Source organism: Pseudomonas sp. HT11 (assembly GCF_044875395.1).
Taxonomy (GTDB): Bacteria; Pseudomonadota; Gammaproteobacteria; order Pseudomonadales; family Pseudomonadaceae; genus Aquipseudomonas.
In genome coordinates this window covers 6,149,881-6,207,551 of sequence record NZ_CP173217.1, presented here as the reverse complement: position 1 = coordinate 6,207,551, position 57,671 = coordinate 6,149,881, and the positions used below count along the sequence as shown (strand labels likewise).

45 protein-coding genes and 3 pseudogenes (2 of these 48 only partly in view) are annotated in these 57,671 nt (G+C 62.1%); 17 read left to right on the top strand and 31 right to left on the bottom strand.

The features are described 5' to 3' along the window. The 13 genes and pseudogenes from ABWL43_RS28725 to tssA form a co-directional block, all read right to left on the bottom strand. Positions 1-1,063: pseudogene (locus ABWL43_RS28725) on the bottom strand (RHS repeat-associated core domain-containing protein); its annotated part reaches 218 nt to the left of the window's first position; the annotation flags it as partial. A gap of 55 nt (positions 1,064-1,118) precedes the next feature. After that, a complete protein-coding gene (locus ABWL43_RS28720; protein WP_404485994.1) occupies positions 1,119-1,709 on the bottom strand; it encodes a hypothetical protein in 591 nt (196 codons plus the stop codon). Further along, positions 1,709-6,052 (bottom strand): RHS repeat-associated core domain-containing protein, encoded by a 4,344-nt coding sequence (locus ABWL43_RS28715; protein WP_404485992.1) that lies wholly within the window; start codon positions 6,050-6,052, stop codon positions 1,709-1,711. Before ABWL43_RS28715 ends, ABWL43_RS28720 begins: the two co-directional genes overlap by 1 nt. A gap of 12 nt (positions 6,053-6,064) precedes the next feature. Then, on the bottom strand, positions 6,065-6,499 hold the full coding sequence (locus ABWL43_RS28710; protein WP_145158212.1) for a DcrB-related protein: 435 nt from the start codon (positions 6,497-6,499) through the stop codon (positions 6,065-6,067). A 15-nt stretch (positions 6,500-6,514) separates the two neighbouring features. Continuing rightward, positions 6,515-8,455: a type VI secretion system Vgr family protein gene (locus tag ABWL43_RS28705; RefSeq protein ID WP_262207255.1), complete on the bottom strand. Its 1,941-nt coding sequence runs from the start codon at positions 8,453-8,455 to the stop codon at positions 6,515-6,517. A 157-nt stretch (positions 8,456-8,612) separates the two neighbouring features. Then, positions 8,613-11,276: a type VI secretion system ATPase TssH gene (gene tssH / locus ABWL43_RS28700; RefSeq protein WP_404485989.1), complete on the bottom strand. Its 2,664-nt coding sequence runs from the start codon at positions 11,274-11,276 to the stop codon at positions 8,613-8,615. Then, positions 11,269-12,312, bottom strand: coding sequence for a type VI secretion system baseplate subunit TssG (tssG, locus tag ABWL43_RS28695; protein ID WP_119737185.1), 1,044 nt, complete (start codon positions 12,310-12,312; stop codon positions 11,269-11,271). The genes tssH and tssG overlap by 8 nt, the downstream gene beginning before the upstream one ends. After that, the gene (gene tssF, locus ABWL43_RS28690; RefSeq protein WP_404485987.1) at positions 12,276-14,135 is read right to left on the bottom strand and encodes a type VI secretion system baseplate subunit TssF; all 1,860 of its coding nucleotides are present in this window, start codon (positions 14,133-14,135) and stop codon (positions 12,276-12,278) included. Before tssF ends, tssG begins: the two co-directional genes overlap by 37 nt. Further along, entirely contained in the window at positions 14,132-14,647 is a 516-nt protein-coding gene (gene tssE / locus ABWL43_RS28685) for a type VI secretion system baseplate subunit TssE (RefSeq protein WP_242199548.1), read from the bottom strand. The genes tssF and tssE overlap by 4 nt, the downstream gene beginning before the upstream one ends. A 93-nt stretch (positions 14,648-14,740) precedes the next feature. Then, on the bottom strand, positions 14,741-15,229 hold the full coding sequence (locus ABWL43_RS28680) for a type VI secretion system tube protein Hcp (protein WP_005792512.1): 489 nt from the start codon (positions 15,227-15,229) through the stop codon (positions 14,741-14,743). 171 nt (positions 15,230-15,400) lie between these two features. Beyond that, the gene (gene tssC / locus ABWL43_RS28675; protein WP_119737190.1) at positions 15,401-16,897 is read right to left on the bottom strand and encodes a type VI secretion system contractile sheath large subunit; all 1,497 of its coding nucleotides are present in this window, start codon (positions 16,895-16,897) and stop codon (positions 15,401-15,403) included. Positions 16,898-16,899: 2 nt separating this feature from the next. After that, the gene (gene tssB / locus ABWL43_RS28670; RefSeq protein WP_017135823.1) at positions 16,900-17,406 is read right to left on the bottom strand and encodes a type VI secretion system contractile sheath small subunit; all 507 of its coding nucleotides are present in this window, start codon (positions 17,404-17,406) and stop codon (positions 16,900-16,902) included. A gap of 54 nt (positions 17,407-17,460) precedes the next feature. After that, the gene (tssA, locus tag ABWL43_RS28665) at positions 17,461-18,480 is read right to left on the bottom strand and encodes a type VI secretion system protein TssA (RefSeq protein WP_404485984.1); all 1,020 of its coding nucleotides are present in this window, start codon (positions 18,478-18,480) and stop codon (positions 17,461-17,463) included. A gap of 404 nt (positions 18,481-18,884) precedes the next feature. Here tssA and tagH point away from each other — a divergent pair, with 404 nt between their 5' ends. From tagH to ABWL43_RS28600, 13 genes and pseudogenes are all read left to right on the top strand, one after another. Then, positions 18,885-20,249, top strand: a complete 1,365-nt coding sequence (gene tagH / locus ABWL43_RS28660) for a type VI secretion system-associated FHA domain protein TagH (RefSeq protein ID WP_404485982.1) — start codon at positions 18,885-18,887, stop codon at positions 20,247-20,249. A 56-nt stretch (positions 20,250-20,305) separates the two neighbouring features. Next, entirely contained in the window at positions 20,306-20,815 is a 510-nt protein-coding gene (gene tssJ, locus ABWL43_RS28655; RefSeq protein ID WP_404485980.1) for a type VI secretion system lipoprotein TssJ, read from the top strand. Between the two features lie 18 nt (positions 20,816-20,833). Further along, positions 20,834-22,168 carry a type VI secretion system baseplate subunit TssK gene (tssK, locus tag ABWL43_RS28650; RefSeq protein ID WP_404485978.1) on the top strand — a complete coding sequence of 445 codons (1,335 nt, stop codon included), beginning with the start codon at positions 20,834-20,836 and terminating at the stop codon, positions 22,166-22,168. 6 nt (positions 22,169-22,174) lie between these two features. Beyond that, on the top strand, positions 22,175-23,464 hold the full coding sequence (locus ABWL43_RS28645; RefSeq protein WP_145158185.1) for a DotU family type VI secretion system protein: 1,290 nt from the start codon (positions 22,175-22,177) through the stop codon (positions 23,462-23,464). Next, positions 23,461-26,961 (top strand): type VI secretion system membrane subunit TssM, encoded by a 3,501-nt coding sequence (gene tssM / locus ABWL43_RS28640; RefSeq protein ID WP_404485976.1) that lies wholly within the window; start codon positions 23,461-23,463, stop codon positions 26,959-26,961. Before ABWL43_RS28645 ends, tssM begins: the two co-directional genes overlap by 4 nt. Next, positions 26,958-27,611 (top strand): type VI secretion system-associated protein TagF, encoded by a 654-nt coding sequence (gene tagF / locus ABWL43_RS28635; protein WP_262207243.1) that lies wholly within the window; start codon positions 26,958-26,960, stop codon positions 27,609-27,611. The genes tssM and tagF overlap by 4 nt, the downstream gene beginning before the upstream one ends. After that, positions 27,612-28,331 (top strand): PP2C family serine/threonine-protein phosphatase, encoded by a 720-nt coding sequence (locus tag ABWL43_RS28630; RefSeq protein WP_106575876.1) that lies wholly within the window; start codon positions 27,612-27,614, stop codon positions 28,329-28,331. Further along, on the top strand, positions 28,328-31,315 hold the full coding sequence (locus tag ABWL43_RS28625; RefSeq protein WP_404485973.1) for a serine/threonine-protein kinase: 2,988 nt from the start codon (positions 28,328-28,330) through the stop codon (positions 31,313-31,315). The genes ABWL43_RS28630 and ABWL43_RS28625 overlap by 4 nt, the downstream gene beginning before the upstream one ends. Beyond that, positions 31,315-32,019, top strand: coding sequence for an ABC transporter ATP-binding protein (locus ABWL43_RS28620; protein ID WP_404485971.1), 705 nt, complete (start codon positions 31,315-31,317; stop codon positions 32,017-32,019). Before ABWL43_RS28625 ends, ABWL43_RS28620 begins: the two co-directional genes overlap by 1 nt. After that, positions 32,019-33,203, top strand: a complete 1,185-nt coding sequence (locus ABWL43_RS28615; RefSeq protein ID WP_404485968.1) for an ABC transporter permease — start codon at positions 32,019-32,021, stop codon at positions 33,201-33,203. The genes ABWL43_RS28620 and ABWL43_RS28615 overlap by 1 nt, the downstream gene beginning before the upstream one ends. Further along, positions 33,196-34,908 carry an SUMF1/EgtB/PvdO family nonheme iron enzyme gene (locus tag ABWL43_RS28610; protein ID WP_242199564.1) on the top strand — a complete coding sequence of 571 codons (1,713 nt, stop codon included), beginning with the start codon at positions 33,196-33,198 and terminating at the stop codon, positions 34,906-34,908. Before ABWL43_RS28615 ends, ABWL43_RS28610 begins: the two co-directional genes overlap by 8 nt. 84 nt (positions 34,909-34,992) lie before the next feature. Continuing rightward, positions 34,993-35,916: a type VI secretion system-associated lipoprotein TagQ gene (gene tagQ / locus ABWL43_RS28605; protein ID WP_106575871.1), complete on the top strand. Its 924-nt coding sequence runs from the start codon at positions 34,993-34,995 to the stop codon at positions 35,914-35,916. A 124-nt stretch (positions 35,917-36,040) separates the two neighbouring features. After that, positions 36,041-36,370 (top strand): annotated as a pseudogene (locus ABWL43_RS28600) (helicase); the annotation flags it as partial. A gap of 12 nt (positions 36,371-36,382) precedes the next feature. On the opposite strand, the gene ABWL43_RS28595 reads toward ABWL43_RS28600, so the two are convergent. The 6 genes from ABWL43_RS28595 to exbB all read right to left on the bottom strand — a co-directional run bounded on the left by ABWL43_RS28595 (position 36,383) and on the right by exbB (position 43,270). Further along, the gene (locus tag ABWL43_RS28595) at positions 36,383-37,783 is read right to left on the bottom strand and encodes an HDOD domain-containing protein (RefSeq protein WP_404485965.1); all 1,401 of its coding nucleotides are present in this window, start codon (positions 37,781-37,783) and stop codon (positions 36,383-36,385) included. A gap of 77 nt (positions 37,784-37,860) precedes the next feature. Next, the gene (gene recG / locus ABWL43_RS28590) at positions 37,861-39,936 is read right to left on the bottom strand and encodes an ATP-dependent DNA helicase RecG (RefSeq protein ID WP_119737210.1); all 2,076 of its coding nucleotides are present in this window, start codon (positions 39,934-39,936) and stop codon (positions 37,861-37,863) included. 8 nt (positions 39,937-39,944) lie between these two features. Next, on the bottom strand, positions 39,945-40,865 hold the full coding sequence (locus ABWL43_RS28585; protein ID WP_015886540.1) for a hydrogen peroxide-inducible genes activator: 921 nt from the start codon (positions 40,863-40,865) through the stop codon (positions 39,945-39,947). A 246-nt stretch (positions 40,866-41,111) separates the two neighbouring features. Then, the gene (locus ABWL43_RS28580; protein ID WP_106575867.1) at positions 41,112-41,861 is read right to left on the bottom strand and encodes an energy transducer TonB; all 750 of its coding nucleotides are present in this window, start codon (positions 41,859-41,861) and stop codon (positions 41,112-41,114) included. Next, a complete protein-coding gene (gene exbD / locus ABWL43_RS28575; protein ID WP_003195519.1) occupies positions 41,858-42,283 on the bottom strand; it encodes a TonB system transport protein ExbD in 426 nt (141 codons plus the stop codon). The genes ABWL43_RS28580 and exbD overlap by 4 nt, the downstream gene beginning before the upstream one ends. Before the next feature lie 6 nt (positions 42,284-42,289). Then, a complete protein-coding gene (gene exbB / locus ABWL43_RS28570; RefSeq protein ID WP_119737214.1) occupies positions 42,290-43,270 on the bottom strand; it encodes a tonB-system energizer ExbB in 981 nt (326 codons plus the stop codon). A gap of 189 nt (positions 43,271-43,459) precedes the next feature. Here exbB and ABWL43_RS28565 point away from each other — a divergent pair, with 189 nt between their 5' ends. Beyond that, the gene (locus ABWL43_RS28565) at positions 43,460-44,317 is read left to right on the top strand and encodes an SDR family oxidoreductase (RefSeq protein ID WP_242199568.1); all 858 of its coding nucleotides are present in this window, start codon (positions 43,460-43,462) and stop codon (positions 44,315-44,317) included. 33 nt (positions 44,318-44,350) lie between these two features. Here ABWL43_RS28565 and ABWL43_RS28560 read toward each other — a convergent pair whose 3' ends face one another. The 7 genes from ABWL43_RS28560 to ABWL43_RS28530 all read right to left on the bottom strand — a co-directional run bounded on the left by ABWL43_RS28560 (position 44,351) and on the right by ABWL43_RS28530 (position 50,461). Then, complete coding sequence (locus ABWL43_RS28560) at positions 44,351-45,088, bottom strand: hypothetical protein (RefSeq protein WP_404485959.1); 738 nt, start codon at positions 45,086-45,088, stop codon at positions 44,351-44,353. A gap of 77 nt (positions 45,089-45,165) precedes the next feature. Continuing rightward, on the bottom strand, positions 45,166-45,909 hold the full coding sequence (locus ABWL43_RS28555) for a hypothetical protein (protein ID WP_404485957.1): 744 nt from the start codon (positions 45,907-45,909) through the stop codon (positions 45,166-45,168). A 56-nt stretch (positions 45,910-45,965) separates the two neighbouring features. Continuing rightward, positions 45,966-46,346 carry a RidA family protein gene (locus ABWL43_RS28550; protein ID WP_003176922.1) on the bottom strand — a complete coding sequence of 127 codons (381 nt, stop codon included), beginning with the start codon at positions 46,344-46,346 and terminating at the stop codon, positions 45,966-45,968. A 24-nt stretch (positions 46,347-46,370) separates the two neighbouring features. Further along, positions 46,371-48,476: a bifunctional GTP diphosphokinase/guanosine-3',5'-bis pyrophosphate 3'-pyrophosphohydrolase gene (gene spoT / locus ABWL43_RS28545; protein ID WP_083356111.1), complete on the bottom strand. Its 2,106-nt coding sequence runs from the start codon at positions 48,474-48,476 to the stop codon at positions 46,371-46,373. A gap of 60 nt (positions 48,477-48,536) precedes the next feature. Further along, positions 48,537-48,800: a DNA-directed RNA polymerase subunit omega gene (rpoZ, locus tag ABWL43_RS28540; protein WP_003176920.1), complete on the bottom strand. Its 264-nt coding sequence runs from the start codon at positions 48,798-48,800 to the stop codon at positions 48,537-48,539. A gap of 166 nt (positions 48,801-48,966) precedes the next feature. Next, positions 48,967-49,587: a guanylate kinase gene (gene gmk / locus ABWL43_RS28535; RefSeq protein WP_106575862.1), complete on the bottom strand. Its 621-nt coding sequence runs from the start codon at positions 49,585-49,587 to the stop codon at positions 48,967-48,969. Between the two features lie 10 nt (positions 49,588-49,597). After that, positions 49,598-50,461: a YicC/YloC family endoribonuclease gene (locus ABWL43_RS28530; RefSeq protein ID WP_242199573.1), complete on the bottom strand. Its 864-nt coding sequence runs from the start codon at positions 50,459-50,461 to the stop codon at positions 49,598-49,600. A gap of 217 nt (positions 50,462-50,678) precedes the next feature. Here ABWL43_RS28530 and rph point away from each other — a divergent pair, with 217 nt between their 5' ends. Beyond that, positions 50,679-51,401 carry a ribonuclease PH gene (gene rph, locus ABWL43_RS28525; RefSeq protein ID WP_106575860.1) on the top strand — a complete coding sequence of 241 codons (723 nt, stop codon included), beginning with the start codon at positions 50,679-50,681 and terminating at the stop codon, positions 51,399-51,401. Between the two features lie 22 nt (positions 51,402-51,423). Further along, on the top strand, positions 51,424-51,792 hold the full coding sequence (locus tag ABWL43_RS28520) for a DUF4870 domain-containing protein (protein WP_404485950.1): 369 nt from the start codon (positions 51,424-51,426) through the stop codon (positions 51,790-51,792). Between the two features lie 58 nt (positions 51,793-51,850). Here the strand turns inward: ABWL43_RS28520 and ABWL43_RS28515 are convergent, their stop codons facing one another. After that, positions 51,851-52,630, bottom strand: coding sequence for an exodeoxyribonuclease III (locus tag ABWL43_RS28515; protein WP_003195493.1), 780 nt, complete (start codon positions 52,628-52,630; stop codon positions 51,851-51,853). A gap of 82 nt (positions 52,631-52,712) precedes the next feature. On the opposite strand from ABWL43_RS28515, the gene pyrE reads away from it, so the two are divergent. Then, positions 52,713-53,357 carry an orotate phosphoribosyltransferase gene (gene pyrE, locus ABWL43_RS28510; RefSeq protein WP_063033848.1) on the top strand — a complete coding sequence of 215 codons (645 nt, stop codon included), beginning with the start codon at positions 52,713-52,715 and terminating at the stop codon, positions 53,355-53,357. Between the two features lie 186 nt (positions 53,358-53,543). Here pyrE and argB read toward each other — a convergent pair whose 3' ends face one another. The 4 genes and pseudogenes from argB to coaBC all read right to left on the bottom strand — a co-directional run. Further along, on the bottom strand, positions 53,544-54,449 hold the full coding sequence (argB, locus tag ABWL43_RS28505) for an acetylglutamate kinase (RefSeq protein ID WP_017735763.1): 906 nt from the start codon (positions 54,447-54,449) through the stop codon (positions 53,544-53,546). A gap of 19 nt (positions 54,450-54,468) precedes the next feature. After that, positions 54,469-55,890, bottom strand: a pseudogene (locus ABWL43_RS28500) (phosphomannomutase/phosphoglucomutase); the annotation flags it as partial. Positions 55,891-56,130: 240 nt separating this feature from the next. Continuing rightward, a complete protein-coding gene (dut, locus tag ABWL43_RS28495; RefSeq protein WP_106575855.1) occupies positions 56,131-56,586 on the bottom strand; it encodes a dUTP diphosphatase in 456 nt (151 codons plus the stop codon). Between the two features lie 5 nt (positions 56,587-56,591). Then, positions 56,592-57,671: the 3' portion of a bifunctional phosphopantothenoylcysteine decarboxylase/phosphopantothenate--cysteine ligase CoaBC gene (gene coaBC / locus ABWL43_RS28490; RefSeq protein ID WP_010207499.1), read on the bottom strand. Its footprint extends 129 nt past the window's final position; only the last 1,080 of its 1,209 coding nucleotides appear in the window; the start codon falls outside the window, past its right edge; its stop codon occupies positions 56,592-56,594.

Sequence of the window (57,671 nt, the reverse complement as noted above, 5' to 3'; positions counted from 1 at the left end):
AGATTTTGTTCCTCGATGTAATAAGGCTCGCGCGCCTCTTCCAGCGTGCTGCCCCACACCCGGTAAGTCGCCTGCCAGACGCTGTGTCCGTCAGCTTCGGTCAGTTGCTCCGGCAACCCGTTCAGGTCGTTGTGGTAGTAACGAATTTTCTGCAGTGGGCCGTCACCGTCGACGCGAGCCAAAGGTTGGTAGCCTTCATCTTCATAAACGTAAAGGCTCGTCTGACTGTGCTTGTGCTCCTGCAACAACCGCAGCCCATCCCACATGAACCGGGTTTCCCCCAACGGATACCCATCGCTGCCATGCTCGGTTTTTTCAACCCGCCGCCCCAGCGGGTCGTAGACCATCCTGACCACGCAGCCGTTTTCATTAAGCACTTCAACCAACCGGCTTTCTGCGTCATACACAAACCGCTGCACGCCACGCTTGGCGCTGCGCTTCTCGATCATCCGTCCAAACGCATCGTAGCGATAACGCTTGTCCTGATACGTCAGCAGCTTGTTATGCACCACTAACCCGGCGCCCGTCTGCGGGCCGTCGAGCAGGTTGGCGGCGGCGTCGTAGGCGAAGGTTTCGCGCTGGCCGTGCAGGCTGTCTTGGCTTGCGATGATGCGGCCGGTGGCGTCGTAGTGCAGCAGTTGGCGGTGTTGTGCCGCGGGTTGCTGGTCGAGTTTGCCGATCAGGTTGTCGGCGGGGTCGTATTCGAACTGCTTTTGCGTCGCCGCAGGCATCAGCGATGGCTGGCTGTTAAGGCGGCGTTGGCGTGAGCGCAGGCGGCCGCTGCGGTCGTATTCGCTGCGGGTGCTGAGCTGGCCTTGGGTGCGCAGCACTTCGCGGTGCAGGCGGTCGCGTTCGAAGTCGCTGATGACCTGGCCGTCGAGGTTGATCTGGTGCAGGTGGCCGCTGCCGTAGTACAGGCGATTGAGCCAGCGCCCGTCCGGCAGTTGGGTCTGGATCAGGCTGCCGAGTTCGTCGTAGTGATGTTGCAGCTTGCCGCCGGCACTCGCTCGGCGAGCAACTGACCATGGACGTCGTAGGCGAAGCGCAGGGCTTTGGAATTGCCAAAGGGTAGGGATTTATTTGATTGTAAATTTAAATGTTCCCCACTTAACTGCTCATCAGCATGCTTGGGTGATGGTATGGAAGGTCTTTTTATCTTCATCAAAAAAAAGGTAAGCCTGTGCGCTGTCGTGGCTCAATTCGCTAATGTCGAGCTGCCCCACGAAAACCATCGGTTTTCCGCTTTCTATTGGCCATTCGGGGCTTTGAAGCCATTTTGGCTGTGTTTTCAAACACCGAAAATCAGTTTTTATTTTTTCCTTCAACCACGACTGCAAATCTTTCGGACTCAGGCTTTTTTGCTCTTCGATTAGGTTCGATAAATAGTCGGATGATAGGGACAGCCACTTTGGTTGAACTTTTAGCGTCAGGTTAAATAGGTTTTCGTACTTTTTTTCCACCGTGTGAGTAATGCCATTCTTGCTCAGAACACCCGACAGAAGCGTTTGAACATTGTAAATGCACTCAAAATTTCGAAAGTCCTGACTGATTGCATAGGTATAGAGATCAGGTTCACTGACGTACGCTGGCAAGTTTTTCTCACCTTTCAGCAACGCTTCGACAGTTGCATCTGCGTAGACTTTTTCTTCGAATTCCTTGGGTGAAATAGAGCCTTCGACGAATTTTTTAATGATGTCTATAGCGGTCATTACTTGCTTCCTAAATGTCTGAATTCATCAAGTGCTGCGTGCTGCTCGCGAGTGACCTCACGCAGGTTTCGAGGATTGTTCACATCCCTACCACCGTTTCTTTGAGGGTTGTGGTGATGCAATTCCATTGAGTTGCCGTTGGCGTCCAGGGGTGCCGAACCACGCTTCATACGGCTCATGTTAGACGGACTGAATTCGCCAGATGTTTTTGAAGCTTCATGGCGGTTTTTCCAGTACCGATTTCTTACCACATCCCAAGCCGGAGCTTTGCCGTTAGGCAACGGTTTGTCTATGGCTTGGCCGCGTTTCCAGCGTTTGAACTGAACGCAACTCCAACCCCAAGGATCGATCCAGCCGACGGGATTTGGGCTGTATTGATAGAGGTTCAGTCCTCCCGCCAACCCAATCGGATCCGGCGTCGTAAACCGCCCCACATCCGGATCATAAAACCTGAACGTATTGAAATGCAGCCCCGTCTCCCGGTCCAGATACTGCCCCTGAAACCGTAGATTTTGTTCCTCGATGTAATAAGGCTCGCGCGCCTCTTCCAGCGTGCTGCCCCACACCCGGTAAGTCGCCTGCCAGACGCTGTGTCCGTCAGCTTCGGTCAGTTGCTCCGGCAACCCGTTCAGGTCGTTGTGGTAATAACGAATTTTCTGCAACGGCCCGGCACCGTCGACGCGAGCCAAAGGTTGGTAGCCTTCATCTTCATAAACGTAAAGGCTCGTCTGACTGTGCTTGTGCTCCTGCAACAACCGCAGCCCATCCCACACGAACCGGGTTTCCCCCAACGGATACCCATCGCTGCCATGCTCGGTTTTTTCAACCCGTCGCCCCAGCGGGTCGTAGACCATCCTGACCACGCTGCCGCTTTCATTACGCACTTCAACCAACCGGCTTTCTGCGTCATACACAAACCGCTGCACGCCGCGCTTGGCGCTGCGTTTTTCGATCATCCGTCCAAACGCATCGTAGCGATAACGCTTGTCCTGATACGTCAGCAGTTTGTTATGCACCACCAACCCGGCGCCTGCCTGCGGGCCGTCGAGCAGGTTGGCGGCGGCGTCGTAGGCGAAGGTTTCGCGCTGGCCGTGCAGGCTGTCTTGGCTGGCGATGATGCGGCCGGTGGCGTCGTAGTGCAGCAGTTGACGGTGTTGTGCCGCGGGTTGCTGGTCGAGTTTGCCGATCAGGTTGTCGGCGGGGTCGTATTCGAACTGCTTTTGCGTCGCCGCAGGCATCAGCGATGGCTGGCTGTTAAGGCGGCGTTGGCGTGAGCGCAGGCGGCCGCTGCGGTCGTATTCGCTGCGGGTGCTGAGCTGGCCTTGGGTGCGCAGCACTTCGCGGTGCAGGCGGTCGCGTTCGAAGTCGCTGATGACCTGGCCGTCGAGGTTGATCTGGTGCAGGTGGCCGCTGCCGTAGTACAGGCGATTGAGCCAGCGCCCGTCCGGCAGTTGGGTCTGGATCAGGTTGCCGAGTTCGTCGTAGTGATGTTGCAGCTTGCCGCCGGCACTTTGTTCGGCAAGCAACTGGCCGACAGCGTCGTAGGCGAAACCCAACGCCTGGGCATTGCCTTGCAGATCAGTGAAGGTGACCGCCGTGAGCTGATCCACCGCATCGTAGCTGTACTCAGTGCGGCCATCGTCGGTGGTCTTGGCGACCAATCGGCCGACCGCATCACGCTCCAGCCGATGAACGATGGGCGCTGGCGGCGTTTCGGGGACCACCGCCAAGCCATTGCCATAAGGCGCTGGAACGGCAGTCACCGCTGTGATGTTGTCCAGCCGGTCGTAGTCGTAGCGCTTGGCGCTGCCGTCGAGGTCTTGCTGTTCCGCCAGCCGATCGCCGGCATCCCACGCAAACCGATAGCTTTCACCGTTTTCATTGACCAACGCTTGCAGACGCCCGTAGCTGTCGTAGCCGAACTGCACCTGGCGACCATGGGCGTCGGTGCGCTGGCGTACCTGGCCTCGCCGGTTGTGTTGATAGAGCGTGGTGTGCCCGGCGGGATCTGTATAGCCCACCAACTGCCCGCTGGCATCGCGCTGGAAATGTTCGGTGCGGCCATCCGGCAGTTGGCTGCTGAGCAATCGGCCCTGGGCGTCGTAGCTGAACTGCGTGCGTTCACCCAAGGCATCAGTGATGACCTGCAAATAGCCACGCTCGTCGTAGCTGAAGCGCGTTGGGTAGCCCGAGCAATCAATATGCTCGACCAGTTGCCCGAACGGGTTCCAGCGCAGTTGTTTGCTTTTGCCGGTGGCGTCGATGATTTCCACGACCTGGCCGTGGGCGTCATAACGATAGCGGGTGATGTAACCCAGCGGATCGGTCTCGGCGATGCAGTTGCCGCGCGGGTCATAGCGATACTGCCAACTGTTGTCGGCGGCGTCGGTCTCCACCAGCGGTAACGCCCAGTGCTCCAGCCATAAGGTGGAGTCGCTGCGCCCGAGCGGGTCGGTTTCGCCGATCAGGTTGCCGCTCTCATCGTAGCTGTACTCATAGCGGCCGCCTTGCGGGTCGGTGGCGCTGAGTAACTGGCGTTCGTCGTTCCATTCGAACAGCCAGGTCTGGCCGAGTTTGTCGCTGTATTGAATGATCTGATACTGAGTGTTCCAGTGCCGAGTGCTGACGCGTTGCAAACCGTCGGTGATGCGGGTCAGGCCCGCCTGCAAGTCGTAGTCGAACTGGTAGGCGTCGCCCTCATCGGTCCAGTGCCGGACCACGCGCCATTCCAGGCCTTCAACCAGTGCCCACTCATAGAAACAGCGCAACCCGGTGGGCAATTGATGTTCCACCATTCGACGCCCGGCATCGTAGACGAAGCGCCGCTGGACTTGATCTGTTGCATCACGCACTTGCGCGAGATTGCCCGCCGCGTCGTAGCCGTAGCTCACGAGCACTTCGCGACGTTGATCCGGGTAGAGGCGCTCAATATGAGCTACATGACCCTGATCACGGATCAGCTCAACCTGCACCAGATCGAACGTGTCGCGCAGGCGTACCAGACGTCCGGCTTCGTCATAGTCGATATAGATGCGGTTGTCGTTACGATCACCCAGTTGGGTCAGACGCAGTCGCGACGGGTCTGCTGGAGCAGCTTCGAACAAGCGGTACACGCCGTCGTCACTTTCGATCAGCAACTGCCCATTCAGGTGTCGCCGTACCGCGAGCCCTTCACCGGCGCTGAATACTGCGCCGCCCAACGGAATCGAACCCATGTCGATGGGCCGGCCCTGTTCATCGGTGTAGACCAGCGTTTCGCCGCCCTCGGGATGCGGCTGGATGTCGACGCACACCTCGTAGGCCACGCTCCAACCGGTACCGAACAGGCTACCTTGGCGTTCGTCGCGGCTGTTGTAAAAGCGCTGCCAACCGATCGGCAAAATGCCCGGAAGCACGAAATCCAGTTCCTCGACATCGCCGAGTATCTTCGCGCCCGTCGCAGCATGCACCGGGTTCGACGAGCCCATCGCGGCGTTGGCCGCAGCGCCCATCGCGCTGCTGATGGCCATCGACGTCGCGCCGCTGACCAACATGCACGGTAACTTGCTGAAGAACTTGCCCTTGCCACCCTTGAGCATCAACAGTGCCGTGACCGCCAGCCCGACGCCTGGCGTCTTGCCGCTGCGAATTTCACGCACCACCACCGAACCGCCACCAATGGTCACGTTGGAGGAAATCAGCCCCGACGACACCACCGTCGCATCGCAGGTACTGCGATCACCGCTGCGCACGGCAGGTTGGCCGTTGATCGTGACCTTTTCCGAACCCTCGGCCAGAAACTGCGGCGGCATTGGCGGGTGCTTCATGCACACCACCAGGTCCAGCGGCTTCGGCACAGCACCCGGCGCAGGTGTGGCGACGGTAGGGCGCCACATCTGCGAGAAGAACCCCTCGGCCATGTCCAGGTAGCTGGGCTCCGGCTCAGGTTTGGTTTCTTCCAGCTCGGTACCGGCCGGGGTGACATGGGAGCTGATCGCCCCAGCCGCGCGGGCGGCGGGAATGTTGTTGGTCAGCGTATTGGTGGAGCCGGTGAGAATATTCGCCTGCACCGTGGGCGGAAACAGGGCGTTACTGAAGGCATCGCATATCTTGGTCAGCCCTTTGTCCGCGCCACTCTTGCTCATGGCCAGGCCAACAATCGTGCCCACCACCGCACCCAGCAGGAAGCAGCCGAGGCCGCCGGTGGCCACGGTGATACCGGTGGCCGCAACCACGGCAGCCGTTGCCACGGCAGTGATCGCGATATTGGCCGCCACTTCCAGCACACCACCAAGGATGTCCGCCATCATCGAGGTGTGGGACAGCGCATCGCCCATTCGGGCCGCCCATAACGCGTCAGACATGCAGGTTGCTCATCAAGAAACAGCGTCGAACGACAGCGAATTTTTTATCAATGCCCAATGCGCCGCCTCGGCATCCCCAAGCTTCTCCGCCTTCACATAACTCAAGGCGAGCATCTTGCGCGTACCCGGCAGCACCAGCGCCAGCTGGTACTGGAACACCTTGTCATTGCCCTTGTTGAACTGGCTGCGCAGTTCAATGCCTTCCACCTCTTGGGCGGCGCCCAAACGCACGGTCACGCTCGGTTGGCAGCGCAAGTCCTGCACCTGTTTTTCCAGGCGCTTGAGCTGGTCATCGAAGTTGCTGTGCAGGGTCTCGCCTTCGGTGAGAAAGCTGCGGCTGATGATCAATGACGTGCCCAGTTCAGGGAACTTGAGGATATTGATCGACGCGTCCTGAAGCTCGGCGGCCGGCAGTTGGAACTGGAATTCGTTGATTCGGTACGTCATGGCAAACAGGTCTCGTCAGGAGCTTTTAGGCGCGGGGAATGCGGCGTTGATATTGGCGTCGATGCTGGCTTTCATGCCCTGGCCATCGGGCGTCGCGCCGGGGCCGCCGCCGTTGTTCAGGTGCAGCACGCCGCCGGTATTGAATTCGGCATCGCCGCTGGCGTGGAAGCTGATATTGACGCCGCTCAGGTTGATCTGCCCGCTGGCGTTCAACTCCAGGATGCTTTTGCCGCAGACCAGGCGCAGGTTTTCGCCCACTTCAATCACGTAGCTCTGGCTGATGCTGTCGGTCTTTCTCAGGCCCACCGAAAGGATGTCCTCGTGCTTGACGATGCGCACACGGTTATTCCCAATCGTCACCGTCTCGTTATGCCCAATGCTCTTATTGCGGTCATGCCCCACCGAGTGGCTTTCATCCACCTCCACCACGATGTCCTGATTCCTCTCGGCATGGATGTACAACTGCTCCAGCCCCTTCTTGTCCTCCATGCGGATTTCATTGAAGTTGGCTGGTGTGCCGCCCTTGCTCGAACGGCTTTTCATGCCGCTCTGGGTGGCGTTTTCCGGCAGGTCGTAAGGCACCGTTTGCTCGGCGTTGTACACCCGACCGGTGATGATCGGCCGGTCCGGGTCACCTTCCAGGAAGCTCACAATCACTTCCTGGCCGATGCGCGGGATCTGCATCGAGCCCCAGTTTTTCCCGGCCCAGGATTGCGACACGCGAATCCAGCATGAGCTGTTCTCGTTGGATTGGTCGTGGCGGTCCCAGTAGAAGTGCACCTTCACGCGGCCGTATTGGTCGGTCCAGATTTCCTCGCCTTTGGGGCCGACCACCAAGGCGGTCTGCGGGCCTTTGACGATGGGCCTGTGGGTGTTCGCGAGCGGGCGGAAGCTTTGCTGGGCGTCGATGCACGTGAGGCTGCTTTCGAATTGCGCCGAACCCGAGCCGCCACCGCTTTCCAGGCTTTCCTGGACGATGTAATAGCGACAGCCAACGATCAGGTATTCGCGGTTCTGGTCCTGGCGGCTGAAGCCGGTGAGGCTGAACAAGTGGCCCGAGCCGAGGCCACGGGCGTTGCCGCTGAACTCGATCTGCTCATGCAAGGTTTGCAGGGCTTCGATGCGAGTGCGCGCATAGTGCTCGCCGTCTTCGCTTTGCACATAGGTGCCGGGGTAGTCGTACAGCGGGTAGTCGCCGGCGGTGTGCGGGCGTGGCATCGCCGAGCGTACGTCGATGCTGGCGCTGGGGCGCTGGAAGTCGTAGTCATTGAGCTCCAGCGAGCCCGGTTGCACTTCGTGCGCCAGGTGCCAGTTGTGCATGTGGTCGCGTTCGCGCTGCTGCTCGTCCTTGGGGTAATACGGAATCGACGCGTAGCCCGGCACCGTGGTGTGGGCGCCATAGGCGTCGGCCAGCACCAGCACATGGCGGTCCGGTTCATGGCGGAAGAAGTAGTAGATGCCTTCCTGTTCCATCAAGCGGCTGACGAAATCGAAGCTGGTCTCGCGGTACTGCACGCAGTACTCCCACTCGCGGTACGGCCGGCTCAGGGCGTCTTCGAAGTCGGAAAAACCCAGGTCGCGAAACACCTGCTTGATGATCTGCGGGATGCTCAGGTTCTGGAAAATCCGGCAGTCCGAGGTGCGGCTGAGCAACCAGAACCACGGGCGCAGCGTCACCTGATAACTGGCGAACTGGCCTTGGTCGATGTTCTGGCTGCACCGCGCGACGATGCCGTGGAAGTGCCGCTCGCCACCGTCTGCCAGTTGCAGGCCGACGCTCATCGGCTTGCCCAGCAACTGGTTGAGGTCAATGTTGGCGTCCAGCGAGGTCAGTTGCAGCTCATAGTTGAACAGCCTGCCCAGCTCTTCGCCGCCGCCCATTTCATTGAGCAGCAGCACATCCGGCCCCAGAGGGCTGGTGACTTTGGCCAGGCGTGAGGCTTGGTTGAATAGCATCGGTTAACCCGTAAATTGCCTAGTAACTGAAGAAACCGGCTCTAAATGTGGGAGGGGGCTTGCCCCCGATAGCGGTGTGTCAGTTGATGCATGCAGTGACTGATTCACCGCCATCGGGGGCAAGCCCCCTCCTACATTTGGACTGCATCTCGTCAGATCAATCGGCGTCGCTGAAGTCGTAGTGCAATTCATTATCCCGGGTGCTGATACGCACACCCGCCAGCGCCTTGCCTTCGAGCATGCGCGTGAGGAATTCACGGCTCATGTCCGGTAGCAGGCTGTTGGTCAGGATGGTGTCGATCATGCGCCCGCCGCTTTCGGTTTCGGTGCAGCGCGAGACGATCAAATCGACCACCGCGTCGTCGTAGTCGAAGGCGACTTTGTGCGTTGTCTCCACACGCTTTTTGATGCGGCCCAGTTGCAGGCGGGTGATCGCCTTGAGCATCTCGTCGCTCAGCGGGTAGTAAGGAATCGTCACCAACCGGCCGAGCAGTGCCGGCGGGAAAATTTCCAGCAATGGCTGGCGCAACGCCTTGGCGATTTCTTCCGGCTCGGGAACATTCGCCGGGTCTTTGCACACCTGGGAAATCAACTCGGTGCCGGCGTTGGTCGTCAGCAGAATCAGGGTGTTCTTGAAGTCGATCACCCGGCCTTCGCCGTCCTCCATCACGCCCTTGTCGAACACCTGGAAGAAGATCTCGTGCACGTCCGGGTGGGCTTTTTCCACCTCGTCCAGCAGCACCACGCTGTAGGGTTTGCGCCGTACCGCTTCGGTCAGCACACCGCCTTCGCCGTAGCCGATATAGCCCGGTGGCGCGCCCTTGAGCGTCGACACGGTGTGGGCTTCCTGGAATTCGCTCATGTTGATGGTGATGACGTTCTGCTCGCCGCCGTACATGGCTTCAGCCAGCGCCAGCGCGGTTTCGGTCTTGCCCACACCCGAGGTGCCGGCGAGCATGAACACGCCGATCGGCTTGCTCGGGTTGTCGAGGCCGGCGCGGGACGTCTGGATGCGCTTGGCGATCATCTGCAGGGCGTGGTCCTGGCCGATGATGCGTTTTTTCAAGTGCTGGTCGAGGTTGAGCACCGTCTCCAGTTCGTTGCGCGCCATGCGGCCCACCGGGATGCCGGTCCAGTCGGCGACCACCGAGGCCACGGCCTGGTAATCCACGGTCGGCAGGATCAGCGGGGTTTCGCCTTGCAGGGCGGTGAGGCGTTGTTGCAGGTCCACAAGCTGTGCGCGCAACTCATCGTTGCCGCTGTCCACAACACCGGCTTTCTCGCGCAGGGTTGCACGGGTGGCGAGCAGCTCATCGACCAGTGCTTTCTCTTCGGCCCAACGGCTTTCCAGGGTTGCCAGGCGTTCACGTTCGGCACTCAGCAAGGCTTCGCTGTTGCTCTGGCGTGCGCCGATGGCGATGCCGATGGCATGCTCGCGGGCGATGATTTGCAGCTCGGTTTCCAGCGCTTCGATGCGACGGCGGCTGTCGTCGACTTCGGCCGGCACGGCGTGCAGGCTGATGGCGACGCGGGCGCAGGCGGTGTCCAGCAGGCTCACGGATTTATCCGGCAGCTGGCGCGCCGGAATGTAGCGGTGCGACAGCTTCACCGAAGCTTCCAGGGCTTCATCGAGGATCTGCACCTGGTGGTGTTTTTCCATGGTCGAGGCCACGCCGCGCATCATCAGCAGCGCCTTGTCTTCCGACGGCTCAGCCACTTGCACCACTTGAAAACGGCGGGTCAGGGCCGGGTCTTTTTCAATGTGTTTTTTGTACTCGGCCCAGGTCGTGGCGGCCACGGTACGCAAGGTGCCACGGGCGAGGGCTGGCTTGAGCAAGTTGGCGGCGTCACCGGTCCCAGCGGCGCCACCGGCACCGACCAAGGTGTGGGCTTCGTCGATGAACAGGATGATCGGCTTGGGCGAGGCCTGGACGTCTTCGATGACCTGGCGCAGGCGCTGTTCGAACTCGCCTTTCATGCTGGCGCCGGCTTGCAGCAGGCCCACGTCGAGGCTGCGCAGCTCTACGTCTTTGAGCGCGGGCGGCACATCACCGGCGACGATGCGCAGGGCAAAACCTTCGACCACGGCGGTCTTGCCCACACCGGCCTCGCCAGTGAGGATCGGGTTGTTCTGGCGACGGCGCATGAGGATATCCACCAGTTGGCGGATCTCTTCATCACGCCCGACGATAGGGTCGAGCTTGCCGCTGCGCGCCTGTTCGGTCAGGTCCACGGTAAAACGCTTGAGGGCTTCCTGCTTGCCCATCGCGCTCGGTGCCATGGCGCCGCTGGCTTCGCCGGGTACAGCGCCGGCATTGAAGCCGTCGCTGGCACTCAACGCATTTTCGGGCGAGTCGCCGACGTATTCGTCGAAGCGTTCGCTCAGTGCTTCAGCTTTGATTTTGTCGAACTCGGAAGACAAGCCCAGCAGCGCGTGGCGCAGGCTCGGGGTCTTGAGAATGCCGAGCACCAGGTAACCGGTGCGCACCTGGCTTTCGCCGAACATCAGGCTGCCATAGACCCAACCGCGTTCCACGGCTTCTTCCACATGGGACGACAGGTCGGTGATCGACGTCGAGCCCCGTGGCAGGCGGTCCAGTGCTTCAGTCAGGTCACGGGCCAGGCGGGCCGGCTCCACGTTGAACTGACGAATGATGCGGTGCAGGTCCGAGTCCTGCAGTTGCAGCAACTGGTGAAACCAGTGGGCCAGTTCCACGTACGGGTTGCCCCGCAGTTTGCAGAACACAGTGGCGGCTTCGATGGCCTTGTAGGCCACGCTGTTGAGTTTGCCGAACAGTGCGGCGCGACTGATTTCACCCATGCTCTGGATTCCTTGAGGTGGTGGCGTGGTCGGCGTAATGCCGAGCCAGGATTAGGTCGTTGGCGTCATGCTCGGGTCGGCCGAGCCAGGTGTTGAAGCCCAGGCGGAACTGGCCATTGAGCTGCAGCGCCGGTACTTCGGGTTGTTGCAAAACCAGGTTCAGGTCCCAGTCCAGTTCATGGCCCAGGTACTCGGCCACCCACGCCACCAGCTCATTGAACGGCTGGCTGCCGGGCAGCATGCCCATGTAGTCATCCAGCGTGAGCGGGCCGAGGCGGATGCGGAATTTATGCTGGCGGTCCCACACGTGGCTGCCCAGGCAGAAGTCCACGCCCAGTTGGTTGGCGCTGACACTCACGCGGCTGCGCTCGGGCAATTCCAGCCATTGGCCGACGTATTCTTCGATCTCCACCGGCAGGCCGAAATACTCGCTCAGAATCGCCTTCAGGCCATCCGGGTAGCGGGTTTGCGCTGACAGGTGGCCGCTGTAATGCAGCTTCGCGGTGTCAGGAATCAGCCCCTGATTGAGCAGGCTCGGCATGCCCCGGCCACTCAGCGCCGCCAGGCGTGCGGACCAGTAATCATCGTCCGGGCGGTCGTGGCTGACTGTCGGCCGCGCCTCGGCCCAGGCCCGGTAAAACAAGCTGAGCAGCCGATGGTGGAACACGTCCAAAAACTGTTTGCTGGTGCTGTCGGCGTTGTTGCGCTGGCGCTCGCGCACGTACTCGGTGATGTGCAGCGGCAACGGGCCGTTGGGGCCGCCGAGGCCGAAGAAGAACTGCTCCAGCCGCGCCGGTTTGCCGTCGCCCCCGGGATCGACCGAGGCCAAAGTGGCCGGGGCGAAGGTGCAATCGGCCTGCTGCCCAAGGCGCAACGGGTCATCCGCCAGGCGCAGGGAATGGCCCAGGCGCGGCAGCTGCGGCGATTCGCACTCGATACGCCGCAGCGCCTGGAAGAAATCGTATTCCCAGGGCTCCTGATGCATCGCATCCAGTGTGTTCACAGGGTCGGACGCCGCCCGGGCTTGGCTTTCCATCGCATGATCTCGCCGCGTTCGGTGGTACGGATCACCGTCTCGGTAAAACTGTTGATCGACACGTAACGTGCCAGGAAGCGCTCCAGCACCGCACCGAGCAGAAACACGCCGGTACCGCGAAACGCGTTTTCATCGAACTCCAGGGTAATTTCCAACCCGCGCCCAAACACAATCGGGCCAGGCATCGGCAGGCGCCGGGTCACGGCTTTGCTGCTGACTTCGCGCAGGCCTTCGATCTGCAATTGCAGCGCCGCGTCGTTGCTGTCGCCATACAGGCGCAGCAGTTCACGCAAGGCGCCGGCGCCCTGGCCCTGTTCGCTCAGCGACAGGTAATTGAGCGACAACTGGCTGATCAGGCGCCAGGCCTTGGCGTCATGCGCGTGGCTGGCGCGTGGGCGGCTCGGGCCCGCGACGCAGCGCACCGACAACACCGGCGCGCTGTCGGCCAAGGTGAAGTCGGTCTTGCCGTTGCCCACGCTCATGAACAACGGCAGATCGCGGTTAGTGCACAGCGCGGTCACGCCGAGTTGGCGCAGGTCGTGGCGGTAGGGCGCTTGCTGGCTGTCGACCAGGCTGACAAAGGTTTCGCTGCCCACGTAGGTAGAGCGCGGGCCGTTGCGGCGCTGGTCGCTGGACAATACGCGCGGCTCGCGGCGCAGCGTGTAGTAAGCCTGATCGCGACCATAGCGTGACGGGTCGCGCACCGCGTAGAACGGCAGGAACGGCTGCTCCGGCCCGGTGCCATGGCCGGTGATGCCGCTCAGCGAGTGAATCTCGAAATCCATTGGCCGCGTGCGGTCGGCAATCACGTGGTGTTCGTTGACGCGGTCAGACAAATGAATACGGTCCACGCGTTTGGGGAACAGGTTGATCGCCGGCGTGCAGAACGGCATGAACTGCGCCGCGCCAACACTGCCTTCCAGGCTCGGCTCGTGGCGGTCGAACAGCACGATCAGTTCCAGCTCCTGGCCGTCGCAGCGTTTGACCGCGCGGCTCAGTTCGGCGAATTCGACGAACAGGAAGCGGTGGGGCAGGGCGAAGTATTCCTGCAACAGCCGATAGCCCTGGAATGCGCGGGCCACCACCGGCATGGCCGCGTCGGCGTCGTCAAAGCCGCGCGAACGCAACGCGTCCTGCGGCAGGCGTTCGACCCAATCACCGCCAGGCTTGCGCGCAAACACCGCGCAGGCATTGCCCAGCAGTTGTTCGTAGAGGCGAAACGGCTGCTCATCGGCACCGCTGAGGTACAGCGGCAGGCTGTCGAGGTCGAGGCTGTTGAACGGCAATTCGGCGCCGGTGCGCAGGGTCAGGCGCAAACCGGCCTTGGCCTTCGGCTCGCTGGCGGCCAGGCGGCCGAGCACGGCGGCGGGGTTGCCGAAGTACTCGGCGCCGCTGACCTGCAACGGCCACAGCGTCACCGGGTGCGCGGTGCGGTACTCGCAGCAGGTCTGGGTTTCGCGGCCCAGTGCTGCGCGCAACACGGTGTCGCGCGGCAGCGGGAAGCCGCTGGCCAGCGAGCCTTCATCCGGGTCGGTCTGCAATTGCACCACGGTCATCGACGGCGTCGGCGCCAGGTAGTGCGGGTAGGCGATTTCCAGCAGGTTGTGGGTGAACGTCGGGTACTCGGCGTCGAGCTTGAGCTGCACGCGGGCGGTGAGGTAGGCAAATCCCTCGAGCAGGCGTTCGACGTACGGGTCGGCGCAGTCCATACCGGACAGGGTCAGCCGACTGGCGATCTTCGGGTATTCCTTGGCGAACTCGGCGGCGCTTTCGCGCACGTGGTGCAGTTCCTGGTTGTACAACTCCAGCAGGCGCGGGTTCATGGGCGCCTCCGCTGGTCGGCATTCACCACGCGCACATGGCCGGATTCCAGGTCGAGGTCAGTTTGCAGCAGCAAGCGCAATGGCACCGGCTGCGCCCACAGGTCGCCTTCAATCTCGAAGCTCAGGGCGTTGTGGTTCATCTCGCCGTGGCCGATGCGGGCTTTGACGCGCAACGTGTGGCGCAGAATACGCGGTTCAAAGGTGGCTATGGCCTGGTAGATCAGGGCTTCCAGGGCTTTGATGTCCACGCTGGACACGCTGTTGCCCGCCAGTGCCGGCAGGCCGTAATTGACCACCGACGTACCGGCCGGGGTGTGCAGCGTGGCATCGGCATCCAGCAACGACGTGGTGTTGAGCAGCCACGCCAGGTCGCGCAGGACCGAGGCTTTCAATTGGGTCAGGGACAGCACGCGTTTGTCGGCGCTTTCCTTGGGATTGGTTGGGTCGTCGTCGGTCAACCGGTCCAGCAGGGACGGTTGCAGACGGTCGCGGGAAGCGATTTCAGTTACCACCAAAGCAGCTCCACGGACGGGTTGTGAGAGGGACGGTTTCTGCGAGGGGCCGATGCCTGGGGCCGTGGCGGCGAGCCACGGCCACCGGGTTTATCAGCGTTTGGTGTTGGAACGGATGTTCCAGCCAAACTTGATCGCGCCGCCGTCTTTGGTGCCGTCGGCTTTCTGCGGCTGGTAGTCGACCATCACTTGGGCGAAGTTCAGGGTGACGTTTTCGGTCAGGCGATCATCGGTGCCCGAACCGCCGGTGCTCAGGGACGTGACCAGCACTTCTTCCAGGTTGATCACCATGTACTCGACCTGGCTTTCGCCACCGGCCTTGCGCACGGTCAGCTTGACCTTGTCGATGTGCTTGCCGCTGGCGCAGTGCATCATCAGGTTTGGCGATGCCTTGTCGACGTACTTGGTCAGCGACAGGTCCTGAATATTCACCTTGCCCGCACCGCCGCCACCGCCAACGTGCATGTTGCCGGACTGGGCCATGCCCCAGCTCCAGTTCAGCACGTCGATTTCGTCCTTGTGGGCCTTGTCCATGGACTCGCCCTTGATGTCGCCGATCTTGATGAAAATATCAACAGCCATGTTTTCTCCCTGTGTGGCTCTTGCCACTGAATTTGAGTAACTCCAAATGGGCAGTGCCTTTGTGTGGGAGGGGGCTTGCCCCCGATGCAGGCACCTCGGTGTGTCAGTCACACCCCAGTGATGCTATCGGGGGCTAGCCCCCTCCCACAGAAGAGCCAGCTCATCCGTGGGTTAGGCGCTTTTCGCCGAAGGCAACTTCGATACCAGGCGCAACGACACGGTCAGCCCTTCGAGCTGATAGTGCGGGCGCAGGTAGAACTTGGAGTTGTAGTAACCCGGGTTGCCTTCGACGTCTTCCACGATCACTTCGGCGGCAGCCAACGGGTGCTGGGCCTTGGTGGTTTCGGTGGAGTGCGCCGGGTCGCCGTCGACGTAGTTGAGGATCCAGTCCTGCAACCAGCGCTGCATCTCGTCCTTCTCTTTGAAGGAACCGATCTTGTCGCGCACGATGCACTTCAAGTAGTGCGCGAAACGGCAGGTGGCGAACAGGTACGGCAGGCGCGCGGCCAGGTTGGCGTTGGCGGTGGCGTCCGGGTCGTCGTATTCGGCCGGTTTCTGCAACGACTGTGCACCGATGAAGGCGGCAAAGTCGGTGTTTTTCTTGTGCAGCAGCGGCATGAAACCGTTCTTCGCCAGTTCCGCTTCACGGCGGTCGCTGATGGCGATTTCGGTCGGGCACTTCATGTCCACGCCACCGTCATCGGTTGGGAACGTGTGGGCCGGCAGGTTTTCCACCTCACCGCCGGATTCCACGCCACGGATGCGCGAGCACCAGCCGTAGTGCTTGAACGAACGGTTGATGTTCACCGCCATCGCATAGGCGGCGTTGGCCCAGGTGTACTTGGAGCTGTCGGCGCCGTCGGTGTTTTCTTCGAAGGCGAAGGCTTCCACCGGATCGGTCTTGGCGCCATACGGCAGGCGCGCCAGGAAGCGCGGCATGGTCAGGCCGATGTAGCGCGAGTCTTCCGATTCACGCAGCGAGCGCCAGCCGGCGTATTCCGGCGTGGTGAAGATTTTGGTCAGGTCGCGCGGGTTCGACAGTTCCTGCCACGAGCCCATGCCCATCACGGTCGGCGAGGCCGCAGCGATGAACGGGGAGTGCATGGCGGCGCAGACTTTCGACAGCTCGCCCAGCAGTTCCACGTCGGGTGGCGACTGGTCGAAGTAGTAGTCGCCGACCAGGCAGCCGTACGGTTCGCCGCCGAACTGGCCGTATTCTTCTTCGTACATCTTCTTGAAGATCGGGCTCTGGTCCCACGCGGTGCCCTTGAATTTCTTCAGGGTCTTGTGCAGGTCCGGCTTGGAGATGTTGAGCACGCGGATCTTCAGCTGCTCGTCGCTCTCGGTGTTGTTGACCAGGTAGTGCAGGCCACGCCAGGCGCTTTCCAGCTGCTGGAAATCCGGGTGATGGATGATCTGGTTGACCTGGGCGGTGAGCTTGGCGTCGATGGCGGCGATGATCGATTCAATCGACTTGATCGCGTCATTGGACACCAGGTCCGTCTGTGCCAAAGCCTGTTCGGCCAGGGTGCGCACGGCGGTTTCCACAGCTTCGCGGGCACGCTCTGTCTTGGGTTTGAATTCTTGCAGCAGCAGGTTGGCGAACTCGCTGGCTTCTTCGGTGGCACCCAGGATCTGGGAGCCTTCGCGGGCGGTGTTGTCGGTCATGATTACTGGTCCCCTGCAGGCTTAGGCGCGCTGGCAAGTGCCTGAAGCAATGCCGGGTCCTTGATCGCCTTCATGATGATTTCTTCAGCGCCAGTCTTGCCGTCCATGTAGGTCAGCAGGTTGGCCAGCTGGGTGCGGGCTTCGAGCAGTTGCTTGAGCGAATCGACCTTGCGGGCCACGGCGGCCGGGCTGAAGTCGTCCATGCTTTCGAACGTGATGTCCAGGCTCAGGTTGCCTTCGCCGGTCAGCTCGTTCGGTACGTGGAACGCTACGCGTGGCTGCATGGCCTTGAGGCGCGAGTCGAAGTTGTCGACGTCCACTTCAAGGAACTTGCGGTCGGCCACGGGTGCGAGCGGTTCGGCAGGCTTGCCGGCGAGGTCGGCCATCACACCCATCACGAAGGGCAGCTGGACCTTTTTCTCGGCGCCGTAAAGCTCGACGTCGTACTCGATCTGCACTCGAGGCGCACGGTTGCGCGCGATGAATTTCTGAGAACTTTGCTTCGCCACGTTGCTGCTCCTGGTCGCTTGAGCGACGGTGTTGTTACTGCACAGCCGGGCGGCTTACTCGCCGTCCGGGCCGCGCAGGTTTTCAAATTGGGACATGCCGTCGGGGATCAGATTGCGCACGATGGCCGCGAAGTCGGCGTGCACCAGATTCTTCGCCCGGTTCAACAGCACCGGCAGCGGGCTCGAAGGCTCGTGACGGGTGTAGTACGCAAGGATCTTGTCGAGGCTGCGCAGCACGTCATCGCGGCTGACGATGTCGCCAGTGGGGCGCCGTGCGGCGGGGGCAGCGGCGAAATCGACCGAGGGGGCATTGTCGTCACTGACGGCCTCGGGTTCGCTGCTGGTATCGCTGTTCGGTACGAATTGGTTGAGGACTTGCAGCGCCTGCTTGAGCGGTTGCTTCAACAGGCTGAGGTCCACGCCCTGGGCCGAACCGACCTGGTCGCTGACCTGTTGTTCGATGGCTTCGCAGGCGGCGCGCGCGGCGCTCAAGGCATCGCGCGTGGCTTGCAATTGTTCGGGATCGCTGTCCAGAAATGCGGCGTTGAGTTGCTGGGCACCGAGCTGTTCGTCGGGGAAACTCATCAAGCCGCTGGCGTTCAGCGCAGCACGCAGGCTCACCGGCCCGAACGTGCGCGAGCGCGTGAGGATACTTTCACGCAGCAGACGAATGGTCGCGTCGCTGGTTAGGCCAGATAAGGCATTGATGCGTACGGTGGGGTCGTTATCGTCGTCGGCGTCCAGGCGCGGGTGCAGGTCGGCCCAGTACTCGCGCAGCAGCGCGTTGATCAGTGTGAGGACTTCGACCAGCCCGGCCACACCCTGAAGGGCGAGGGAGCTTTGCAACAGAAAATGGGTGATGCGCAGGTCTTTGCTGCGCTGCAACAAGTCGAGGCTTTGCTGCTGGATGCTGCGCCATTCCGGTGGCTCAGCGGGCAGGATAGCGTCGCCCATGCTGCGCTCGGGTTGGCCCTTGGCGTCACGCTCCAGTTGGAGAAATTGCGCGTCATATTCCATGTCTTCGCCACAGGGCGAAGTCGCGGAAACGGCGGCGAGCAGCAACGGCACATCCACTTGATTCGATCTCCCTATCAGCCCGTTAGATGCCGGGCAATGCATGCATTAGTTGCGCGATGAACTTTGCATGTTTTCTTGGTCATATAGCCAGAGTGCCACTACCGTGCCATCACTGATGTTCAAGAAGTTGTGCATTTTTGGTGTAGTAGTTACGCCTTGTCAAGGTAAGCTATTCGCCCTCTGTGACAGATGTGCGGTGCTTAACACCCTGCGCGACTGGCGGGTCGAACGGCGCACCAGGACAGGATTTTTGTCATAGAAGCCAGTTAAGATCACCGATCATGCTGGTAAAAGCCTATTTTTACGGTCGTTAACGCGACTGGCGGTATCTCTCGGGAAGCCTGGCTCCTTCAGGTAGACCCTTGGATAGACCGCGCGCGATGTATCAGCAAGGAGGCAAGATGTCGCTGTGCTTGACTATCACTAGTTATCACAAGATCACCCCTGGGCAATGCCCTGAAAAGTCCATGAATCAGGGCGTGATGGCTATTGGCCGCAGTTCTGATAATGACTGGGTATTGCCAGATCCAGAGCGCCTTGTCTCCTCGCAACACTGCGTTATTCAATACAAAGATGGCCGTTACTATTTAACCGATAACAGCACCAACGGCGTTGAATTGGTTAACGCCGGTATTCGTATGCGCCGAGGGAACAGCGAACCGTTGCAAGACGGTGAATTGATCCGCATCGGCGACTACGAAATTCAGGCGCGTATCGACTTCAACGTGCAAGCCATCGATAGCCAGCCGTTTACCGGCGATTCGCCGAACAGCTTCGAGGCGTTGATGGGCGCGGTGGTGAACGCGCCCGCGCCGACGCCGGTGATCGCACCGCAGTTTCATGGCGCCTCGTCGATGGACACGCTACCGGACCTGTTCGATTTCCTCACCCCGACCGCCGTACCACCACCGACCGTGGCGGACCATGTGCCGTCCGAGCAACACGACTTTCGCCCGCCGACCCCCGTTGCCATGCCAGTGATGGAGAAGCCGGCGCCGTCAGCCTCGGTGATTCCCGAAGACTGGGACGTGTTTGGCGACACACCCGCGCCCGTGGCCAGTAGCCCGACGCCCGTTGCACCGCCTCCCGTGCCGCCGGTCATCCAGTCGCCTCCCGCGCCGCCAGTCATGCAGTCGCCGCCCGTGGTCGAGCCCGTGCTCCCCGCGGCTGACAGCCAACAGCCCGACCTTTTGCAAGCCTTCCTGCGCGGCGCCGGCCTCGACCAGTTGCGCCTGGACAAGGCCGATGCCTGCGCGCAGATGGAGAGCATCGGCCGCAGCTACCGGTTGATGGTCGAAGGTCTGATCGACGTATTGCGCGCCCGCGCCAGCCTCAAGGGCGAGTTCCGCATGCAGCAGACGATGATCCGGCCCGCCGAAAACAACCCGTTGAAGTTCGCGCCCAATGCCGATGAAGCCTTACTGTTGCTGCTGCGTCATGGAAACCAAGCGTTTATGGCGCCGGACATCGCCGTGCGCGACAGTTTCGACGACCTGCGCGCCCATCAACTGGCGGTAATGGCCGGTGTAGAAGCGGCCATCAAGCACTTGCTCGCGCGCTTTGAGCCGGCGCAACTGGAAGAGCGCATGGGCAAGCCCGGCGGGCTGTCGAGCATTTTCAACGGCTCGCGCCAGGCCCAGTACTGGCAGCAGTTCACCGAGCTTTACAGCAATATCTCGCGCGAAGCCCAGGAAGATTTCCAGGACCTGTTCGGCCGCGAATTCAGCCGAGCCTACGAAGAACACAGCGCACGACAGCGTCGCTAAACCGCAACGCAGTAATGGATAAAACGGATAGCTAAGTACGTCATTGAGGACGCAGGATGATTCCCAGGTTTTTACTCGCAGTCGCCACGGCGCTGCTGCTGACGGCGTGTGCCAAGGATGCCGCCAAGCCCGAGGCGGCCACTGAAGCCGAAGCGGACACCGCCGCCATCGAACTGCATTTTCACGCCATTGCCGGGCTCAACCCCGGCGCCAACGGCCAGGCCGCTCCGGTTCGCGTACGCATCTTCGAACTGAAAAACGCCGCCACCTTCAGCCGCTCCGATTACTTCGCGCTGGCTGATCGCGCGCAATCCACGCTCGGCCTCGATCTGCTGGACCAGGACGAAGTGATGGTGCAACCCGGCCAGCAACTGAGTATCCAGCGCAACCTCGACCCGTCCACGCGCCAGATCGGCCTGCTGGTGGGCTATCGCGAGTTGGACCGCGCGCAATGGCGCACGGTGCTCACCGTCCCGGCACGCCAATACACCGAATACCAGATCAGCCTCGATGTGCGCGCCGTACGCGCCGACGTCGTGGTTCCCCCATCCAGCCCTGCCCAATAAGAAGCAAACGGAGCTCCCATGTCCTGGAACAATCGCGTGGTCTGGTCGGAAGGCATGTTCATCGGAACGCAGCACTTCCAGCAGCATGACCGTTACCTGGAAAACCTGATTGACGCCCGCAGCCGCCCGTTGTCCGCCGGTGCCTGGGGGTTTTCCGAATTGCTCATCGACCAGGGCCTGCTGGCCCAGGGCAAGCTGGCGATTGTGTCGGCCCGTGGCCTGTTGCCGGATGGCACGCCGTTCAATATTCCCCAGGATGACCTGGCGCCGAGCCCGCTGAATATCGACGACAACCTGCGCGATGGCCTGGTGTACCTGGCCTTGCCGCTCAAGCGTGCTGGCGCGCGTGACACCGTCGATGACGGCGAAGACCTCGGCGCCGCGCGTTACGTGAGCCAGGTGCGTGAAGTGCGTGATGACAACGCCCCGTTCGAAAACCGCGCGCCCGTGGCCGTGGGCTCGCGTGCGTTGCGCCTGCTGACTGCGCAGGATGGCATCAGCGACTACGCCGCCATCGGCCTGGTGCGCATCAAGGAAAAACGCGCCGACCGCGCGCTGGTGCTGGATGACACCTACATCCCGCCTGTGCTGGACGTGGCCGCAAGCAAACCGCTGACGGCCTTTCGCAGCGAATTGCTGGGCCTGCTGCACCAGCGCGGCGAAGCCCTGGCCGGCCGCGTGGTCGCCTCGGGCGCCGGTGGCGCGTCGGAGATTGCCGACTTCATGCTGCTGCAACTGGTCAACCGCGCGCAGCCGCTGCTCCAGCATTTCAGCCAGTTGAGCCCGCTGCACCCGGAGCGTTTTTTCAGCGAACTGGTGAGCCTGGCCGGTGAGTTTTCCACCTTTTCGACGTCAGGCCGTCGCCCCCAGGAATACCCGCAATACCAGCACGATGACCTGTCGCTGAGCTTCACCCCGGTGATGGCAGCGTTGCGTGAGGCGCTGTCGATGCTGATCGACAGCAAAGCCACACCGATCCCGATTGTGGAGAAGGCCTACGGCATTCACGTGGCCATGCTCGCCGACAAAACCCTGCTCGACAGCGCCAGTTTCATCCTGGTGGTGCGCGCCGATGTGCCCGGCGAAACCCTGCGCGCGCGTTTCGGCCAGCAGAGCAAAGTCGGCTCGGTGGAGCACATCCGCGACATGGTCAACCTGCAACTGCCGGGCATCGGCCTGCTGCCGCTGCCGGTGGCGCCACGCCAGATTCCGTACCACGCAGGCAGCACCTATTACGAGCTGGACCGCGGCAGCGAGCACTGGCAACAACTGAATAACTCCGGCGGCTTTGCCTTCCACATCGCCGGGCAATTCCCGGGTTTGAACCTGGCCTTCTGGGCGATCCGAGGATAATCCGCGATGCATCCCAATGATGATGACCGCACCCAGTTCATGCCGCGCCCGGGTGGCCGTGCGCCGGAACCTGCGCGTGCAGAGCCGGCGCCGCTGTCGGTGCCGGCCGCGCCGATCCTGACCGGCAAAAGCCAGGGCCTCAACCCGCTGGAAAGCGCCGCCGGCCCACTGTTGGCGCTGTTGACGCGGCTGCGCAACACCATCGCGCACCCGGCGCCGGCCAGCCTGCGTGCGCAGTTGCTGGGTTACCTGCGCCAGTTCGAAGAGCGCGCCGAAGCCGCTGGCGTGGCGCGCAATGAAGTGCTGCTGGCGCGTTACGCGCTGTGCACCGCACTCGATGAAGCGGTGCTCAGTACGCCGTGGGGCAGCACCAGCGACTGGGGCAAGCAGAGCCTGCTGATCACGGTGCACAACGAAGCCTGGGGCGGTGAAAAAGTCTTCCAGTTGCTCGACCACTGCCTGCAAAGCCCGCGCGAGCGCCTGTACCTGCTGGAGCTGTTGTACCTGTGCATGTGCCTGGGTTTCGAGGGCCGTTACCGCGTGATGAACGACGGTCGCAGCCAGCTTGAAGCCTTGCGTGAACGCACCGCCGCCGCCATTCGCAGTGCGCGTGGCGAGCACGAGCGCGAGCTGTCGCCGCACTGGCGCGGCGTGACCGTGGCGCGTGATCGCCTGGCGCAATTCATGCCGCCGTGGATCGCCGTGGCCATCGGCCTGGCGCTGCTGCTGGCCTTGCTGTTCGGCTTGCGCATGAAACTGGCGTCGGATGCCGAGCCGGTGTTCAAGAACATTCATGCCCTGGGCGAGATCCCGGTGCAGGCCATCGACCGTCCGGTGGCGCAGCCCAAAGTCATCGAGCGGCCGCGCTTGGCCGGTTTCCTGGTGGAAGACATCAAGGCTGGCCGCGTCGCGGTGGAAGACAAGGTCGACCGCTCCGTGGTGACGATTCGCGGCGATGAGCTGTTCGCCTCGGCCAGCTCCAGCATCGTTGATGACTACCAGCCGCTGATGCTGCGCATCGCCGACGCCATCCGCAAGGTCAAGGGACAGGTGCGCGTCACCGGGCACAGCGACAACCGCCCGATTGCCACGCTGCGCTTCCCGTCCAACTGGGCGCTGTCCGAAGCCCGCGCCAAGTCGGTGCTGGAGATCCTGGCAGCCAAGACCGGCCAGGCAGACCGCTTCAGCGCCGAAGGCAGAAGTGACACCGAGCCTGTGGCCACCAACGCCACCGCAGAAGGCCGTGCCCGCAATCGTCGGGTTGAAATCACCGTATTGGCGGAGGGCGTCGAGTGAAGGCGTTTTTCAGTTTCATGATTCGCTGGGTGATTCCCGTGCTGGGCCTGATTGCCCTGAGCCTGATCATCTGGTTTGTGGGGCCGCTGCTCGATCTGCTGGTGCCAGAAGGGCGGCGCTGGGCGCTGATCATTCTGGTGTTTGCGGTGTGGATCGCGTATCGCGTGTTCCGCATTATCCAGGCCCGCCGCCAGGCCGCCGAAGTGATGCGCAGCCTGGCCGCGGAGACCCCGGTCGACCCCAACAGTGTCGCCACCGCCGAAGAACTCAGCACCCTGCGCCAGCGCATGGACGAGGCCCTGGCGCTGCTGAAAAAGGCCAAGCTCGGTGGCGATGAACGCCGCAACCTTTACGAGCTGCCGTGGTACGTGATCATCGGCCCGCCGGGGTCGGGCAAGACCACCGCGCTGGTCAATTCCGGCCTGCATTTTCCACTGGCTGCGCAATTGGGCGCGGGTGCGGTGCGGGGCGTCGGTGGCACGCGCAACTGCGATTGGTGGTTTACCGACCAAGCCGTTTTGCTCGACACCGCGGGCCGCTACACCACCCAGGACAGCAACTCGACGGTGGATAAGGCGGCGTGGCTGGGCTTTCTCGACCTGCTGAAAAAGCAGCGCTCGCGCCGCCCGATTGATGGCGCGTTTATCGCCATCAGCCTCTCGGATCTGCTGCTTGGCACGGACGCCGAACGGGCTGCCCATGCGGCGGCGATTCGCCTGCGTATTCAGGAGCTGTACACCCAGTTGGGCGTGCGTTTCCCGATTTACCTGATGCTGACCAAGCTCGACCTGGTGCCGGGCTTCATGGAGTTCTTCGACAACCTGAGCAAGGAAGAGCGCGCCCAGGTGTGGGGCATGACCTTTGCGCTCGATGACGGCAAGCACAGCGACAGCCCGTTGGCGACGCTGCAAAGCGAGTTCGCCGGCCTTGAGCAGCGCCTCAACGAACGGTTGGTGGAGCGCCTGCAACAGGAGCGCGACCCGGCGCGGCGCGACCTGATCTACGGCTTCCCGCAGCAGTTCGGTGCTTTGAAAGATTGCCTGCAAAGCTTCCTCGAAGGCGTGTTCAAACCCAATGCCTTTGAGGAGCGCGTGCTGCTGCGCGGCGTGTACTTCACCAGCGGCACCCAGGAAGGCAGCCCGATTGATCGCCTGATCGGCGCCATGGCGCAAAGCATGAACCTGGACCGCCAGCACCTGGCGCGCCAGAGCGGCACCGGGCGCAGCTATTTCATCGAAAAACTCTTCACCGCTGTGGCCTTCGCCGAGCGTGGGCTGGTGGGCGTGAACCCCAAAGTCGAGCGTCGACGTAAGTGGATCGCACGCGGCGTGCTGGCAGCCACCGTCGCCTTGGTGGTGGTGGTCAGTGGTTTGTGGTGGGTGAGTTATCGCGCCAACCAGGCGTATATCGCCCAGGTGGATCAGAAGGTCGCGCCGTTGGGCCAGGCTGTACAGAACCTCAGCCCGGCGCAGCGCGAAGTGCTCGCCGTACTGCCGTTGCTTAATGCGGTGAAGAGCCTCGCGGGTGATTCGCCAAGCTGGTCCGAAGGGCTGGGCCTGTACCAGGGCGACATGCTCGAAGCCGAATCTGCCAGCGTCTACCGCAAGCTGTTGATCGCCGTGTTTGCGCCTCGCCTGGTGACGCGCATCGAAGAACAGCTGCACGGTGGCGGCAATTCCGATTTCCTGTACGAAGGCCTCAAGGCCTACCTGATGCTCGCCGATGCCGAGCATTACGACCCGGACTTCATCAAAGCCTGGATCGCTCTCGATTGGGACCGCAACCTGCCGCGCGACCTGCCGGCCGATCAGCGTCAGGCGCTGACCGAGCACTTGCAGGCGTTGTTCGAACGCCACCCGCCAAACGCGCGCCTGGACCCACGGCTGATTGATGACCTGCGGCGCCAACTGCAACAACTGCCGGTGGCCCAGCGCGTCTATGACCGGGTCAAGCGCCAGAAGCTGCCCGACGGCATCCCGGACTTTCGCATCAACGAAGCCGCAGGCCGCGATGCTGCGCTGGTGTTCAGCCGCAAAAGTGGCAAGCCGCTGGGTGAGCCGCTGAGTGGGTTCTTCACCGCCAAGGGGTATCGCCAGGCGTTCTTGCTGAGCAGCCTGAACCAGACCGGCACCCTCGCCGAAGAGCAATGGGTGCTGGGCCGTGAACAGGCTGACCAGCAGAACGTGGTCAGCCTCGCTGCCGACGTACGCCGCTTGTACTTCCAGGACTACCAGCGCCAATGGGACGCCTTGCTCGCCGACATCGACTTCGTGCCGATCACCAGCGTGGCCCAGGCGGCCGATGTACTGCGGGTGATTTCCGGCCCGACCTCGCCACTGAAAAAACTGCTGGTGGCCGTGTCCAAGGAAACCGACCTGCAAGCCGAAGAGCGCCAATTGGCCGCCAAAGGCGTGCCGGTGGAAGGCGGCGTCGACAAGCTCAAGGAGCGCCTCGGCAGCCTGCTCGGCCAGGAACAACCGACCGCCAACGCGCCGCAAACGGCAGACGATCCGGTGACCGCGCACTTTGCCGAGCTCAACAGCATCGTCAGCAAGAATGAAGGCGAACCCGCCGCCATCGACGGCCTATTGGCAGACATGAACGCGCTGTACGTGCAGGTCAGTGCCATGGTCGGCGCCAGTGGCGACGCCTTGCTTGGTGAGGCCAAGAACCAGGCGGCGGCTGCGGCCACGCGGGTCAGCCTGAATGCCGAACGCCAGCCGCCGCTGGTACAGGGCATGGTCAAGTCGGTGGTCAACTCCACTACCAACAGCATGATGGGCGGCGTGCGTAACCAACTGAACGCGGCGTGGGTCAGCGAAGTGGTCAACGTGTACCGCCAGTCGCTGGCCGGGCGTTATCCGATGTCGCCGGGCAGCGCTCGCGACGCCACGCTGGATGACTTCGGCCAGTTCTTCGGCGTGGGCGGGGTGATGGACAACTATTTCCGCAAGTACCTGCAGCCTTACGTGGACACCTCCGCGCAGACCTGGCGCTGGCAGCCGGGCGCCGCGCAAAAGCTCGGGATTGCGCCAGGCGTGTTGCAGACGTTCCAGCGTGCGGCGGCGATTCGTGATGCGTTTTTCCGCGCCGGTGGTACGCAGCCCATTGTGCGTTTCGAACTTAAACCGGTGTCGATGGACCCGACCATCACCCAGTTCCTGCTTGATCTGGATGGCCAGCAATTGAGCTACGACCACGGCCCAAGCCGCCCGGTCGCCATGCAATGGCCGAACCCCGGCAGCATCGGCGTGGTGCGTATTTCGATCATGCCGCCGTCGGCCAGTGGCCGTTCGGGCGTGACCCTGGACGGCCCGTGGGCCTGGTTCCGCTTGCTGGAACAGTCGGACCTCACCGCCGGCAACTCGCCGGACCGTTTCAACCTGCGCCTGCGGGTGGACGGGGCGAGCATCGCCTACGAGCTGCGCGCCAACAGCGCCTTCAACCCGTTCAAGAGCCGCGTACTCAGTGGCTTCAGCCTGCCGGAGCGGTTATGACGACGCTGGGTTTCTACGGCAAGTTGGCCAGCCGCGGTGACTTTGTCAGCCGCGCCTTGCCCCAGAGTTTTATTGGCCCGTGGGACAGCTGGCTGGCGGCAGGTCTGCTGGCCAGCCAGAACAGCCTGGGCGGCGACTGGCTCAATGTGTACCTGGTCAGCCCGTTGTGGCGCTTTGTGCTGGCGCCGGGTGTGTGCGGGCCGGACGCGGCGGCAGGTGTGGTCATGCCGAGCATTGACCGGGTCGGCCGGTATTTTCCGTTGGCGGTGGTGGCGTTGCTCGATCACGACACCAACCCCGCATCCCTGGTGGGCGGGCCGGACACCTGGTTTGAGCAGGCCGAAGAGCTGCTGCTCAGCACACTGGATGCCGGCGCGACCTTTGAAGGCTTCAACGATGGCATCGACAAACTCGGCATCCCGGCCAGTGAGCAACGCGCCGTGGACAGCCGCTTTGCCGGCCTGCAACGCGTTGCCGCCACCGTGCCCCATAGCCGCATGACCGCGCTCGCCGAACAGGCCTGCGAGGGCGCGAGCCTGTGGTGGGGGCGTGGCTCGCAGGTAATTTCCCCAGGTTTATTGCGGTGTCAGGGTTTGCCTGCCGCCGGCGATTTTGCGCAGTTTTTGCTCGGACAAGAAGGTGTGGTGTAGATGGGGGCGACGTTCAAATCCGCGAGCAAAAGCCATGTGGGCATGGTCCGCCAGGTCAATGAAGACGCCTGCCTGGACTTGCCGGAAAACCGTCTGTGGGTGGTGGCCGACGGCATGGGCGGGCACGCGGCGGGCGACTACGTCAGCAGCCTGATCGTCGACAGCCTGCGTGCTGTGCCGGTGGGGCGTTCCCTCGACGAATATTCGGCGGCCCTGCGCAATGACCTGATCCGCATCAACGCAACCGTGCGCGAAGAAACCGCCAACCGTGGCGTGACCATGATGGGCAGCACCGTGGTGGTCCTGGCCGCACGCGGCTTGCGCGGCGTGTGTTTGTGGGCCGGCGACAGCCGCCTGTACCGCTTGCGCGACGGCGTGTTGGAAGGCATTTCCCGCGACCACAGCTACGTGCAGGACCTGCAAGACAGCGGCTTGCTCAGCGAAGCCGATGCCCGTGTGCACCCTCGCGCCAATATCGTCACCCGCGCGATCGGCGTGGAGGCGCAGTTGGAGGTGGCGGTGGTCGACCTGCTGATTGCGCCCGGTGACAGCTACCTGCTGTGCAGCGACGGCCTGAACAAGACCGTCGAGGATCATGAAATCCGCGAAGTGCTGGGCCATGACGCGCCGGATGAAATCGTGCGCAGCCTGGTGCACCTGGGCCTCAACCGGGGCGCGCCGGACAACATCACCGCCATTGTCGTGAAGGTTTCGCCATGAACATCGTGATTCCGGGTTATGACATCGAAGGCGAGATCGGCGAAGGCGCCATGGCCAGCGTGTACCTGGCGACCCAGCGTTCGCTGGAGCGCAAGGTGGCGTTGAAAGTGATGGCGGCGGCGCTGGCGGCGGACCCAAGTTTTTGCGAGCGTTTCCTGCGCGAGGGCAAGACCCTGGCGCGCCTGTCGCACCCGCACACGGTGACCATCCATGACATCGGCAACGTCGGTGAGCTGTATTACATGGCCATGGAATACCTGCCCAACGGCACGCTCAAAGAGCGCATTGCCGCCGGCCTGACACCGGAGCAGGGCGTGACGTTGATCCGCCAGATCGCCTCGGCGCTGGGCTATGCGCATGCCCAGGGCCTGGTGCACCGTGACGTCAAGCCGGCGAACATTCTGTTCCGCGCTGACGGCACGGCCGTGCTGTCGGACTTCGGCATCGCCAAGTCTCTGGATGACCGTACCCAGTTCACTCAAGCCGGGTTTGCCGTGGGCACGCCGAGCTATATGAGCCCGGAGCAGGCGCGGGGCCAGGAGATTGATGGCCGCGCTGACCTCTACGCACTCGGCGTGGTGCTCTATGAAATCCTCGTCGGCGAGTTGCCTTACAGCGGCACCGATGCCCTGTCCACGGCGCTGGCGCACCTGACCGAACCGCTGCCGGAATTGCCGGTGCACCACGGCCGTTATCAGGAGGTGTTGCGCAAGCTGTTGGCCAAGGACCCGGCGGAGCGTTTCCCGGACGCAGCGGCGTTGCTGCGCGCGCTGGACCAACTGCCGGCCGACTCGCCGGAAGCCACGCTGGTGCGGCCGTTGCCGATTCCGCTGAGCTTCGACCTGGCGGGCATGACGCCGGTGTCTATCGACATTCCGACCGACAAACCCCAGCCGCAGCCGGTGCGCCAACCGGTGGTGACGCCGACCCAGCACAGCAACGTGTCCGAGCAGCGCCGTGGGCCGGTGCTGGCCTTGGCTGCAGTCGCAGTGGCTGTCGCGCTTGCCATCGGTGGCGCGAGCTACTGGTGGTTGAGCCGCGGCGATACGCCAGCGGCGCCGCCCGCTGCGGTGGTGCCGAAAACGCCCGCGCCTCCTGAAGTAAAAACGGCTGTGGCCGATGCGGACGGCGGCCAGCGCCCCTTGCTGATGGCGGGCAAGAAGACCCTGTTCCAGCGGGTGCTGAGCAAGCCGGGCGCCAAGCTGTCCCACGATGCCGGTGGTGCTTCCAACGAGGGGCTGCCGGCGTTTTCCGTGCTCTACGTTTACCAGCGCAAAGACGTCGATGGCAGCCCGTGGCTGCGCGTCGGCGCCGCCACCGATGGGCGCAGCGACGGCTGGTTGCCGGCTGCCCAGGTCAGCGACTGGAAGCAAAGCCTGGTGCTCAAATTCACCGAGCGCTCGGGCCGGGCGCCGGTGATGTTCCTGCGCCAATCCAGCGAAGTGGAAAAACTGTTGGCCGACCCTGCGGCCGCCAAAGGCGTTCTGGCCAAGGCGCAGAAGAACAGCGAAGACAATCAACAGGTGTTGGCGCTGGAGCCGACGGCCAGCGCGGTGCCGCAGGACCAGTTCTACCTGCTGCCGATTTTCGACTCCAAAGAGAGCTTCGACGAAAACGGCCAGCCGGTGCAGTTGCTCAATGTGGCCTCTATCGACCCCGGCAGCAGCGCGGCTGCCAAGCCGGCCGCCCGAGCGATCAACACCAGCGTCGACGCCTTCCGCACCGCCGTGGTGCTGGTGGTGGACACGACCGTGTCGATGCAGCCTTACATCGACCAAGTCCGCGACGTGGTGCACGAGCTGCAAACCCGTATCGCCGAGCGCGGTGAGCTGGACAGCGTCAGCTTCGGGCTGGTGGGTTTTCGCAACAGCATCAAGAAAACCCCAGGGCTTGAGTACGTCGCCAAGACGCTGATCAGCCTCGATCAGGGCCGCGACCCGCAGCGCTTTCTCGACATGGCGCGGCAGGTCAAAGCCTCCACCGTGTCCAGCCACTCGTTCAACGAAGACGCGTTTGCCGGGGTGATGCAGGCCGTGGATGGCATGGACTGGTCCGGCTACGGTGGGCGCATCATCCTGCTGGTCACCGACGCTGGCGCACTGCGCAAGAACGATCCGTTTGCCGCCACCCAGATGAACGAAGCCGAGGTGCGCCAGGCCGCGCTGGGCAAGCAGATCAAGATCTACGCCCTGCACCTGCGCACCGACGCCGGCAAGAAAACCCATGCCGGTGCCGAAACCCAGTACCGCGTGCTCACCGCCGACGCCAACCCGCAGATCGGCGACCTCTACACGCCGGTGCCGGGTGGTGATGTGCGCAAGCTGGGTGAACGTGTCGATGAGATCGGCAGCGTGTTCGCCAACCTCGTGCACCAGGTGCGCAGCAACACGCCGCAACCGGTGCCGCTGCTGAGCGCCGCGCCGACCTTGGCCGACAAGTCCGCGGCCGTCGGCTACGCCATGCACATGGATTTCCTCGGCCGCAAAACCGCGAGCCAGGCGCCGCAACTGGTCAGCGCCTGGACCGCCGACCGCGACCTGACCAACCCGGCGCTGCCGGCGTTCCAGGTGTGTGTGATGCTGACCAAATTGCAGCTCAACGACCTGCAGCAGTCGCTGAAACTGATCGTCGATGCGGCGCGCAAGACCCAGACCTCGCCCAAGGATTTCTTCCAGGAAATCGCCAGTGCGTCGGCCTACATGAGCCGCGACCCGCAAGCCCTGCGCAAGGGCGGCAACCTGGCCGACGGCGGCATCCTCGGCGAATACCTGGAAGGCCTGCCGTACCGCAGCAAGTCGCTGAACATGACCCAGGATTTGTGGTTGTCGTTGAGCGTGGCCGAGCAGGAAGACTTTATCGACGAGCTGGATTCGAAAATCCGCCTCTACGAAACCTTTCACAATGACGTGGCCAACTGGGTCCGTTTCGGCGATGCCGAGCCGGGCGATGCGTTGTACCGCGTGCCCTTGTCGACGCTGCCGTGATGCTGAACCTGAGCGCAGTGCACAAAAGCCGCGGCGTCGGCAGCCAGCGCTACAGCCTGGTGATTCCGGCGCTGGCGCTGCGCGCGGGTGAGCAGTTGGCAATCGTCGGGCCGAGCGGCTGTGGCAAAAGCACCTTGCTCGACGTGCTGGCGCTGGTGTTGGCGCCGGATCAGGTTGGCCGGTTTGAATTTGATCAGGTCGATGTCGGCGCTCTGTGGCGCGCCGATCAGCAGTCGACGTTGGCCGCGCTGCGCAGCACGCACTTGGGCTATGTGCTGCAAACCGGTGGCCTGCTGAGTTTTCTCGATGTGCGCAGCAATATCGCCTTGTCCCGGCAACTGCTGGGTCTCAAGGACGACGGCAGCGTCGCGCGTTTGGCCGAGCAGTTGGAGATCAGCGATCAGTTGGGCAAGAAACCGGCTGCGCTGTCGGTGGGCCAACGCCAACGCGTGAGCTGCGCCCGTGCACTGGCCCACGCGCCGCAACTGGTGCTGGCGGATGAGCCGACGGCGTCGCTTGACCCGCTGAACGCCGAACGCGTGATGCAGGCGCTGCTGGCCCAGGCCCGCGAGCATCGCGCGGCGTGCGTGATCGCCACCCATGACGAGCCGCTGGCCCGCGCCAGCGGTTTGCAGGTGCGGCGCATCAGTTGCCGCCGTGACACCGACGGCGGCGTCACGGCCACCCTCGGGGAGGCGTGCTGATGCGCATCGGTCTGGTGGCGTCCCTGGCCTGGCAGGATTACCGCAACGACGCCTGGCTGTCGGCTTGTTCGGTGCTGGCATTGGTAGCCGTGATCGCGCCGTTGCTGGTGTTATTCGGCCTGAAATTTGGACTGGTTAGCAGTTTGACCGAACGCCTGGAGACCGACCCCGCAACCCGTGAAATTATTCCGTTGGGCGGCGGTCGATTCAACGCAGCGTTTATCGAGCAACTTGCCCAGCGTCGCGATGTGGCCTTCGCCGTGCCGCGTACCCGCCAGATTGCGGCGACCGCGCAGGTGGGCACGCTGACCCTGGAAATGCTGCCGACTGCACCGGGTGATCCGCTGCTCGTGGGGTTGCCGATGCCTCGGGGCCTGGACCAGATCGTGCTGAGCCACACCGCTGCAGAAAAACTCGCGGCGCGGCCTGGCGATTGGCTGGAGACCAGCTTTGCGCGGCAAGTGGCAGGGCGCGTCGAAGCCCAGCGCACGCGGTTGCAGGTGCTGGCGGTGCTGCCGCTGGAAGCGTTCGCGCGGGACGGTTTGTTTGCCGATTTGCGCCTGCTGGAAGCGGCGGAAGATTACCGCGACGGCCGCGCGGTGCCGGCGTTGAGTTGGGACGGGGACGCGGTGGGCGTGACTGAACAGCGGGTTTATCCGGCGTTTCGTCTGTATGCCCGCAACCTCGCCGATGTGGAGCGGTTGCGGGTGTTTTTCGCCGGGCAGAACCTGTTGGTGTCGACCCAGGCGAACGCCATCGCCCAGGTGCAGTCGTTGAGCCGCAACCTGTCGATCGTGTTCTGGATCATCGCCGGGTTGGCCTTGGCGGGCGCATTTGCGGCGATCTTCGCCGGCGTGTTGGCCGCCGTGGCGCGCAAGCGTCGGGAATTGTCGGTGCTGCGCCTGCTGGGGTTTTCCACTGCTGGGCTGTTGCTGTTTGTGTTGCTGCAGGCGCTGTACAGCGCAGGGTTTGCCGCCGTGCTCAGTGCCGGGTTGTATGGCCTGGCCGAGGCGGGTTTGAACAAATTATTCGTGCAGGTGCCGGGCGAATACGCCTGTCACCTGTTGGCGCCTCATTACGCCCTGGCCCTGGCTGCAGTCCTCGGCGTCAGCGCCGTGGCGGCGGGTTGTGGCGGTTGGCGAGTGGCGCGTATCCAGGCTTCTGAAGGAATCAGAGATGTATAAGTTACTGGGCGCCGCGATGGCGCTGAGCTTGGCTTCAATGGCGTGGGCGGATGAGGCGAGTGACAAACTCGACAACCCCAAACCGTTGCCCGATGACGTGAGTCTGCCGCTGCCGTGCGAAGGCAACATGGTGTTCCGCTACGCCTATGTGCTGGCCCAGGGCACCCTGGATGACCGCGAGATCAGCCTCGGTTACCCCTTTGCCGAGGGTGAGGCGGGTTATCAGCAGTCGTTTATCTCCGGCTACCGACGCGACTTTATCAACGGCCAGTTCACGCTCAAGGATTTGCCCAAGGACTGGAACGCAGTCATTGCGCCCTTGATGCCGAAGACCGACGCCAAAACCCCGCTCAAGCCGATGCTGTACTTCATCGGCAAGTACGAAGTCACCGCGCGTCAGTATGCCCAAGTGATGTCCCAGGCACAGTCGCTCGCCAGTGGCGAGCCGGCGCCAGCGTGCGATGCGCCGACCGGCATGGCTGCACGCTTGCCCAAGGTGAAACTCTCGCGCTTTGAAGCCGAGCGCTTCTCGGCGGTGTACAGCGCCTGGTTGATGAAATACCACCGCGACTTGCTGCCGGTCAGTGGTCGTGGGTCTTCGGCCGAAGACGGTGGCCTCGGTTTTGTGCGCTTGCCCACCGAAGTGGAATGGGAATTCGCCGCGCGCGGTGGCCAGGCAGTGAGCCGTCAGGACCTCGAAGGGCGGCTGTTTCCGCGCCGTGTCGAAGGCAGCGAAAGCGACGGGCCGCTGGGTGATTACGCGGTGTTCAATCAAGTCGCCGGTGGTACAGGCCAGGCGGCACGCCTGATGCCCATCGGCACCAAATTGCCCAACCCGATTGGCATGTTCGATGTGATCGGCAATGCGGCGGAAATGGTCCAGGAATCGTTCCAACTGGTGCACGCCGGGCGCCGTCAGGGCACCTACGGCGGCTTTGTGGTCAAGGGCGGCAACTACCTGGAAGGCGAGGGCACGCTGTTCACTGGCATGCGCCGCGAATACCCGCTGTTCGCCGCCGACGGCACCGAGCAGAGCAACGAGACCACCGGTTTTCGCGTGGCGATTGGGGCGTTGTCCGCGCCGCGTTCGCGCTACAAGGAGCTGTTCGCGCAGTGGCAGAAAGAAGGCCGTCTGGCCTCGCTGACCGACGCCATCGACGACGCCCAGGACCCGACCAAGCGCCTGGACAGCATCATCGCCGCCAGCGTCGATCCCAAGCTGCAAGCCGAACTGGGCCTGGTCAACGAAGAACTCAAGCGCAACGTCTCGCTGATCGCCCAGCAACGCGAAGAGGCGGCAGGCAACCTTATTCAATCGGCCGCGCTGGTGGCCGAGACCATCAGCAACTACAACATCCGCCTGATGAACTTGCAGAAGAGTCGTCAGCAGGCTCTGGACAACAAGGACGCGGCCAGCGCGCAGCTGTTTGCCACGGCCATCGACAATGGCCGCAGCGCGCTCGACGGCGCGGTGGCGATCTACATCGACAACCTGGCCACCGGCACGCGCTACACCGACGCGGTGATCCAGGCGCAGTTTCAACGAATCAAGGAAGAGTTGGATCGCAAGCCAGTGCTCGGCAAGAGCCTGGTGACGCGCGCGACACTGTTCGTTCGCCATGTCGGCAACTACCGCAAACAACAGCGGGCCGACCCGGCAACGATTTTGAAGGAATTGCTCGCAGCGAGCGGTCAGCGGTCTTGATCGCTGGTTGTATGGCGAGCTTGGAAGGGACTCAGGCGGCGGTGGGCCGTGCTGGGCAAGTCAAACTTAACAGAGAACACACCTATGCTTTTTTCCCGTAAGGCGGTTTCCAAGCGTCACTTGCTGCTGATCGCGGCTGGTTTCAGCACCGTGTTGACTGGCTGCGCCACGTCGCCGGCGTCCAAGGTCGCGTCGAGCACCAAGGTCGAGTACTACCCGAACTGCTACGAGCCAGTGCAGCACCTGCGCGCGACCGACTCGGACATGACCAAGTCGGTTGTTACCGGTGCGGCCATCGGCGCTGCCGGCGGTGCTCTGCTGGGCGCGCTGACCGGCGACTCCGACAAGCGCGGCCGTAACGCCGCCATCGGTGCCGCGGGCGGCGCCCTGGCGGGTGGCGCGGCGGGTTACTACACCGAGCGTCAGAAGCAGATCAGCGATGACAACCAGCGCATTGCGTCCTACGCGGCTGACGTCAACAAAAGCGCGTCGGACATCGACCGCAGCACCGCATACGCCAAGGCGTCCCAGCAGTGCTACCAGAGCGCATTCACCAAGCTGGTGGCTGATCGTAAAGCCAAGACCGTCAACGACACCGAAGGCCGCAAGCGCCTGGCGGAAATCGTTTCCGGCCTCAAGGAGTCCAATGACCTGATCGTCGCGGTCAACGGCAAAGCCAGCGAAGACCTGAACAACTACACCCAGGCGTACGAGCAAGACCTGCAACAAGTGGGCGTGCAGCGTGCCGACGTAGTGACCGTGGCCACCGCTGATACCACGCCGGTGGTGACGCCGGCCAAAGGCAAAAAAGCCGTCAAGCCGGCGAAAAAGGCAGCGCTGCCGACCGTGCCGAAAGAAGCGGTCGCCACCGAAAAAACCATCCAGACCGCGCAGACCAAGCAAGCTGAAAGCAAGCAGGTCGCCAGCGCCGGTAAAGCGCAGATCGAAGGCACTTGCCGCGATCCAAACCTGGCCGACTGGGCGCCGGTGCCTTGCCCTAACGTTTAAGTAACATGTTGCTATAAGCGTTAAACGCCAGCCGATCTCCCGCTAAAGCGCGAGATCGGTGGCGTTCCTCCAACAAATCGTTACACTGCTTCGGCCACTTAATAATGATACCGAGGCCGTGTGCATGAAATTTCGTCTTCTGCTGTGGGTGCTTGGCCTGATGATGGGCAAAGCCAGCCGCACCAATCCTGCTTTCCAGCAACAGCTGGGTGACAAAGACCTGGCGTTCCAGTTGCAGACCCTCGACGGCAAAGTTGCCCGTCACTTCATCGTTAAAGACCAGCGCATCACCAGCCGCTCAGGGGTTCACCCGCAGCCTGCGTTTGCTATCGCCTTCAAAGATGCCGCCTACGGCTTCGCCACGATGCAGGCGAAGAACAAGCAACTGGCGTTCATGACGGGGATTCAGGACAAGTCGATCCAGATCAAGGGCAACCCGGCGATAGCGGTTTTTCAGGCGAAGCAGTTAACCCTGGCTGAACTGCGATGCCAGCTCACGCAACAGCACCTCGGCATCCAGTACTTTGCCGACCACTTCCTCAGCCTTGTCACGGCTCAAGCCCAAACGCTCAAGCAGCGCATCCGGAATCGCCTCATCCGGCCCGGAGCCAATGCCACGGCTGCGCAACAAGCGCACCGCCAGGCACACCAGGTTCGGGTATTCGGCATATTGCCCGTCGTAGGTCGGGTCGTGCTGGAAGCGCAGGGCGGTGGACAGTTCGTCTGGCATGCCCCAGTAGCGCATCAGCCAGGCACCGATCTGCTCGCGGCTGATGCCCAGCAAGTGTTGCTCGACATAGCTGTGGCACAGGTGCGGGTTGACCTCCAGGTGACGGCAGATCAGCGAGAAGTGCGGCGGAAACACGTGGGCCAGCAGCAGATAACCGAAGTTATGCAGCAGGCCAGCCAGGTAGGTCAGGCCGGCTTCCGGGCGCTGGGCGCGTGGCATGGCGCGGGTCAGGCCTTCGATCACGGCGGCGGTGTAGATCGACTGGTGCCAGTACGGCGTGGACTGATGCGGGTGGTCTTTGGGCAGGCTCAAGGTTTTACCCAGGGCCAGGCCCAACGCCAGGTTGATCACCAGATCAAAGCCCAGCACGCGCACGATGGCGTCTTCAACTGAACGAATTTTGCCTGGCGAGGCGTAGTACGGCGACGCGGCCCAGCTCACCACTTGGGCGGCCAGGGCCGGGTCGGTTTCCACTACGCCAGTGATGTCATCGATGGTGGCGTTGGGGTCGACGCGCAGCTTGATGATCTTCTGCGCGGTATCGGCCAGCGGTGGAATCTCGATGGTCGCTTCCAGGCGTTGCTGGATGCGGCGGGCGGTGAACGCCTGCATCGCCTGAGTGATTTCCTCGCGGTCATCATTGGGGCGGTCGAGGTTTGGGCGAATGTTGCTCAACGGCTCGCCGAACTGCCCGGCGCTGGCTTTGGTGAGCATGGTCTTGAAGTCGGTGCTGGCGATTTCCAGCAACAGCCCGGCTTCGCCTGAATGCACCAGCAGGCTCGGTTCGCTCAGCAGGCTGCCTTCGTACAGGCAGGGCGAACTGGTCAGGGCCGGCAGGCCTGGCAGCAGGCTCAACTCATGCTTGGCCAACATGCGCTCGATGCGATCCGGCGACACCGCGGTAAGGCGGCGGCCGGTGAGTTCGGCGAGTCGGTTGAGGTCGAGCAACTGGCTCTGCGGGAACAGCACCATGAGGGCGCCAACGGCATCTTCCAGCAAGACCGCCTGGACCTTTTGCGCGGGATTCAGGCCAGCCTGTTCGGCGACTTCCGTATAAGGAATGGCGAGCTTTGCGAGCAGAGCCCGAATGACCGGCGGGGCGGTCAGTGGGGCTGTGGCGAGGGCTACTTCTGACATGGCCTGATCCAATTTCTTACAGTCACCGAAGTATAACCAGCTTGATACAACTGTTGGTTGGATAAGTGAGTCAGGCGTCACACTTGGCCGTATTGCTGCCCATGCCGTAGCCAGCGATCGAGCAACGGGCTGACGTGATCCGGCCAGCGTTCGAGCAGCGCTTGCGCCGCATCACGCACGGCGGGCAACAGGTCAGCGTCGCGCATCAGGTCGGCGACCTTGAATTGCAGCAGGCCGGTCTGGCGGGTGCCAAGCATTTCACCGGGGCCGCGCAGCTCGAGGTCTTTTTCGGCGATGACAAAGCCGTCGTTGGTTTCGCGCATGATGCCCAGGCGCTGACGACCGATCTGTGACAGCGGCGGATGGTAGAGCAGCACGCAATGGCTGGCAGCGCTGCCCCGGCCGACGCGGCCGCGTAATTGGTGCAATTGGGCCAGGCCCAGGCGCTCGGGGTTTTCGATGATCATCAAGCTGGCGTTGGGCACGTCCACACCCACTTCGATCACCGTGGTGGCCACCAGCAATTGCAGGTTGCCCGCTTTGAACTCGGCCATCACCGCAGCTTTTTCCGCAGGCTTCATGCGGCCGTGGATCAGCCCGACCTTGAGTTCGCCCAGGGCACTGGTGAGGTCTTCATAGGTGGTTTCGGCGGCCTGGCACGTCAGCTCCTCGGACTCTTCGATCAGCGTGCACACCCAGTACGCCTGACGGCCTTCGGCGCAGGCACCGCGCACGCGCTCGATCACTTCCACGCGGCGGGTGTCGGTGACCAGCACGGTGTTGACCGGGGTACGGCCGGGCGGCAGTTCGTCGAGGATCGAGGTGTCGAGGTCGGCGTAGGCGCTCATGGCCAGGGTGCGTGGGATCGGTGTTGCGGTCATGATCAACTGGTGCGGACTCATGCGCCCGCCCACGCCTTTTTGGCGCAGGGCCAGGCGCTGCTGCACGCCGAAGCGGTGCTGTTCGTCGATGATCACCAGCGCAAGGTTTTTGAACTTCACTTCGTCCTGGAACAGCGCATGGGTACCCACCACCATCGGTGCGCCATTGGCGATCTGTTCCAGCGCCGCCGCGCGCACTTTGCCCTTGAGTTTGCCGGCCAGCCACGCCACTTCCAGGCCCAGCGGCTCGAGCCAGCGCTTGAAGGTTATGAAGTGCTGCTCGGCGAGAATCTCGGTGGGCGCCATCAGCGCCACTTGGTAACCAGCTTCCAGTGCCTGCAAGGCGGCGAGGGCGGCGACCACGGTCTTGCCAGCGCCCACGTCACCCTGGATCAGGCGCAGCATCGGTTCTTTCTGACTGAGGTCGTAGGCGATTTCATTGCCAACCCGTTGCTGGGCCCCGGTTGGCGCGAAGCCCAGGTTCGCCAGGTATTGCGCAGGCAAGCGCGTGGCCTTGGGCATCGCTGGCGCGCGCAGGGAGCGCATGCTTTCGCGCAGGCGCTGCTGGGACAGCTGGTGAGTCAGCAGCTCTTCAAAGGCCAGGCGATGTTGCGCCCAGTGATGACCCAGGGCCAGCTCGTCGACATCGGCATCGGCGGGCGGGTGGTGCAGATAGCGGATGGCATCGTCCAGCGGCGCCAGTTGGTAATCGCGGGCCAGTTCCACCGGCAGCCAGTCAGGCAGGCTTTTGGGGCCGAGCATGGTCAGGGTCTGCATGCACAGTTGGCGCAGGCGTTGTTGGGTCAGGCCTTCGGTCAGCGGGTAGATCGGCGTGAGGGTGGTATCCACCGGCGGCGGTTCGTCGCCGGTAATGGCGCGGTATTCGGGGTGGTAAATTTCCAGGCCCGACGCGCCAGGCCGTGCCTCGCCGTAGCAACGCACGCGGGTACCGCGCTTGAGGCCTTCCTTCTGGGCGTTGCTGAAATGGTAGAAGCGCAGGCTGAGGCCACCAGTACCGTCCTGCAGGCGTACGACCAGGCTGCGGCGCTTGCCCATCACCACATCCGCGCCACTGACGGTGCCTTCGACCACCGCGTCCTGCCCTGGGCGCAAATGGCCGATAGGCACGACGCGCGTGCGGTCCTGATAACGCAGGGGCAAGTGGAACAGCACGTCCTGGAGGTTCTCCAGGCCGACCTTGGCCAATTTCTCGGCCATGGCTTCACCGACACCCTTGAGTGCGGTGACCGACACGTGCGACAGCTCAGTCATACCCAGGCTTAGCTCGCAGCAGGCGGCTTGGCCACCGAGCACAGACGGATCGAGTCGGCGAGGATCTCAATGGCTTTCGGGCGTGGGAAGCTGGCGCGCCAGGCGATGGCCACGGTGCGGAATGGCACCGGCGGCGTGAGTGGGCGCACTTCGATCACGCCGGGGGCGTAGTGATGACTGTCCACTGCTGAGAGCGGCAAGATCGAAATGCCCAGGCCGGACGCGACCATGTGGCGAATGGTTTCCAGCGAGCTGGATTCCACCGTGGTGTGCTTGGCGCCGTCGTTGCCTTTGGTCAGGGTCGGGCAGGCTTCGAGTACCTGGTCGCGGAAGCAGTGGCCTTCGCCGAGCAGCAACAGGCTCTTGTCGTTGAGCAGGCCGGCGTCGATGGTGTCTTTTTGCGTCCACGGGTGGGAGGCCGGCATCAACACGTAGAACGGCTCGTCGTAGAGCGGCAAGGTCAACACGTCCGCTTCGTTGAACGGCAGGGCGATGATGATCGCGTCCAGCTCGCCGTTGCGCAGTTTGTCGCGCAGCACGTGGGTGAAATTTTCTTCGATATACAGCGGCATCTGCGGCGCGACGCGGTGCAGTTGCGGAATCAAATGCGGGAACAGGTACGGGCCAACCGTATAGATGGCGCCGACTTTCAGCGGCGCAGTCAGCTGGTTCTTGCCGGCTTGGGCCAGCTCGCGAATGCTTTGGGCTTGTTCCAGCACCTTTTGGGCCTGGGCGACAATGCCTTCGCCCACTGGCGTGAGGCGTACGGCGCTCTTGCTGCGCTCGAAAATCAGCACACCGAGTTCGTCTTCAAGCTTTTTCACACCCACCGACAGCGTCGGCTGGCTGACATGGCAACGCTCGGCCGCGTGGCCGAAGTGCTGCTCTTGGGCGAGGGTCACGATGTAGCGTAATTCTGTAAGAGTCATAGCGGGCGTCCATGAGGTTGCGAGCCAAGCATACCGGCTGCAATCGATAGACGCACGTTATCAGAACTTTGCTGGGGATTGAGCGGGGAGTGGCTCGGATTTAACTGAAAAATGGATTTTTAGCGGCAACAAGCAAAATGTGGGAGCGCACTGGCTCGCGAATGTGCGGTGTCAGTGACGAATGTATCGACTGACACTGCGCTTTCGCGAGCAAGCCCGCTCCCACGTGGGCCCGCTTCGCAATCCTTAGCGGCGACGCTTCTCGATGTTGTAAACAAACGGCGCGACGATCTCGACGCTGCCGCCTTTCAACATGTCGGCCGGTGGCTTGGGCAATGGCTGGGCACGACGAATCATGTCCAGGGTCGCGCGGTCCAGGTCGGCGTTGCCGGAGCGGCCCACCAACTCGTAGGACAGCACATTGCCTTCGGCATCGACCACGAAGCGCAGGCGGTTAAGCCCCTCTTTGCCACGCTGTTGAGCGCCTGGCGGGTATTTCTTGTACTTCTGCAAGTGCGCCAGCAGGGTGCCTTCCCAGGACGCTTTTGCTGCTACCTGGGCTGGCGACGGGCCGGGCACGGGTTGAGCGGATTTTTCAGCCGGCGCATTGGTCGGTGGGGTTTCGCTCGGCGGCTCTTCGGAAGGCTTCTCCTTGGGCGGCTCGGGCTTTTTCTCCACAGGCTTGGGCGGCTGGGGTTTGGGCTTGGGCTTGACCGGCTTGGGCACCTGGATCGTTGGCTTGGGCGCCTCGGCCAGTTTCGGCAAAGGCAGCTCTTCCACTGGAGCCGGCGGCTGTGGCGGCGTGACCACCTTTGGCGGCGCGGGTGGCGGTGGTGCCGGCATCGGCGCCAGGTCGATGACCATGGCGGCCGGTGGCAGCGTCACCGGATGCGGCGCGGACCATTGAAGCGCGATGATGATCGCGACGGCATGCACGCCCAGCACGACGGCGAGGCTGGTGCCATAACGCGTCAGTTTGTGGCGCGTCGTGATCATTTCTTGGCTGCCGTCTCAAGTCCGACCAGGCCTACCTTGAGGTAGCCGGCTGCCCGCAGGGCATCCATCACGCTCATCAGGTCGCCGTAGTCCACGCCCTTGTCGGCCTGGAAGAAGATCGTCGTGTCTTTCTTGCCTTGGGTCTTGGCGTCGAGCACCGGGCCCAGGGTTTCAGCTTTGACTTCTTCTTCGCCCAGGAACAGGCGTTGGTCCGCCTTGACGCTGAGGAAGATCGGCTTCTCCGGACGCGGCGCAGGCTTGGCGCTGGAGGCGGGCAGATCGACCTTGATGTCCACGGTGGCCAACGGTGCCGCCACCATGAAGATGATCAGCAGCACCAGCATCACGTCAATAAACGGCGTGACGTTGATTTCGTGGTTCTCGACGAGTTCATCGTCGCCTTGATTCAAATGCAGGCCCATGGCCGATTACCCCACTTTCACCATGTGCGGTTGCGAGCTGCGCTCGGTAGGGGCGTGATCGAGGTCGCGGCTGACCAGCAGCAGGACTTCTGCCGACGCGTCCGATACCTGAGCCTTGTAGCCGGCAATCGAACGGGCGAAGACGTTGTAGATCACCACTGCAGGAATTGCGGCAACCAGGCCCAATGCGGTTGCCAGCAGGGCTTCGGCGATGCCTGGGGCAACGACGGCGAGGTTGGTGGTCTGGGTTTTGGCGATGCCGATGAAGCTGTTCATGATGCCCCACACGGTACCGAACAGACCGACGAACGGTGCGGTGGAACCGATAGTGGCCAGCACGCCGGTGCCGCTGCTCATGTTACGACCGCAGGCCGCCACCAGGCGCTCGAGGCGGAAGCTGACGCGTTCCTTGATGCCTTCTTTTTCGCGGGTGTTGACCGACAGGCGCATTTCTTCCAGCGCGTCGTGGACCAGCAGGTTGGCCAGGGTGCCCTTCTTGGTAGCGGTGTCGCTGGCTTCCTTGAGGGTGGTGGCTTTTTTCAGGTGGACGATTTCAGTGCGCAGACGACGCTTGGCGCCCAGCAGCTCGAAGCCCTTGGCGATCCAGATGGTCCAGGTAATGATCGAGGCGATGGCCAGGCCGATCATGACGGCTTTTACCACCACGTCGGCGTTCTGGTACATGCCCCACGGGGACAGGTCATGGGCCATGCCCAGGCTGTTGTCTTCTTCCAGTACAACACCGGAGTCGTCGGCAGGTGCAGGGGCTGCGGCCTGGGCCGGGTCGGTGGCCACAGGTGCTGCGGCAGGGGCTGGCGGCGTAGCTGCATTCTGCTGGGCCGCGGCCGGGGTGGCTGGGGCGGTCGCGTCAGCGAATGCGGCGGTCGGTGCCAGCAGAACGCTGAACAGCAGCGCAGCAATCGCACGCCAGGCGCGAGATGGGCTGAGAGGCTTGGTTGGCGAAGCGGGGTTTGTATTACGTGTCATGCTGGCCGGACCTGAGAGAAAAAAATGAGTGATCGTCCTGCCAGACCCTGATGGGTCGAGGACAAATGGGCGGTTATTATTGCAAGTAATTCTTGTTAACAAAAGTAATACAGTTACTTAATTTGTCCTTTTGCTGGCCGCTGGTCATCTTCGGCGGCTAATCTGCGCCTTTAAGAATGGAGTTTTGTGATGTCTGCGCCTTCTGTTGTGATTGCCGGTTGCGGCGATGTGGGTAGTCGGCTGGCTAGCCAATTGCTGGCCTCGGAATGGGAGGTTCATGGCCTGCGACGTGATATTTCACGCCTTCCAGAGGGTGTCATCGGCATCGCCGGTGACCTGTTCAAAAAGGATTGCCCTGACACTTGGCCAATCGGCGCAGTGGATTACCTGGTGTATTGCGCCGCTGCGACCGACCACGATGAGGCCGGCTATCGCGCGGCGTACGTGCAAGGGTTGCAGCATGTGTTGGAGTGGCTGAACGACTACGGCCAGGAGCCCAAGCATTTGCTGTTTGTGTCGAGCAGCAGTGTGTACGGCCAGCAGAAGGGTGAGTGGGTCGACGAAACGTCCGACACTCAAGCGAAAGGGTATTCCGGCCAGATCATGCTGGAAGCTGAGCAAGTGGCGCTCAATAGCGGCATTCCGGCGAGCATTGTGCGGTTGACCGGTATCTATGGGCCCGGCCGTGAATGGCTGCTGACCCAAGTGCGCCAAGGCTATCGCGTGGCGGTTGATCCACCTTTATATGGCAACCGGATTCACGCGGATGACGCTGCCGGATTGCTGGCCTTCCTGCTGCGGCATGTGGAGCAGGGCGGTTCGCTGGATAGCATCTACATCGGCGTTGACGATGCGCCCGCGCCCTTGGCAGAAGTGGTGGGTTGGTTGCGCGACTACCTGGGCGTGACCGAATGGGCTGACGACGCCAGTGTGCGCCGCGCCGGCAGCAAGCGATGCAGCAATGCCCGAGCCAAGGCGTTGGGTTGGGTGCCGACCTACCCGACTTATCGCGAAGGGTACGCGGCGATCCTTGAAGGTAAGTGCTAGATGTGAAAAAGGAGCCGTGAGGCTCCTTTTTTGTTACTGCTTTTCCAGCAGCCATTGGCGTGGCCCTGGGCTGAGCTGGGGGATTTCGTCTGGCTGGGAAAGGTTGATCGCCTGCAGAATTTCCAACTGTTTGCCGTAGCGCACGAAAATCCAGTCCTCGCCGACAGCATCTTTACCCAGATAGACGACGTCATTGCCGGCACCTTGAGTGGCGCAATCGCCTCCCAGGCACAGTTCGTAGCGGTCATTATTGCCCAGGCCGGACACGCCGCCATCGGCGCTGAACCTCACAAGTTTGCCTGTGCCGTGGCCTTCAATAATTTTCCACTGACCGCCCATGTAGGCTGAGTTCAGGGCTTGCCTGAACGTGGTGCCCCACTTGGCACCTGCGGCAGCGGGTTGGGTGGGGCGGCTAAACGTTTGGCCTGCGTGAATCTTGCTGGTCTGTTGGACCAGTTGCTCGCCGTTCAATTGCAATTCGTCGCTGCCATGGCCGTCGTAATCCACCGACCAAATGCCAGGCGCCTTCGGCAGCAGCTGGCCTTCACCCACCTCGAACGCAGTGCTCAATTGCGCTTTGCCGGTACGGGTGTCGATGTTCCATTCCAGGTTCATGCCGTTGGCGTCCAGGGCTTTAAGCAGCGGCCGCCCCTGGGCGGCGGTATCGATGGCGGCCTGGTTGATCCATAGCCCGCTGATGTCCGCGGTTTGCTGCTGTATCTGCGTGCAGCCGCCCAGCAGGATCAGGCTGATGAGGAGTAGCGTGTGCATGGAGTGGCCCGTCTGCTGGTGAAAAAACCATGGCGCAGACTAAAGAAAAAGGAGCCGGTGGGCTCCTTTGTTCTGTATCACTGTTTTTCCAACAGCCACTGCCGTGGCCCCGGCGTAAACGAAGGCACTTCATCGGCCTGCGCAGTGTTCACGGCCTGGAAGATTTCCAGCTGCTTGCCCTTGCGCGCGAAGATCCACGGGTTGCCCTGGCCGTTGAGTTGCAGCCAGATACTGTCGTAGCCGCCGCTCATTGAGGCGCAGTCACCCGCCAGGCACAGCGAGTACCGATCGACACCGGGCAAACCGGCGACTTTGCCGTCAGCCTGGAACTGCACCGTGGCGCCGTCGCCGTTCCCGTCGGTGATCTTCCAGTCGCCACCCATATAGGCGGCATACAGGGCGCGCTCGAAGTTGGCGCCCAGTGGCGCGCCTTCGGGGGCTGGGTCATTGGCACGGGCGAACAGCTGCTCAGGCTCGTTGTCGTTGGCCACTTGCAGCAGTTGTTTGCCTTTGCGCTTGAGTTCGGTGGCGGAGCTGCCGTAGAAATCGACGCTCCAGGCGCCGGGTTTTTCATTGAGCAGCTTGCCTTCGGCGACTTCAAAACCGTTGTAGTAACGCGCCTGCGAAGCCTTGGTGTTGACCTCCCATTCGAGGTTCGGACCATAGGTTTGCAGTGCTTCACGCAAAGGGCCGCCCTTGGCTGCCGCGTTGATGGCGGCCTGGTTGATCCAGGTGCCGCTCACATCCAGATCGGCGGGGTTGCTGGCGCAGCCGCCGAGCAACAAGGCGAGCAACGAAGAGGCTACAAGCGCTTTGCGCATCACGAAATCCTTCTGAAACGAAGTCGGCGCAGCCTGTGGAGGCTGCGCCGGGTGTTTTACTCGATGACCAGAATCGCGTCCATCTCAACCTGTGCGCCCTTTGGCAGGGCGGCAACGCCGATAGCGGCGCGGGCTGGGTACGGCTGTTCGAAGTACTTGCCCATGATCTCGTTGACCTTGGCGAAGTGGCTCAGGTCAGTGAGGAAGATGTTCAGCTTGACGATGTCTTTGAACGAACCACCAGCGGCTTCAGCTACCGACTTGAGGTTTTCGAAGACCTGGACGGTTTGTGCTTCAAAGCCTTCAACCAGCTCCATGGTCTTTGGGTCCAGTGGAATCTGGCCGGACATGTAGACAGTGTTGCCCGCCTTGATCGCCTGGGAGTAGGTGCCAATGGCGGCAGGGGCTTTGTCGCTGGTGATAACAGTCTTGGTCATGAGTGACTCCTTGTAAGAGATCGGCTATGCGCGCATGCGGGTGATGCGAATCACCCCGGTCAGGGCGCGCAGTTTCTTGATCACGCGGGCCAGGTGCACGCGGTCGTGCACGCTGACCACCAGCTGGACCACGCTGATGCGGCCATCGCGCTCATCCATGCTGATTTTCTCGATATTGCCGTCGGCCGCGTTGACGCTGCTGGCCAGCAGGGCGATCAGGCCGCGCTGATGCTCCAGCTCAACGCGCAGTTCGACGTTGAATTCGCCGGTGACGTCCTTGGCCCACGAGAGCTGGATGCATTTCTCGGGGTTGTGGCGGATTTCAGTGATATTGCGGCAGTTGTCCAGGTGCACGACCATGCCTTTACCAGCCGACAAGTGGCCGACAATCGGGTCGCCCGGGATCGGCGTGCAGCACTTGGCGTAGCTGAGCACCAGGCCTTCCGTGCCGCGAATCGCCAGCGGGCCTTCGGGGCTTGGCAGCTGTTCGCCTTCGCCGAGCAGGCGCCGGGCAACCACATACGCCATGCGGTTGCCCAGGCCGATGTCTTCAAGCAGGTCTTCGATGGTTTCCTGGCGATACTCGTGGAGCATCGCTTGCACGCGCTCGGCCGGGATTTTCTCCAGGGCGCTGTCGAAACCATTGAGCACCTTGTTCAGCAGGCGTTCGCCGAGGCTGATGGACTCGGAGCGGCGTTGCAATTTGAGCGCGTGGCGAATGTGTGTGCGCGCTTTGCCGGTGACCACGAAGTTGAGCCAGGCCGGGTTCGGGCGCGCGCCGGGTGCGCTGACGATCTCGACCGTGGAGCCGCTTTGCAGCGGCTCGGACAGCGGCGCGAGACGACGGTTGATCCGGCAGGCAATGCAGCTGTTGCCGACGTCGGTGTGTACTGCGTAGGCAAAGTCGACCGCCGTGGAGCCTTTGGGCAGCTCCATGATCCGGCCTTTGGGCGTGAACACGTAGACCTCGTCCGGGAACAGGTCGATCTTCACGCTTTCGATAAATTCCAGGGAGTTGCCGGCACGTTGCTGCATTTCCAGCACGCCCTTGACCCACTGGCGGGCGCGGGCATGCGTGCCTTTTGGCTGCTCGTCGCCGCTGGACTTGTACAGCCAATGCGCGGCGATGCCGTTGTTGGCCATCTCTTCCATTTCCCGCGTACGGATCTGGATCTCGATCGGCACCCCGTGCATACCGAACAGCGTGGTATGCAGCGACTGATAGCCGTTGGCCTTGGGAATGGCGATGTAATCCTTGAAGCGGCCTGGCAGGGGTTTGTACAAATTATGTACAGCGCCCAGCACGCGGTAGCAGGTATCGACCTTGTCGACGATGATCCGGAACGCGTACACGTCCATGATCTCGTTGAAGGCCCGACGCTTGCCGCGCATTTTTTTGTAGATGCCGTAGATGTGTTTCTGCCGGCCGCTGACTTCGCCTTCAATCTCGTCGATCGCCAGGCAATGGCTCAGCGACTCTTCGATCTTGTTGACGATTTCCTTGCGGTTGCCCCGGGCGCGCTTGACCGCCTGATAGATGCGCGCAGAGCGCATCGGGTGCATGGCCTTGAAGCCGAGGTCTTCGAATTCGATGCGGATGGCATGCATGCCCAGCCGGTTGGCGATGGGCGCGTAGATTTCCAGGGTTTCCTTGGCGATGCGCCGGCGCTTTTCGCCGGACAGCACTTCCAGCGTGCGCATGTTGTGCAGCCGGTCGGCCAGCTTCACCAGGATGACCCGAATGTCTCGGGCCATGGCCATGGCCATCTTCTGGAAGTTTTCCGCCTGGGCTTCGGCCTTGGTTTCGAAGTTCATCTGGGTCAGTTTGCTGACCCCATCGACCAGTTCGGCCACGGTTTCGCCAAATTGCGCACTGAGCGCTTCCTTGGCGATGCCGGTGTCTTCGATCACGTCATGCAGCATCGCAGCCATCAAGCTCTGATGGTCCATGTGCATGTCGGCAAGAATATTGGCCACGGCAAGAGGATGCGTGACATACGCCTCACCACTGCGGCGGCGTTGGCCGTCGTGGGCTTGTTCGGCGTAGAAATACGCTCGGCGGACCAGGTTGACCTGGTCTGGGCCGAGGTAGGTCGATAAGCGATCGGCGAGGGCGTCTATGCTCGGCAAAGTGTTAACTCCTGCCGTTGGCTGTGACCCCGCGCCGTGCTACGTCGACCAGGCATAGGCTTAGACGGCCTCGTTGGACTCGTCCTCGAACGCTGCAAACAGCGGTTCGTCTTCAACGATTTCAGCGTTGGCGATGAACTCGTAGCTCATCAGGCCTTCAGCGATTTCACGCAGGGCTACAACGGTAGGCTTGTCGTTTTCCCACTGGACCAGGGGCTCTTTGCCGCCAGTGGCCAGTTGACGGGCACGCTTGGTAGAGAGCATGACCAGCTCAAAGCGGTTATCCACGTGTTCTAGGCAGTCTTCAACGGTTACGCGGGCCATGGTATTCCTCGGAGCGAATGCAAGATGCGCGCTGCCCGGTTGGGCGAGCGGACTGAACAGTTTAAAAAATCACCAGCGTTTAGGGAAGCGCTGATTTTCCCGCGGCCTCGCAAAACGGCTACAAGTGCCAATGTAAAGCCCTTGCAGCGGTTTTGGGAAGGGCCAATCAGCCGAGCAGTTCGGCGAGTAATTTGCCGAAACGCTGCTGTTGGCGTTTTTGCTGGAGCTGATTGGCGCGGAAAATCGCCTTCAAATCGTCCAGGGCGCTGGCGAAATCGTCATTGATGATCAGGTAGTCGTAGTCGACGTAGTGGCTCATTTCGCTGACGGCTTCACGCATGCGGCCTTCGATGATCTCGTCACTGTCCTGGCCACGGTTGGTCAGGCGCTGGTGCAAGGCTTCCAGCGACGGCGGCAGGATAAAGATCGAACGCGCCTTCGGCATCAGCTGGCGCACTTGCTCGGCACCCTGCCAGTCGATTTCCAGGATCAGGTCGTGGCCTTCGTCCAGAGTCTGCTGCAGGTGGCTTTGCGAGGTGCCGTAGAGGTTGCCGAACACTTCGGCACGCTCCAGGAAGTCGCCGTGCTCGATCATCTTGACGAACTCGGTGCGCTCGACGAAGTGGTAGTGCACGCCGTTCACTTCGCCCGGGCGCATGGCGCGGGTGGTGTGCGAGACCGAGATGCGGATCTGCTCGTCAGCGTCGGTCAAAGCCTTGACCAGGCTGCTCTTGCCCGCGCCCGAAGGGGCGGAAATGATGTAAAGGGTGCCGGTGCTGTGGGTCATGGAAGTTGCCTTACTCAATATTCTGTACTTGTTCGCGCATCTGCTCGATCAACACTTTGAGGTTGACCGCAGCTTGTGTGCTGCGCGGATCAAACGCTTTGGAGCCCAGTGTATTGGCTTCGCGGTTGAGTTCCTGCATCAGGAAGTCCAGGCGCCGACCAGCGGCGCCGGCAGACTTGAGCACGCGGCGCACTTCGAGGATGTGGGTGCTCAGGCGGTCGAGCTCTTCGGCCACGTCACTTTTCTGCGCCAGCAGCACCATTTCCTGCTCCAGGCGCGTCGGGTCGAGGTCGGCCTTCATGTCGGTGAAACGGTCCAGAACCTTCTGGCGCTGCGTGGCGAGCATTTGCGGCACCAACTCGCGCAGGGTGACCACGTCTTCCTCGATCGCGCTCAGGCGCTCGCTGATCAGGCGCGCCAGTTCGGCGCCCTCACGCTCGCGGCCAGCCTTGAGCTCCTGCAAACCCTGGTTGAACAGGGCGAGGGCTTCGGCATTGAGGGCCTGCGGGTCGGTGGCGTCGGCCACCAGTACGCCGGGCCAGGCCAGCACTTCCAGCGGGTTCAGCGCGGCGGGTTGCTTGATCAGGCCGGCGATGGTTTCAGCGGCGGCGACCAGTTGCGCGGCGCGGTCGCGGTCGATCTGCAGCGGCTTGCCGGTGGTTTCTTCGGTAAAACGCAGGGTGCATTCCAGCTTGCCGCGGGAAATGCCCTGGCGCAGCGCTTCACGCACGGCGCCTTCGAGGTCGCGGAAGGATTCCGGCAGACGCAGGTGCGGCTCCAGGTAACGGCTGTTGACCGAGCGCAGTTCCCAGCTCAGGGTGCCTTGGGCGCCGGCTTTTTCGACGCGGGCGAAGGCGGTCATGCTGTGCACCATGGAGGTACCTCGCGATGCAGTCCCGCAAATACGGGCTGATGGGTAAATTGAAGCCGACAGGCTGCGAAGGCGCAGGATTGTAGCGCAGTGAGGCGAACGCGCCCAAACAATGGGCGCCAGGCCCGCCATTCGTAACCGAATTTTTTAGAAGTGCCCCGAATCGGCTGGCGGCTCTATAATGCTCGGCAGTTTTTCGTCCTCCGTACAGGTATCCCCTATGAAACGTCCAAGTGGTCGCGCTGCCGATCAGCTCCGCTCGATCCGCATCACCCGCAACTACACCAAACACGCCGAGGGATCTGTACTGGTCGAGTTTGGCGATACCAAGGTGATCTGCACCGTCAGCGTCGAAAACGGCGTGCCGCGCTTCCTCAAGGGCCAGGGCCAGGGTTGGTTGACCGCCGAATACGGCATGCTGCCGCGTGCCACCGGCGAGCGTAACCAGCGTGAAGCCAGCCGTGGCAAGCAAGGCGGCCGCACCCTGGAAATCCAGCGCCTGATTGGCCGTTCGCTGCGCGCAGCGCTGGACATGTCCAAGCTGGGCGACGTGACCCTGTACGTCGATTGCGACGTGATCCAGGCTGACGGCGGCACCCGCACTGCCTCCATCACCGGCGCCATGGTGGCCTTGGTTGATGCGCTGAAAGTGATCAAGAAGCGTGGCGGCCTGAAAGCCGGCGACCCGCTCAAGCAGATGATCGCTGCCGTGTCGGTGGGCATGTACCAGGGCGAGCCGGTCCTCGATCTGGACTACCTGGAAGACTCGGCTGCCGAGACTGACCTGAACGTGGTAATGACCAGCAGCGGTGGTTTCATCGAAGTGCAGGGCACCGCCGAAGGCGCGCCATTCCAGCCGGCCGACCTGAACGCCATGCTGGCCCTGGCCCAGAAAGGCATGACCGAAATCTTCGAACTGCAGAACGCCGCACTGGCTGACTGAAACGGCCGCAAGGAGCAACGCCATGAGTGACCACCAACTGCTTGTGCCCACGCCTCCTTACGAAGTGCGTCAGGGCGCGATGTTGTGTCACCTCGCGGCGTTCCTGGGGTTTGTGTTTCCCTTCGGCAGTGTCGTGGGGCCGCTGATCCTGTGGCAGATGAAGAAGGAAGTGGACCCGTTCATTGATGATCAGGGCAAGGAGGCCTTGAACTTCCAGATCACCGTGGCCATTGCCTGGCTGGTTTGCATCGTGCTGGCTTTTGCGGTGATTGGTTTTTTCCTGATGACTGCCCTGGCAATCGCCACGGTGGTGCTGACGATCATCGGCGCAATCAAAGCCAGCAAGGGGGTTGCCTATCGCTATCCCTTTACCTGGCGATTGGTCAAATAGTGAGCGCCCACAAAAAAACCGACAGCGATGTCGGTTTTTTTGTGCCTGGCAAAAGACCTTAGATGGTCAATGTCCAGTCGTAGTCCACGATCAGCGGCGCGTGCTGCGAGAAGCGTGGCTGACGCGGCAGGCGTGCGCTGCGAACAAAGCGGCGAAGCCCCGGGGTCAGCAGCTGGTAGTCGAAACGCCAGCCCAGATTAAGCATCTCGGCCTGTTCGTTATCCGGCCACCAGCTGTACTGGTCGCCTTCGCGGCTGACTTCGCGCAGGGCGTCAACATAGCCCATGTTGCCGACAATCTCGTCCATCCAGGCCCGTTCCGGCGCCAGGAAACCCGGGGATTGCTGGCTGTCGCGCCAGTTCTTGATATCCAGCTTCTGTTGCGCCACGTACAGCGAGCCACAGTAAATGTACTCGCGACGTTTGCGTCGCTGTTTATCCAGATAACGGGCGAAATCGTCCATTAGCTTGAACTTCTGGTTCAAGTCTTCATCGCCGTTCTGCCCCGAAGGGAGCAGCAAGGTCGCGATGCTGACCTTGTCGAAATCGGCTTGCAGGTAGCGCCCGTAGCGGTCGGCTGTCTCGAAGCCGAGGCCGCTGATGACCGCCTTGGGTTGCAACCGCGAGTACAAAGCCACGCCACCTTGGGTGGGCACTTCGGCATCGCAGGCATAAAGGAAGTAGCCATCCAGTTGGAAGGCTGGGTCGTCCAGTTCAAAGGCGGAGGCGCGGGTGTCCTGCAGGCAGATGACGTCGGCATTCTGTGCTTGCAGCCAACTGAGCAAACCACGCTCGACTGCAGCCTGAATACCATTGACGTTCACACTGATGATCCGCATAAATGGCCCCAAAAATCGCGTGCGTGTATGATACACGCCGTCTACCTAATTAGCTAAATCCGTGGTATCTGAGGCTTTTTTCATGCAGGCGTATCAACGCGATTTCATTCGTTTTGCCATCGATCGCGGCGTTTTGCGCTTCGGTGAGTTCACCTTGAAGTCCGGGCGCACCAGCCCGTACTTCTTCAATGCAGGCTTGTTCAACTCGGGTTCGGCCCTGGCTCAGCTGGGTCGTTTCTACGCGGCAGCCATCGTTGAAAGCGGCATTTCCTTCGATGTTTTGTTTGGTCCAGCCTACAAGGGCATCCCGCTGGCGGCCGCGACTGCTGTGGCGTTGGCTGAGCATCACGGGCTGGATCTGCCGTGGTGCTTCAACCGTAAAGAGGCCAAGGCACATGGCGAAGGCGGTAGCCTGGTTGGGGCTCCGCTCAAGGGCGACGTGCTGATCATCGACGACGTGATCACCGCCGGTACCGCCATCCGTGAAGTGATGCAGATCATCGCGTCCCAAGATGGCGCCAAGGCCGCGGGCGTGCTGATCGCGTTGAACCGTCAGGAGCGCGGCAACGGTGAGTTGTCGGCCATTCAGGAAGTGGAACGTGATTTCGGCATTCCGGTGGTGAGCATTGTGTCGCTGAACCAGGTGTTGCAGTTCCTGGAAGACGATCCGCAGCTCAAGCAGCATTTGCCGGCCGTTAAGGCTTATCGCGAGCAATTTGGTGTCTGACACTGATTTCTCTGTGTGAGAGGGGGCTTGCTCCCGATAGCGGTGTATCAGTTGATTGATTCAGCACTGATCCACTGCTATCGGGGGCAAGCCCCCTCCCACATTTTGATCTGCAGTGTTTTCAAATCCTGCAAACAAAAAGGCCCCGCTCAATTCGATTGAGCGGGGCCTTTTTGTTTCTAGTGCTTAAGGACGCTTGCGATTACTGATCAGCGTGCCCACACCGGTATCGGTGAAGATTTCCAGCAGGATTGCATTTGGCACGCGGCCATCCAGGATCAGCGAGCTGCCGACGCCGCCTTGCACGGCTTCCAGCGCGCAACGGATCTTCGGCAGCATGCCGCCGTAGATGGTGCCGTCGGCGATCAACTCGTCCACCTGCTGGGTGGTCAAGCCCGTCAGCACCTTGCCTTCCTTGTCCATCAGGCCGGCAATGTTGGTCAGCAGCATCAGCTTCTCAGCCTTCAGCGCCTCGGCCACTTTACCGGCTACCAGGTCGGCGTTGATGTTGTACGACTCACCGTTGGCGCCCACGCCGATTGGCGCGATCACTGGAATGAAGTCGCCTTTGACCAGCAGATTCAGCAGGTCGGTGTTGATGCCGATCACTTCACCTACCTGGCCGATGTCGATGATTTCCGGCTGGGTCATCTCCGGCGTCTGGCGGGTAACGGTCAGTTTTTTCGCGCGGATCAGCTCCGCGTCCTTGCCGGTCAGGCCGATGGCGCTGCCGCCATGACGGTTGATCAGGTTGACGATGTCTTTGTTGACCTGGCCACCGAGGACCATCTCCACCACGTCCATGGTCTGCGCGTCTGTAACGCGCATGCCATCAATGAAGTGACTCTCGATCGACAAGCGCTTGAGCAGGTCGCCGATTTGCGGGCCGCCACCGTGCACCACCACCGGGTTGATCCCGACAGCTTTCATCAACACGATGTCGCGGGCAAAGCCGGTTTTCAGCTCTTCGCTTTCCATGGCATTGCCGCCGTACTTGATCACCAGCGTCTTGCCGACGTAGCGTCGAATGTAAGGCAACGCTTCGGACAGGACCTTGGCAGTATTGGCAGCGGCTTCGCGTTCGAGGGTCATTCAGGGCTCCGGTAAAAAATCAGAACGGTAATTGGAGATCAGGGGCAACACGTTTCAACTGGGCGTGGAACACGTCCTTGATGCGCTGCAACTCAGCCTCGGTATCCGCCTCGAAACGCAGGACCAGCACCGGTGTGGTGTTGGACGCGCGAACCAGGCCCCAGCCTTTGGCGTAATCGACTCGCACACCATCAATGGTGGTCAGGTTGGCGCCTTCGCCCCATTGCGCATCGTGCAGTGCGTCAATGATGCTGAATTTGCTCTCCTCGGTCACATGGATATTGATCTCTGGCGTAGAAATATCATTCGGGAAGGTCTGAAACAGCTCCTGCGCCGTGGATTTTTCCTTGCTGAGGATCTCCAGCAGACGGGCGGCGCTATAAATGCCGTCGTCGAACCCGAACCAGCGCTCTTTGAAGAACACGTGGCCGCTCATTTCGCCGGCCAACAGCGCGCCGGTTTCCTTCATTTTCTTTTTGATCAACGAGTGGCCGGTCTTCCACATTAGTGGGCGACCGCCGTATTCCTTGATCAGTGGGGTGAGGCGGCGGGTGCACTTCACGTCGAAGATGATTTCGGCGTTGGGGTTGCGGGCCACCACGTCACGGGCAAACAGCATCAGCAGGCGGTCGGCGAACACGTTCTCGCCGGTGTTGGTCACCACGCCGACGCGGTCGCCGTCACCGTCGAAGGCCAGGCCGACGTCGGCGCCGGTTTCCTTGACCTTGGCGATCAGGTCCACCAGGTTTTCAGGCTTGCCCGGGTCCGGGTGGTGGTTAGGGAAGTTGCCGTCAACGTCGCAGAACAACGGAATCACTTCGCAGTTCAGGGCTTCGAGCAGTTGCGGGGCAATCACGCCGGCCGCGCCGTTGCCGCAGTCCACCACCACTTTCAGGCGGCGGGCGAGTTTGACGTCGCCCGTGATCTGGTCAGAGTAGCGTTGAAGAATATCGACTTTGGTGATGCTGCCGGTGCCGGTGGTCAGATCGTTGGTCTTCAAGCGCTCGTGCAGCGCTTGAATCTGTTCGTTGGCGAGGGTGTCGCCGGCGATGACGATCTTGAAGCCGTTGTAGTCCGACGGATTATGGCTGCCGGTGAGCATAACGCCGGACTTGCCAGCCAGTACGTTGGCTGCGTAGTACAGCGCAGGAGTCGGCACCAGGCCCACATCGCTGACGTGGCAGCCGCTGTCGGCCAGGCCCTGGATCAGTTGCTCCACCAGCTCCGGGCCGGACAAGCGGCCATCGCGGCCTACCGATACATTGGGTTCGCCCTGGGCCAGGCTTTGGGAGCCGATGGCACGGCCGATCCAATAGGCGGTTTCGGCGGTCAGGGTCTTGGGCACGACGCCACGAATGTCATAGGCGCGAAAGATGCTGTCGGGAAATGTCGGGGCTACTCGGGCTGCGGTACTCATCGCGGGGGGAAACTCCATCTGAAGGGGGCAAAGCTGGCCTTAAAGTGGCTGACCGGCAGGCTCAAACTGAAGGGTATGACGGCGTTTTCGGCAGAGAGTTCGTGGTGCAAAAGTGCCATCGGAGCTGGCACTCCGTGCTTATGGCTGCGTAATGTGTTGATTTCAATGATGAAATCTCGCTGATTAATTCCGCGCATTCTTCGTCCTGAAAAGCCTTGCGGTGGCATCGGGCCGGACAAAAGCGTCCGGCCTGATTCAGCTTAGTCAGTGGCTGCCGGAATGCCCAAAACCGCCTGCGCCGCGTTGAGTCTCATCGAACTCCTGAACCAGTTCGAAGTGCGCCTGCACCACCGGCACCAGCACCAGTTGCGCGATACGCTCGCCAACAGCAATGTTGAAGGCGGTCTGGCCGCGGTTCCAGCACGACACCATCAACTCGCCCTGGTAGTCGGAGTCGATCAGGCCGACCAGGTTGCCCAGCACGATGCCGTGTTTGTGGCCCAGGCCGGAGCGCGGCAGGATCAATGCCGCCAGGCCGGGGTCGCCAACGTAAATCGACAGGCCGGTAGGGATCAGGAGGGTCTGGCCGGGTTCAAGAACAGTGTCTTGCTTGAGCATGGCGCGCAGGTCCAACCCGGCGGAGCCTGGGGTGGCGTAGGCCGGCAGTGGGAATTCGTTGCCGATGCGTGGGTCGAGAATCTTGGCTTGCAAAGCGTGCATGTCAATTAAACCTGGTTCAGCCGTTGGGCGATAAATGAGATCAGTTGGCGGGCAATCTTGCCTTTGCTGGTCTGGGCGAAAACGGTGGCGTGCAACTCGCGGTCGATCACGCTGATGGCATTTTCCTCGCTGTTGAAGCCGATGCTCGGGTTGGCGACATCATTGGCAACGATCAGGTCGAGGTTTTTGTCTTTCAATTTGCGTGCCGCGTAGTCCAGCAGGTGCTCGGTTTCGGCGGCAAAGCCGACGCTGAAAGGGCGGTCCGCACGCGTGGCGATGGTTGCCAGAATGTCGGGGTTGCGCACCATTTGCAGGAGCAGGCCGTCGCCGCTTGTAGGGTCTTTCTTAAGCTTTTGCGGGGCTACGACTTCCGGGCGGTAGTCTGCAACCGCCGCCGAGGCGATAAACAGGTCGCAGGGAATGGCTGCCTCGCAGGCCGCCAGCATGTCCCGGGCGCTGACTACGTCGATTCGCGTGACCCGATCAGGCGTCGGCAAGTGCACCGGGCCGGTGATCAAGGTGACACGTGCGCCTGCCTCAACCGCCGCTTCGGCCAAGGCAAAGCCCATTTTTCCTGAGCTATGGTTGGTGATGTAGCGCACCGGGTCGATGTTTTCCTGAGTCGGGCCGGCGGTGATCAGCACGTGTTTGCCGGTGAGGGCCAGGTGCTGGAAACACTCGGCGGCGCACAGCGCCAGGTCGGTGGCTTCGAGCATGCGGCCCATGCCGACGTCGCCGCAGGCCTGGCTGCCGGACGCCGGGCCGAACACCTTGAGGCCTCGGCTTTGCAGGAGCTGGGTGTTGGCCTGGGTCGCCGGGTCGCGCCACATGGCCTGGTTCATGGCCGGGGCGATGGCGACGGTGGCGTCGGTGGCCAGCACCAGCGTGGTCAGCAGGTCATCGGCGATGCCTTGGGCCAGGCGGGCGATCAAATCGGCGGTGGCCGGGGCGATCAGTACCAGATCGGCCCATTTGGCCAGCTCGATATGGCCCATCGCGGCTTCGGCCGCCGGGTCCAGCAGGTCCAGATGAACCGGGTGGCCGGACAGGGCTTGCATGGTCAGCGGGGTGATGAACTCGCTGCC

Bases quoted from the DNA above. Each gene is read 5' to 3' on its own strand.
- ABWL43_RS28720 (WP_404485994.1), bottom strand. From the start codon at position 1,709: ATGACCGCTATAGACATCATTAAAAAATTCGTCGAAGGCTCTATTTCA.
- ABWL43_RS28715 (WP_404485992.1), bottom strand. From the start codon at position 6,052: ATGTCTGACGCGTTATGGGCGGCCCGAATGGGCGATGCGCTGTCCCAC.
- ABWL43_RS28710 (WP_145158212.1), bottom strand. From the start codon at position 6,499: ATGACGTACCGAATCAACGAATTCCAGTTCCAACTGCCGGCCGCCGAG.
- ABWL43_RS28705 (WP_262207255.1), bottom strand. From the start codon at position 8,455: ATGCTATTCAACCAAGCCTCACGCCTGGCCAAAGTCACCAGCCCTCTG.
- tssH (WP_404485989.1), bottom strand. From the start codon at position 11,276: ATGGGTGAAATCAGTCGCGCCGCACTGTTCGGCAAACTCAACAGCGTG.
- tssG (WP_119737185.1), bottom strand. From the start codon at position 12,312: ATGGAAAGCCAAGCCCGGGCGGCGTCCGACCCTGTGAACACACTGGAT.
- tssF (WP_404485987.1), bottom strand. From the start codon at position 14,135: ATGAACCCGCGCCTGCTGGAGTTGTACAACCAGGAACTGCACCACGTG.
- ABWL43_RS28680 (WP_005792512.1), bottom strand. From the start codon at position 15,229: ATGGCTGTTGATATTTTCATCAAGATCGGCGACATCAAGGGCGAGTCC.
- tssC (WP_119737190.1), bottom strand. From the start codon at position 16,897: ATGACCGACAACACCGCCCGCGAAGGCTCCCAGATCCTGGGTGCCACC.
- tagH (WP_404485982.1), top strand. From the start codon at position 18,885: ATGTCGCTGTGCTTGACTATCACTAGTTATCACAAGATCACCCCTGGG.
- tssJ (WP_404485980.1), top strand. From the start codon at position 20,306: ATGATTCCCAGGTTTTTACTCGCAGTCGCCACGGCGCTGCTGCTGACG.
- tssK (WP_404485978.1), top strand. From the start codon at position 20,834: ATGTCCTGGAACAATCGCGTGGTCTGGTCGGAAGGCATGTTCATCGGA.
- ABWL43_RS28645 (WP_145158185.1), top strand. From the start codon at position 22,175: ATGCATCCCAATGATGATGACCGCACCCAGTTCATGCCGCGCCCGGGT.
- tagF (WP_262207243.1), top strand. From the start codon at position 26,958: ATGACGACGCTGGGTTTCTACGGCAAGTTGGCCAGCCGCGGTGACTTT.
- ABWL43_RS28630 (WP_106575876.1), top strand. From the start codon at position 27,612: ATGGGGGCGACGTTCAAATCCGCGAGCAAAAGCCATGTGGGCATGGTC.
- ABWL43_RS28625 (WP_404485973.1), top strand. From the start codon at position 28,328: ATGAACATCGTGATTCCGGGTTATGACATCGAAGGCGAGATCGGCGAA.
- ABWL43_RS28620 (WP_404485971.1), top strand. From the start codon at position 31,315: ATGCTGAACCTGAGCGCAGTGCACAAAAGCCGCGGCGTCGGCAGCCAG.
- ABWL43_RS28615 (WP_404485968.1), top strand. From the start codon at position 32,019: ATGCGCATCGGTCTGGTGGCGTCCCTGGCCTGGCAGGATTACCGCAAC.
- ABWL43_RS28610 (WP_242199564.1), top strand. From the start codon at position 33,196: ATGTATAAGTTACTGGGCGCCGCGATGGCGCTGAGCTTGGCTTCAATG.
- tagQ (WP_106575871.1), top strand. From the start codon at position 34,993: ATGCTTTTTTCCCGTAAGGCGGTTTCCAAGCGTCACTTGCTGCTGATC.
- ABWL43_RS28595 (WP_404485965.1), bottom strand. From the start codon at position 37,783: ATGTCAGAAGTAGCCCTCGCCACAGCCCCACTGACCGCCCCGCCGGTC.
- recG (WP_119737210.1), bottom strand. From the start codon at position 39,936: ATGACTGAGCTGTCGCACGTGTCGGTCACCGCACTCAAGGGTGTCGGT.
- ABWL43_RS28585 (WP_015886540.1), bottom strand. From the start codon at position 40,865: ATGACTCTTACAGAATTACGCTACATCGTGACCCTCGCCCAAGAGCAG.
- ABWL43_RS28580 (WP_106575867.1), bottom strand. From the start codon at position 41,861: ATGATCACGACGCGCCACAAACTGACGCGTTATGGCACCAGCCTCGCC.
- exbD (WP_003195519.1), bottom strand. From the start codon at position 42,283: ATGGGCCTGCATTTGAATCAAGGCGACGATGAACTCGTCGAGAACCAC.
- exbB (WP_119737214.1), bottom strand. From the start codon at position 43,270: ATGACACGTAATACAAACCCCGCTTCGCCAACCAAGCCTCTCAGCCCA.
- ABWL43_RS28565 (WP_242199568.1), top strand. From the start codon at position 43,460: ATGTCTGCGCCTTCTGTTGTGATTGCCGGTTGCGGCGATGTGGGTAGT.
- ABWL43_RS28560 (WP_404485959.1), bottom strand. From the start codon at position 45,088: ATGCACACGCTACTCCTCATCAGCCTGATCCTGCTGGGCGGCTGCACG.
- ABWL43_RS28555 (WP_404485957.1), bottom strand. From the start codon at position 45,909: ATGCGCAAAGCGCTTGTAGCCTCTTCGTTGCTCGCCTTGTTGCTCGGC.
- ABWL43_RS28550 (WP_003176922.1), bottom strand. From the start codon at position 46,346: ATGACCAAGACTGTTATCACCAGCGACAAAGCCCCTGCCGCCATTGGC.
- rpoZ (WP_003176920.1), bottom strand. From the start codon at position 48,800: ATGGCCCGCGTAACCGTTGAAGACTGCCTAGAACACGTGGATAACCGC.
- gmk (WP_106575862.1), bottom strand. From the start codon at position 49,587: ATGACCCACAGCACCGGCACCCTTTACATCATTTCCGCCCCTTCGGGC.
- ABWL43_RS28530 (WP_242199573.1), bottom strand. From the start codon at position 50,461: ATGGTGCACAGCATGACCGCCTTCGCCCGCGTCGAAAAAGCCGGCGCC.
- rph (WP_106575860.1), top strand. From the start codon at position 50,679: ATGAAACGTCCAAGTGGTCGCGCTGCCGATCAGCTCCGCTCGATCCGC.
- ABWL43_RS28520 (WP_404485950.1), top strand. From the start codon at position 51,424: ATGAGTGACCACCAACTGCTTGTGCCCACGCCTCCTTACGAAGTGCGT.
- ABWL43_RS28515 (WP_003195493.1), bottom strand. From the start codon at position 52,630: ATGCGGATCATCAGTGTGAACGTCAATGGTATTCAGGCTGCAGTCGAG.
- pyrE (WP_063033848.1), top strand. From the start codon at position 52,713: ATGCAGGCGTATCAACGCGATTTCATTCGTTTTGCCATCGATCGCGGC.
- argB (WP_017735763.1), bottom strand. From the start codon at position 54,449: ATGACCCTCGAACGCGAAGCCGCTGCCAATACTGCCAAGGTCCTGTCC.
- dut (WP_106575855.1), bottom strand. From the start codon at position 56,586: ATGCACGCTTTGCAAGCCAAGATTCTCGACCCACGCATCGGCAACGAA.